Here is a 57,671-nt window from a genome sequence, read left to right on the forward strand (position 1 = left end):
TCACCGCCGGGGTGCTGAAATGGTCGATATCGTCCAGATCAAAGATGCCCGGCTTGACCGCGTTGGCCATGGAGAACAGGACTTCACCGTTGCCGGCCATGCTTTCGTGGCGATGGAAAATATCCATCTCGCCAAAACGCAGGCCGCTTTCCAGAATATTTTGCAGCAGGGCCGGGCCTTTAAAGCCAGCGGCGTCGCGGCAGATCACGCTGATCACCAGCACCTCTTCGGCAGCCGGTTGATCCTTGACGGATTCTTTATGAGAACTCTTGGCCGGGGACTCATCCGGGAAGTCATCGTCACGGCTGCTGAAGCTCGGGCCTTCTTCAAGGTCCAGGTTCAGGTCGCCCTGGGACGGCTCGCTGGCAGCGCCACGCTTGCCGCGCTTGGGCTCGCGAGCTTCACGCGCCGGGGCGCTCATCGACGGCAGGTCGTGCTCGTCCAGGTGCGGCTCTTTATGGTTGTCCAGAACACGGGGCGGCCCCAGCAGCTCGGCGCTGCTGTCGTCGTCCGGTAAATTGGACAGGTTGCGGTCCAGGCGGAATTTCAACTTGCCCTTGCCGCCGCGCATCCGGCGCCAGCCATCAAAAAGAATACCGGCAATGACAATAATGCCGATGACGATCAGCCACTCGCGCAGACCGATTTCCATGTAATCCCGTGCCTCTAATAAAAAATGCTGAAAAATAAGGGGTTTAGCACCGTGCAAACCGCTTTAAAACGTGGCGCCAACTCTATGTTCTGAATGACGTTTTGCCCACGCATACGAAAATTTGACATTAAACTAGCACGACCAAAGATAACTTTACACCGTCTGTCAAAATGCCTTGAACAAATATGTCCATTTGCCACTTTTCCCAGACAGGTAAATCACCTTACGTCCTGCACAAAATCCTCCTTCGAGGTGCGGCTCAGGATTCCACCATCGCCATCGCCTCTTCAACATCCACCGCTACCAATCGCGAACAACCCGGCTCGTGCATCGTCACGCCCATCAACTGATCGGCCATTTCCATGGCGATCTTGTTGTGGGTGATATAGATGAACTGCACCGTCTGGGACATCTCTTTAACCAGGCGGGCATACCGTCCAACGTTAGCGTCATCCAGCGGGGCGTCAACTTCGTCGAGCATGCAGAACGGCGCCGGGTTCAACTTGAAGATCGCAAATACCAGGGCCAATGCGGTCAGTGCCTTCTCGCCACCGGACAACAAATGGATGGTACTGTTCTTCTTGCCCGGAGGCCGCGCCATGATCGTTACCCCTGTATCGAGTAGATCTTCGCCCGTCAGTTCCAAGTAAGCGCTGCCACCACCGAAAACTTTCGGAAATAACGCCTGTAAACCGCCATTAATCTGATCAAAGGTATCTTTGAAGCGATTACGGGTTTCCTTGTCGATCTTGCGGATCACGTTTTCCAGAGTGTCCAGGGCCTCCACCAGATCGGCGTTCTGCGCGTCCAGGTAACGTTTGCGCTCGGACTGCTGCTGGTACTCGTCAATCGCCGCGAGGTTGATCGCGCCCAGGCGTTGAATGCGTGCGGCAATCCGCTCAAGTTCTTCTTCGGCGTCTTTCTCGTTGGCCTGGGCGGTCAGGGTGTTGAGCACGCCGTGCAGGTCGTAGCCGTCTTCCAGCAACTGGTCTTGCAGGGTTTTGCGGCGCACCGTCAGGGCCTGCCATTCCATGCGCTGCTGTTCGAGCTGGCCACGGATCAGTTGCGACTGTTGCTCGGCCTGGGTCCGGCGTTTTTCCGCATCACGCAGTTCACGGTCGGCGTCTTCCAGGGCGATTTGCGCGGTCTTGAGCTCTTCGTCAACGGTCATGCGCTTGTCGAGCAACTCTTCGAGTTTGAGGCGCAGCTCCTCCAGCGGGGCTTCGCCCTCCTCCAGATTGAGGCTCAGTTGCTCGCGCTTTTCGGTCAGGCGTTCGGACTGCATTTCCAGGCGCTCAAGGGCCTGGCGCGTGGAATCGTGCTGGGCGCGCAGGGAGCCGAGGCGCACGGCCAATTGATGGGCGTGGTCCTTGTGCTGGCGGGCTTCCTGGCGAACCCGGTCGAGGCGCTCACGCAGGCTGTCGCGCTGGGCCAGCAGCAACTCACGCTGCTCGGTGTCCAGGGCCATGCTGTCGAGGGCTTCCTGCAGTTGCAGGCGCGCTTCGCCGACTTGTTCGTGTTCGAGGGCGCGTTGCTCGCCCATCTCGGCCACTTCCTCGTCGAGACGGGTACGGCGCAGGCTCAGTTGCTCGACCTTGGCCTTGCTCGCCGAGAGCTGGGCTTTCAATTCACCTTGCTGGCGCGCTTCGTCCTGCAACAGCCGGCGCAGGTGTTCACGACCGGTCTCTTGTTGGCGCTGGGTGGCGCGCAGGGTTTGCAGCTGGTTTTCCAGGGACTCAAGCGTCGCCTCGCGCTCTTCGCGCTCGGCACTCAGGTTGACGATTTCCTGGCCACGGGCCAAGACGCCGCTTTGCGCTTCACTGGCGCGGCGCACCCGCAAAAAGTGCCGGCCCACCCAAAAACCGTCGCGGCTGATCAGGCTTTGCCCGGCCGCCAGTTGGCCGCGCTGGGCCAGCGCCTGCTCAAGACTGTCCACCGGTTTGACCTGGCCGAGCCAGGGCGACAGATCAATCGCCGCCTCGACCTTGTCCAGCAGGCTGCCCGGTACGCGTGTGCCGTCTGCCGCGGGACTGAGCAAACGCAGGTCGCCCTGGGCAAAACCTGCCAGGTCAAAGCCACCAAAATCATCCACCAGCACCGCTTGCAGGTCGGCGCCGAGCACGGTTTCTACCGCCAGCTCCCAACCGGCTTCAACCTTCAAGCCTTCGGCCAGGCGCGGACGCTCGGCCAGGTGCTGGTCGCGCAGCCATTCGGCCGTGCCGGTGTCCGGGTCGAGCGCCGCCTGCTGCAAGGCTTCCAGGGACGCCAAGCGCCCATTGAGCCGCTGCAAATCACCTTGAGCGGTTTGCTGTGCCTGGGTCGCCTGTTGCAGTTGCTGACGCAATTGCTCCAGGCGCTCCACTTGTTGTTCTTCGCTGGCTTCCAGCTCTTCCAGGGTCATTTCGCTTTCGGCGAGCTTCTCGCTCAGGTCGAGGATCGCCGCGTCTTCAGGGTCGGCAGCGAGCAGCACGCGCTCTTCCACCAAACGCCGCTGACGCTCGGCCAAACGCTCCATGCTGGTTTCCAGTTGCTGGATGCGTGACTGCTGCACCTCAGCCTGGCGGCGCGGCTCGGCAGATTGCAGGTTGAAGGTGTCCCACTGCTCCTGCCAGCCGTGCATGGTGGTTTCGGATTCTTCCAGTGCCGCAGCGGCTTCCTCGGCAGCGGCGCTGGTAACTTCCTGCTCGGGGGTGAGCATGTTCAGCTCCTCACCCAGGGTCAGCAGCAAGGTGCGGTCGTGGCCCAGGTGAGATTCGGTCTCCAGGCGCGCGCGTTCGGCTTCTTTCAAATCATCCTGCAACTGGCGCAGGCGCTGCTGGCCGTGCTGGATGCTCTGCTCGACCCGGGCGATATCGCCGCCCACCGAATAGAAGCGCCCCTGCACCAGATTGAAGCGTTCGGACAAATCATGGTGACCGTCCCGCAGGCGCTCGATGCTGGCGTCGGCATTGCGCTGCTCGGCCACCAGGGCTTCGAAGCTGATTTCCTGGGTGCCGATGATCGCTTCGCGCTGGCCTACCTGATCATTCAACGCCTGCCAGCGCAGGCCCGACAGTTGTGCCTTGAGTTGGCGCTCCTCGCCCTTGTATTCCTGATACTTCTCGGCGGCCTGGGCCTGGCGGTGCAGGCGCTCCAACTGGCGCTCCAGCTCTTCACGCAGGTCGGTCAGGCGGGCGAGGTTTTCATGGGTACGGCGGATACGGTTTTCGGTCTCGCGGCGGCGCTCCTTGTACTTGGAGATGCCGGCCGCCTCTTCGATAAAGTTACGCAGGTCTTCAGGCTTGGCTTCGATCAGCTTGGAGATCATCCCCTGCTCGATGATCGAGTAACTGCGCGGGCCCAGGCCGGTGCCGAGGAAGATGTCGGTAATGTCCCGGCGACGGCACTTGGTACCGTTGAGGAAGTAGCTGTTCTGGCTGTCGCGGGTGACTTTGCGGCGGATGGAAATTTCCGCATAGGCCGCGTACTCGCCGACAAGGGTGCCGTCGGAGTTATCAAATACCAGTTCGATGCTGGCCTGGCTCACCGGCTTGCGGCTGGTGGAGCCGTTGAAGATGACGTCGGTCATCGACTCGCCACGCAGGTTTTTCGCGGAGCTCTCGCCCATCACCCAGCGTACGGCGTCGATGATGTTCGACTTGCCGCAGCCATTGGGCCCCACCACTGCCGCCATGTTACTGGGGAAGTTCACCGTGGTCGGGTCGACGAAGGATTTGAACCCCGCCAGTTTGATGCACTTGAGCCGCACGCTTAGGCGTCCGCCAACGCAGCGATGACCAGCGAGCAACTGCGCTCGCCGTAGGCCGAGAGCACCTGGCGAATCTGCGGCAGGTCACGGGCCAGCACGGCGGCGAGCAATTGCTCGAACAGCACCAGGTACTCGCTCATGGACGCCTTGCGCTGATCCAGCGCCAGGTAATAGGCACGGTTCATCGCCGGCTGCAGGTTCTCGACGGTTTCCTGCAAATAAGGGTTGTTGGCGAACGGATAGGCGGCGCGCATCACGTTGAAGCTTTCTTCGACGAAGGCGCGGATGTCCTGGCGCTCGAAGCTGGCGATCAGGCGCTGCTGGATCTGCACAAACGGCGCCATGTCGGCCTGGGTCTGCCAGCCGGCGGCAACAGCGTTACCCAGCAGGATGTACAGCTCACCCATCAGCGTGCACAGGCTCTGTACCTTGTGGGCGGTGAGTTCGGTGACGTGGGCGCCACGGCGCGGCAGGATCGCGATCAGGTGGCGGCGCTCGAGAATCAGCAAGGCTTCGCGCACGGAACCACGGCTGACATTGAGCGCCAGCGTGACCTTCTGCTCCTGGATCCGCTCCCCAGGCTTGAGGTCGCCGCGAATGATACGTTCGGCGAGGTGGTGAGCGATTTGCTCGGCAAGACTATCCGGCGCCTTGAACGTCATGTTTTCCCTTCAAAATCTTCTATCAGCACAAGCGCGGCAGTGTAGCGCACTTGCCCATTGATGGCGTACGGCCCACAACGTTGAATTTGGCATGAAATAAGCAGCCGTTAAAGTCCAGAAGCCCCCAAAAACGGCGGTTCCAGAGAACTGGACCATAATTAAAGATGTTGAGATCGCAATTTCTTGACCTTTCGGTCAGAAAATCGTTGACCGAAAAGTCAGACATGACTAGATTCGGCGCAAAGCGGTTAACAACAATAATGAGTCTGCGAGGCCTTCCGTGATCCAGTTTTTACTAAACCAGGAGCTCCGTAGCGAGCACGCCCTGGACCCGAACCTGACCGTGCTCAACTATTTGCGTGAGCACCTGGGCAAATCCGGCACCAAGGAAGGCTGCGCCAGCGGCGACTGTGGCGCCTGCACCGTGGTAGTCGGCGAGTTGCACACCGACAATCAGGGCGCCGAGCAGATCCGCTATCGCAGCCTCAACTCGTGCCTGACCTTTGTCTCGTCCCTGCACGGCAAACAACTGATCAGCGTCGAAGACCTCAAGCACCAGGGCCAACTGCACAGCGTGCAGCAGGCCATGGTCGAGTGCCACGGCTCGCAATGCGGCTTCTGCACCCCGGGCTTTGTGATGTCACTGTTCGCCCTGCAAAAGAACAGCGAGGCACCCAACAGCCAAAAAGCCCACGAAGCCCTTGCTGGCAACCTCTGCCGCTGCACCGGCTATCGCCCGATTCTCGCGGCTGCCGAACAGGCCTGCTGCAACAAGCCCCAGGATCAGTTCGACCGTCGCCAGGCCGAGACCATCGCCCGCCTGAAATCCATCGCACCGACTCAAACCGGCGAACTGAACAGTGGCGACAAACGCTGCCTGGTGCCCTTGACTGTCGCCGACCTGGCCGACCTTTACGACGCGTATCCACAAGCCCGGCTGTTGGCCGGCGGCACCGACCTGGCGCTGGAAGTCACCCAGTTCCATCGTACGCTGGCGGTGATGATCTACGTCGGCAACATCGAAGAGATGAAGCGCATCGAAAGCTTCGACGACCGCCTGGAAATCGGCGCCGCGACTTCGCTGTCCGACTGCTACACCGCGCTCAACAATGAGTACCCGGACTTCGGCGAATTGCTCCACCGCTTTGCCTCGTTGCAGATCCGCAACCAGGGCACCCTGGGCGGCAATATCGGCAATGCCTCGCCCATCGGTGACTCGCCGCCGCTGCTGATCGCCCTCGGCGCACAGATCGTGCTGTGCAAGGGCAACACCCGCCGTACCCTGGCGCTGGAAGACTACTTCATCGACTACCGCGTGACCGCTCGACAGGACAGCGAATTCATCGAAAAAATCATCGTACCCAAAGGCGTGCCGCTGTTCCGTGCCTACAAGGTTTCCAAGCGCCTGGACGATGACATTTCCGCCGTCTGCGCAGCCTTCAACCTGACGATCACCAACGGCGTAATCGCCGATGCCCGCGTGGCCTTCGGCGGCATGGCCGCCATCCCCAAACGTGCGAAAAACTGCGAAGCGGTGCTCAATGGCGCCACCTGGAATAGTGCCACCGTGGAAAAAGCCTGCGCTGCGCTGGCCGAAGATTTCACCCCGCTGTCAGACTTTCGCGCCAGCAAGGAATACCGCCTGCTCAGCGCACAGAACCTGCTGCGCAAATACTTCATCGAACTGCAAACGCCGCACATCGAGACTCGGGTGACCGCTTATGTCTAACCATCACGCCGTGGAAAAATCCCAGGCCGAACTCGCCGAATTGTTTGCCCAGGACCTGAGCAGCGGAGTCGGTCGCAGCGTCAAGCACGACAGTGCCGCCAAGCACGTTTCGGGTGAGGCGCAGTACATTGATGACCACCTGGAATTCCCTAATCAGCTGCACCTGTATGCACGCATGTCGGACCGCGCCCACGCGAAGATCATTAGCATTGATACCTCGCCCTGCTACGCCTTCGAAGGCGTGCGCATCGTCATTACCCACGAAGACGTACCCGGCCTGAAAGACATCGGCCCGCTGATGCCCGGCGACCCGTTGCTGGCCATTGACACCGTGCAGTTTGTCGGCCAGGTGGTACTGGCGGTCGCCGCCCGCGACCTGGAAACCGCGCGCAAAGCCGCGATGGCCGCCGTGATCGAATACGAAGACCTGGAGCCGGTGCTGGACGTGGTCGAGGCGTTTCGCAAAAAGCATTTCGTACTGGACAGCCACACCCACCAACGTGGTGATTCGGCGGGCGCACTGGCGACCGCCAAAAACCGCATCCAGGGCACGCTGCATATTGGCGGCCAGGAACACTTCTACCTGGAAACCCAGATCTCCTCGGTAATGCCCACCGAAGACGGCGGCATGATCGTCTACTGCTCCACGCAAAACCCCACCGAAGTACAGAAGCTGGTGGCCGAAGTACTCGACGTCTCCATGAACAAGATCGTCGTCGACATGCGCCGCATGGGCGGTGGTTTTGGCGGCAAGGAAACACAGGCGGCCAGCCCGGCGTGCCTGTGCGCGGTGGTTGCGCGCCTCACCGGCCAGCCAACCAAGATGCGCCTGCCACGGGTCGAAGACATGCTGATGACCGGCAAGCGCCACCCGTTCTATATCGAGTACGACGTGGGCTTTGACGACACCGGCCGCCTGCACGGTATCAATCTGGAACTGGCAGGCAACTGCGGTTGCTCACCCGACCTGTCGAACTCGATTGTCGACCGGGCGATGTTCCACTCCGACAACTCGTATTACCTGGGCGACGCCACCGTCAACGGCCACCGCTGCAAGACCAACACCGCCTCCAACACCGCTTACCGTGGCTTCGGCGGCCCCCAAGGCATGGTCGCGATCGAGGAAGTGATGGATGCCATCGCCCGGCATTTAGGCCAAGACCCGCTGGCCGTGCGCAAGGCCAACTACTACGGCAAGACCGAGCGCAACGTCACCCACTACTACCAGACCGTCGAGCACAACATGCTCGAAGAGATGACCGCGGAACTCGAACACAGCAGCCAGTATTTCGAACGCCGCGAAGCGATCCGTCGCTACAACGCCAACAGCCCGATCCTGAAAAAAGGCCTGGCGCTCACCCCGGTGAAATTCGGCATTTCGTTCACCGCCAGCTTCCTCAACCAGGCCGGTGCGCTGATCCACATCTACACCGACGGCAGCATCCATTTGAACCACGGCGGCACCGAGATGGGTCAGGGCTTGAACATCAAGGTCGCGCAGGTGGTGGCCGAGATATTCCAGGTGGAAATCGACCGTGTACAGATCACCGCCACCAACACCGACAAAGTACCGAACACCTCGCCGACCGCAGCGTCCAGCGGCGCCGACCTGAACGGTAAAGCCGCACAGAATGCCGCCGAAACCATCAAGCAGCGCCTGGTGGAATTTGCCGCGCGCAAATATGAAGTCAGCGAGGCCGACGTTGAATTCCACAACGGGCATGTGCGGGTTCGCGATCACATCCTGACGTTTGAGGCGCTGATCCAGCAGGCGTATTTCGCCCAGGTGTCGCTCTCCAGCACGGGCTTCTACAAGACCCCGAAAATCTTCTACGACCGCAGCCAGGCGCGGGGCCGGCCGTTCTACTACTTCGCGTTCGGCGCGGCCTGTTGCGAGGTGATCGTCGACACGCTGACCGGCGAGTACAAGATGCTGCGTACCGACATCCTGCACGACGTGGGCGCCTCGCTGAACCCGGCCATCGACATCGGCCAGGTCGAAGGCGGCTTCATCCAGGGCATGGGCTGGCTGACCATGGAAGAGCTGGTGTGGAACGCCAAAGGCAAGCTGATGACCAACGGCCCGGCCAGCTACAAGATCCCGGCGGTGGCCGACATGCCTTTGGATTTGCGGGTGAAGCTGGTGGAAAACCGCAAGAACCCGGAAGACACAGTGTTCCATTCCAAGGCCGTGGGTGAGCCGCCGTTCATGCTTGGCATCGCCTCATGGTGCGCGATCAAGGATGCCGTGGCGAGCCTGGGTGACTATCGCCACCAACCGAAAATTGATGCACCGGCGACCCCGGAGCGGGTGTTGTGGGGCTGTGAGCAGATGCGCCAGTTGCAGGTGGCGACGGCTGTTGAAACTGAAACTGAGCTGGCTTCGCTTTAGACCGAGGCGCTGCCATCGCGGGCAAGCCCGGCTCCCACATTTTGATGTGTGAACCCAATCAAATGTGGGAGCTGGCTTGCCTGCGATAGCGGTCGAACTGACAACAGAGATGTTGAGGTAAACATGAACAACTGGATCAGCGCCCTCGCCGACCTGCAGAACCAGGGTGAACCCTGCGTGCTGGTGACCATCATCGAAGAGCTCGGCTCCACGCCGCGCAATGCCGGCTCGAAGATGGTCATCAGCGCCGCCCACACGTTCGACACCATCGGTGGCGGGCACCTGGAATACAAGGCGATGCAGATCGCCCGGGACATGCTCGTGCGCGGCCAGCAGAACACCCATCTGGAGCGCTTCAGCCTCGGCGCCAGCCTGGGCCAGTGCTGCGGCGGCGTGACGGTGCTGTTGTTTGAACCGATGGGCCAGGTGCAGGCGCAGATCGCGGTGTTTGGTGCCGGCCATGTGGGTCGTGCGCTGGTGCCGCTGCTGGCCAGCCTGCCGTGCCGGGTACGCTGGATCGATTCCCGGGAACAGGAATTCCCGGAACACATCCCCCAAGGCGTGCGTAAAATCGTCAGCGAAGAGCCGGTGGATGAAATCGACAACCTGCCTGTGGGCAGTTACTGCATCGTCATGACCCACAACCATGCGCTGGACCTGGAGCTGACCGCCGCCCTGCTCAAGCGCAATGACTTCACCTACTTCGGCCTGATCGGCTCGAAGACCAAGCGCGTCAAGTTTGAACACCGCCTGCGGGATCGCGGTTTCGACACCGCGCAGTTGCAACGCATGCGTTGCCCGATGGGGTTGGGCGAGGTCAAAGGCAAACTGCCTGTGGAAATCGCCATCTCCATTGCCGGCGAAATCATCGCCACCTATAACGCCAACTTCGGCCAGCACACTGCGAGCGCCGAACCCATTGCCAAACTGCTGCCGGTTTCACGCCGCAGCCAAGCCACGAACTGAGACGACCATGCCTTTGACTCGCAAAGCCTACCGTGCCGCCATTTTGCACAGCATCGCCGACCCTGCCGAGGTAGGCATCGAAGCCTCCTACGAGTATTTCGAAGACGGCCTGCTGGTGATCGACAACGGCCAGATCAGCGCCGTGGGCCATGCCAGCGAGCTGCTCGCCAGCCTGCCCGCCGACATCGAAGTCACCCATTACCAGGACGCATTGATTACCCCAGGCCTGATCGACACCCACATTCACCTGCCGCAAACCGGCATGGTCGGCGCCTATGGCGAGCAACTGCTCGACTGGCTCAACACGTACACCTTCCCGTGTGAAAGCCAGTTCGCGGACAAGGCCTATGCCGAAGAAGTCGCGGATATTTTCATCAAGGAACTGCTGCGCAACGGCACCACCACCGCGCTGGTATTCGGCAGCGTGCACCCGCAGTCGGTGAACTCGTTTTTTGAAGCAGCCGAGAAGCTCGACCTGCGCATGATCGCCGGCAAAGTGATGATGGACCGCAACGCGCCGGACTATCTGACCGACACCGCCGAATCGGGCTACCTGGAAAGCAAGGCACTGATCGAGCGCTGGCATGGCAAGGGCCGTTTGCACTACGCGGTGACGCCACGTTTCGCACCGACCAGTACGCCGGAACAACTGACCCTCGCCGGGCAGTTGCTGGGGGAATACCCGGACCTGTACATGCAGACGCACATCAGTGAAAACCTGCAGGAAGTGGAATGGGTCAAAGCGCTGTTCCCGGAGCGCAAGGGCTACCTGGACGTGTACGACCATTACAAACTGCTGGGTGAACGCTCGGTGTTCGCCCATGGTGTGCACCTGTGCGACGACGAATGCGCGCGGCTGGCAGAGGCAGGTTCGGCGGTCGCGTTCTGCCCGACGTCGAACTTCTTCCTGGGCAGCGGGCTGTTCAACCTGCCGATGGCGGAGAAGCACAAGTTGAATGTCGGCCTGGGCACGGACGTCGGTGGCGGCACCAGCTTCTCGCTGCTGCAAACGTTGAATGAAGCGTACAAGGTGATGCAGTTGCAAGGCGCGCGGCTGAGTCCGTTCAAGTCGTTGTACCTGGCGACCCTGGGGGGTGCGCGGGCACTGCGCCTGGAAGACAAGATCGGCACGCTGCAACCAGGCACTGACGCCGACTTTTTGGTGCTGGATTACAACGCCACGCCGCTACTCAGCTATCGCCTGAAGCAGGCCAATAACATTGCCGAGACGTTGTTTGTGTTGATGACGCTGGGGGATGACCGGGCGGTGTTGCAGACGTACGCGGCGGGGCAATTGGTGCACCAACGCTGATTGAGCAAACACTACAAACCAAATGTGGGAGCTGGCTTGCCTGCGATGCAGACACCTCGGTGTATCAGTGATACCGAGGTGATGCTATCGCAGGCAAGCCAGCTCCCACATTTTTGATCGGGTTTACAACTTTACAGACGAGCGACCCGGCTTCTTGGTCTGCAACAAGTGCGAGAACACCGCGTGCAGGTCATCCGACGCGCTTTCCTCGTCGAGGTTGAGCTTGCTGTCGATGTGATCCATGTGGTGCATCATCAGGTTCACCGCCAGATCCGCATCTCGCGCTTCGATCGCGTCGATCAACTGGGTGTGCTCATCGTAGGAACAGTGCGAGCGGTTGCCGCTTTCGTACTGGGCGATGATCAACGAGGTCTGGGACACCAGGCTGCGCTGGAAGCTGATCAACGGGGCGTTCTTCGCCGCCTCGGCCAGCTTCAGGTGAAACTCGCCGGAAAGCCGGATACCCGCGCCGCGATCACCCCGGGAAAAGCTGTCGCGCTCGTCGTTGACCATCTGCCGCAGCTCGGCCAGTTGCTCGGCCGTGGCATGCTGCACCGCCAATTCAGTGATCGCACGTTCCACCAGGCGCCGGGCCAGGAACACCTGACGGGCTTCCTCGACACTCGGGCTGGCCACTACCGCGCCGCGATTGGGCCGCAGCAATACCACGCCTTCATGGGCCAGGCGCGACAGCGCGCGGCGAATGATGGTGCGGCTCACACCGAAGATTTCGCCCAGCGCTTCTTCACTCAATTTGGTACCGGGCGCCAAGCGTTGTTCGAGGATCGCCTCGAAGATATGCGCGTAGACGATATCGTCCTGGGTTCCACTGCGACCGGCCTTACCGGCTCGCGGTTGTTTCTTGAGGGGCTGCAACTGTTCGTTCATGGGCACTCGGGTCGGGAGAACGGCGGCGAATTGACGTTGACTGTAATACGGCACAGAGGGTCGCTGGCAAGTATCGCGTAAAATCAGCGCACATTGTACACAACCCGTCGCGCCAACACACTGTACGGCTGTTTGCGGCGCCGGCTGTATTGCAATGAATCGTTACGTTTGAGTTTAGGCTTGATTCTGCATTCGCTCCTACAAAAAGCCCCAGGCATAAGGAACACCGCCCCATGTCCGACGTCCCCCAAGCGCGATTACGCCCACTGGCCGACACTTCGCCTTCGGCCGTTGTCGCCGGTTTCATTGCCATGATGACCGGCTACACCAGTTCGCTGGTGTTGATGTTTCAGGCAGGCCAGGCCGCCGGCCTGACCACGGCGCAGATTTCCTCGTGGATCTGGGCGATCTCCATCGGCATGGCGGTGTGCAGCATTGGCCTGTCCCTGCGCTATCGCACGCCGATCACCATCGCCTGGTCCACGCCGGGCGCGGCGCTGTTGATCACCAGCCTGGGCGGCGTGAGCTACGGCGAAGCCATCGGCGCCTACATCACCTGCGCGGTGCTGGTGACGATCTGCGGGCTGACCGGCAGCTTCGAAAAACTCGTCAAGCGCATCCCGGCGTCACTGGCGGCCGCCTTGCTGGCGGGGATTCTGTTCAAGATCGGCAGCGAGATTTTCGTCGCCGCGCAGCACCGTACCGGGCTGGTGCTGGGGATGTTTTTCACTTACCTGATCATCAAGCGCCTGTCGCCGCGCTACGCGGTGCTCGCAGCCTTGCTGATCGGCACCGCGCTGTCCGGGTTGATGGGGCTGCTGGATTTCAGCGGCTTCCACCTGGAGGTGGCGACGCCGGTGTGGACCACGCCGCACTTCTCCCTGGCCGCGACCATCAGCATCGGCATCCCGCTGTTCGTGGTGGCCATGACCTCGCAAAACATGCCGGGGATCGCGGTGCTGCGGGCCGACGGTTATAACGTGCCGGCCTCGCCCTTGATCACCACCACGGGCCTTGCCTCGTTGGTGCTGGCGCCGTTTGGCTCCCATGGCATCAACCTGGCCGCCATCAGCGCGGCGATCTGCACCGGGCCCCATGCCCATGAGGATCGCAACAAGCGCTACACCGCAGCGCTCTGGTGCGGGATTTTCTACGGGATTGCCGGGGTGTTCGGCGCGACATTGGCTGCGTTGTTCGCGGCGCTGCCCAAGGAGCTGGTGCTGTCGATTGCGGCGCTGGCGTTGTTTGGCTCGATCATCAATGGCCTGAGCATCGCCATGAATGAGCCCAGGGAACGGGAAGCTGCGTTGATCACTTTTATGGTCACAGCGTCAGGGCTGACGTTGTTTTCCATCGGGTCGGCGTTCTGGGGGATTGTTGCGGGGGTGTTGACGCTGGTGATTCTGAACTGGCGCAAGGCCTGATTCTTTAAGACCCGGTAACGAAAAAGCGACCCGGGCGGGTCGCTTTTTCATGACATCAGGCTGCCGGGTTGATCGGCTTTTCTGGATGCCAAGCGTCCAACAGGGCGCTGACTTCAACGCGGGTCAGCTCTGGACGAGCCTTCAGCCACGCTTCAACAGCGGCACGCTGTTCTTCGTTGACCGAACCACGGGTGGCTTTGCAAACCAGACCGAAGTCATCACCGCCGACGTAGTCCAGGCCGTTGCCGTCCATTGCTTCAGTCAGGAATGCTTCGAGGAAAGCGTCAACCGCTTCATCGTCCAAACCTTCTTTGAAGTCCAGGTTCAGTTCGAAACCCAGCTCTTGAAATTCATCAACGCACAGTTTTTTGCGCAGACGCCGGGAACGGTTAGTCGCCATTGGAACAATCCTCTTAAGTAATAACGGGCGGCACTTTAGCAGTTTAAGCAGGCCTTTGCCCGATTCTCTGGGACGGGCGGCAGAGTGCCCGTGAAAAAAACCGCCAATTGCAGCTATCGTTCAGGCACAAGTGCGCCAGCCTTGGGGCATAATGCCGACACTTTCATGACCATTGAGGGATTTTTCGTACATACCCCTCACCTTTTTCACCCCTCAGCAGTAGGGTTTAAATTCTTATGATCAAATCTTTGCGTCCACTGTTACTCGCCAGTTTTCTTCTCCCCCTGGCCTTTTCCGTCACCGCCGCCCCGATCAACACCTCCTTGCCGCCCAAGGTCCAGGAAGCCCTCCAGAAAGCCAAGCTGCAAAACAATGCCCTGTCCCTGGTGATGATCCCCCTCAACGGCCCGGGCACGCCGACCGTGTTCAACGCCGACGTGTCGGTCAACCCGGCCTCTACCATGAAGCTGGTTACCACCTACGCGGCCCTGGAAATGCTCGGCCCCAACCACCAGTGGAAAACCGAGTTCTACACCGACGGCACCCTGAGCGGCGGCATCCTTAACGGTAACCTGTACCTCAAGGGCGGCGGCGATCCCAAGCTGAACATGGAAAAACTCTGGCTGCTGATGCGCGACCTGCGGGCCAATGGCGTACAGCAAGTGACTGGCGACCTGGTGCTGGACCGCGGCTTCTTCCTCCCACCGCAGTTGCCGGAATTCAATGACGATGGCAACGACGAAAACAAACCGTTCCTGGTCAAGCCCGATGCCCTGATGGTCAATCTCAAGGCGCTGCGCTTCGTGACCCGCAATGATTCGGGCAAGGTGCTGGTGTCGGTCGAGCCGCCGATTGCAAGCATTCGCATCGACAACCAGGTCAAGGTCTCCAACGCCAAGCAATGCACCGGCGATGTGCGCTACAGCCCGATGACTGCCGCCGACGGCAGCGTTACCGTGACCGTCAGCGGCCAGTTGGCGGACGGCTGCAGTTCGCAGACTTATCTATCGTTGCTGGACCACGCCACCTACACCGCCGGCGCCGTTCGGGCGATCTGGAAGGAACTGGGCGGCAGTATCCAGGGCCGTGATATCCAGGCGCCAGTGCCGAAGAACGCCAAAGTATTGGCCCGGGCGTTCTCGCCGGACCTGGCGGAAATCATCCGCGACATCAACAAATACAGTAACAACACCATGGCCCAGCAGTTGTTCCTGAGCCTGGGCGCGCAATACCGCACCGACGCCGATGGCGACGATGCGAAGGCCGCCCAGCGTGTGGTGCGCCAGTGGCTGGCGAAAAAGGGCATCACGGCGCCGCACCTGGTGATGGAGAACGGCTCCGGCCTGTCCCGTGCCGAACGGGTCAGCGCCCGCGAGATGGCGACCATGCTGCAAGCGGCGTGGAGAAGCCCGTACGCGGCGGAGTACATCAGCTCGCTGCCGATTGCCGGTACCGACGGCACCATGCGCAAACGCCTGAAGACCACGGCCATGCGCGGTGAAGCTCACATCAAGACCGGCACCCTGAATACCGTGCGCGCGATTGCCGGGTTCAGCCGCGATAACAACGGCAACACCTGGGCGGTGGTGGCGATTCTCAACGATACAAAACCGTGGGGCGCGTCTTCAGTGCTCGACCAGGTGCTGCTGGACCTGTATCGCCAGCCGAAGCTGGCGGCTGCGGCCCCGATCCTCTAACAGCAGCAAATATCAAATGTGGGAGCTGGCTTGCCTGCGATGCAGACGCCTCGGTCGATCAGGAATACCGAGGTGGTGCTATCGCAGGCAAGCCAGCTCCCACATTGATCTCTAATAGCCTGAATGGTCGTGCACTTCAGGCAAGCGTGCGCTCTGCCTCGACCCGATCCCGGCCCGCCTGCTTCGCCGCATACACCCCCGAATCCGCCCGCAACAGCAAGCCGTCAACGCCCTCCTCGACGCGCCAACTGGCCACCCCGAAGCTCGCTGTCACGCTCCCGACACCCTCCATCGGTGCACTGCGCAACGCTTGCCACAACTCCAGGGCAACGCTGTAGGCCTGGAGGCCATCGGTGTTGGGGCACAGCACCACGAACTCTTCGCCTCCCAGGCGACAGAACACATCCGTGCGGCGCAACCGCTGGCTGATGCGCCGGCACAACTCCTTGAGCACTTCATCGCCCACCGCATGGCCGTGCTGGTCGTTGATGCGCTTGAAGTGGTCGATGTCGAGCATGATCACCGACAACGCTCCCGAGGCGCGCTTGACTCGGATTATGTCGGCCTTCAGGCGGTCCTGGAAGTAGCGGCGGTTATGGATACCCGTCAGTGAGTCGGTAATCGACAACGCCCGCAGTTCTTCCTCTACCCGCTTAAGGTCGGATATATCCGACACATAGCCATGCCATATCGTACCGCCGCCGGGCAGCTCCTCCGGCGTCGCCTCGCCGCGAACCCAGCGCAGCCCGCGACGGGGCAATTGCACCCGGTATTCTTCGCGCCAATGGCTCAACTGCAGGGTAGACAGCCGAATGGACTCACGCACCCGCTCGACATCCAGCGGGTGAATCCGCTCGAAGACCTTTCGCGCATCCTGCTGCAACAACGCCGGCTCGATTTCGTAGATATCGCGGATGCCATCACTGGCATACAGGAAACGCGAGGCATCGTTCGACTCCAGGATGAACTGGAAAATACCGCCGGGCACATGGGCGCTGAGTTTTTTCAGCAGGCGATCCCGGGCGGCCAGCGCCTCATAGGCGCGCTTCTGCTCGGTGACGTCCAGGCAGATGGCCAGGTGCCCGACCCACAAGCCATGCTCATCCAGCAATACCGTGGCGAGCATGTTCACCGTCAGTTGGCTGGCATCCTTGCGCACCAGCGTCCACTCACGGGCCTCGTGCACCGTATCGGCGCTGTCCACCAGCATCGCTTGGCCAGGCGGGATGCGCTTGCCCAGTGCTGCGCTTAACTGCACAGAGCGGGCCTCCAGCTCGGGTGCCAGGTGCAGGCTTTCGAGGGTCAGGTGGCCCAGGACTTCATTCGCCTCAAAGCCCAGCATCTGCTCGGCGCCCGCGTTGAACGTGGTGATGACACCACGAAGGTCCGTGGCGATGATCGCTACTTGGGTGGCCGCATTGAGCACGCTGCGCAGTTGGCCGTGGGTGCCCCGCAGTTCCTGCTCACGCTGACGCAACTGGGCGGTGCGCTGCTCCACCAGCTTCAATGCGCGCTGGCGCTGGCTGACCAGCACATAGAGCAACGCACTGAGCAGCAGGCTAAGCAGGCTGCCCATGACCAGGATACTGAGCAGCGAAGAGTGGCTGCCCTGCTGGAACACCTGGCTGGGCCGCAGGCTCAAGGCGTAGATGTGGTCGCCAAGCGTCAGCCGGCGCGCGGCCATCAGGTCGCTGTCTGCCACGGCGTTGCTGGATTCGTAGAGCACGCGTTCTTCGGTGTCGGAGGTGTCGACAATCTGCATCACCAGGTTGTCCCGGTCGGCCTTGGGCAAGCCGTCGGCCACCAGTTGGCGCATGCTGATCACCGCCATCACGTAGCCATAAGGCTCACTGGTGGGCACTTGTGTGGTCGGCGCCCGGCTGACCGGCGCCACCAACAGCACGCCCATGGCGTAGGCCGGCTCCACACCCACCAGGTGCATGGGCTGGGACACGGCCATTTTCCCTGACTGTTGCGCGCGCTCAACCGTCGAGCGCCGCAATGGCTGGGCCAGCAGGTCAAAACCCAGCGGCGAGCCGAGCAGGCTCTGGGTTTGGCTGTATAGCACCGGCACATACTCATCGCGTGCGTTGGCCGGGGCCAACTCGCCTGCCGCGTTCAATTCGCGAATGGAAAAGCTCGCACCGCGCTCGGCCGTCATCTCCTGCTCAAACGCGCTGCGCTGGTCACGGGAAACCCGCGGCGCCCAGGCATAGGCGCGCGCGCGCAACAGCAAGGGCTGCGCGAAACCGTCGAACTCTTTGCGTGAGACTGTAGTGGAATTGACGAAGAACCGTCGCAGGCTGCCCAGGCGTTGCTCCTGGTCCTCGAAGCGTTCCTGGAGGCGGCTGTAACGCTCGTTGACCAGCAACTGAAAGCGCTGGCGCATCTGCTGCTGATAGAGACCGGAGGCGGCCCAGGCGACGATGATCGTCAACGCGACCCCTGTCAGAAACACCACCACTGCCACCAGCCACGCCGACACCTGCTCGCTGATAAAGCCTAGGATTTTCGGGCGCACGGCATGCAGCGGCATAGACAAGCCTCGGAACGCCAGCGTGCGGGTGCGTCACTTTGGCCAGGCGTTAAGTTATAGCCACAGGGCTTGCGTTTGACCAGCGCAAAAAAGCCGCAAGGCCAGAATAATCCGGGCTTGCGGCTTTAGCGGTGTGCGATCAGCGAGCGGTGATTTTCCACGCGCGGTGGATCTTGGCGTTGCGCGCAAAATCCGGGTCGATGGTTTTATCACTGATCTCCTCGACGGCGTACCGCTCGACGAGGTTGTCTTCCAGCTGGAACTTGCGGAAGTTGTTCGAGAAGTACAACACGCCGCCCGGTGCCAGGCGCGCCATGGCCAGGTCCAGCAACTGCACGTGGTCACGCTGCACGTCGAAGATGCCTTCCATGCGCTTGGAATTGGAGAAGGTCGGCGGGTCGATGAAGATCATGTCGAACTCATCGCGGCTGGCCTCCAGCCACGCCATCACGTCGCCCTGCTCCAGGCGGTTCTTGTCGGAGAAACCGTTGAGCGAGAAGTTGCGACGCGCCCAGTCCAGGTAGGTTTTCGACAGGTCGACGCTGGTGGTGCTGCGCGCGCCACCCTTGGCGGCGTGCACACTGGCGGTGGCGGTGTAGCAATACAGGTTGAGGAAGCGCTTGCCGGCCGCCTCCTTCTGGATACGCATGCGCATCGGCCGGTGGTCGAGGAACAGGCCCGTGTCCAGATAATCGGTCAGGTTGACCAACAGCTTGACGCCACCTTCGCTGACTTCGGTGAACTTGCCCTGGGCGCTCTGGCGCTCGTACTGCTTGGTGCCGCTCTGGCGCTCGCGACGCTTGACCACTACGCGGTTCTTGTCGATGCCCAGTGCCTGGGGAATGGCCGCCAGCGCATCGAACATGCGTGCCGAGGCTTTTTCCGGGTCGATGGACTTGGGCGCCACGTATTCCTGGACGTGAACCCAGTCGTGGTACAGGTCGATGGCCATGGAGTATTCGGGCATGTCGGCATCGTACACACGGTAGCAATCAACGCCTTCGCGCTTGGCCCACTTGCCCAGCAGCTTCAGGTTTTTTTGCAGGCGGTTGGCAAACATCTGCCCGCCTTCGCTCAAGCGCGCCTGCTCGACCACCGGGGCCGGGGCGGGTTTGATCGGGTTACCGTTCTTGTTGTACTGGCGCTCTTGCGGCTCGGTCGGCGCCTGGTCGTAGGCCGCCTGCTCGCGTTCGGCCTGGCGTTGCTCCGGGGTGCGACGCTCGCCGGTGACGAACTGGTCCGGGTTGACCTTGATCAGCAGCAGTTTGCACGGCAAGGCGCCGTTCCAGAACGAATACTGTTTGTGGCTGCGGATCCCCATGCGCTTGCCCAGGTCCGGGGCACCGGTGAACACCGCCGCTTCCCAGCCCAGGCACGCCTGGCGCAGACGCTCGCCGAGGTTCTGGTAGAGGTACAACAGGCTGGCTTCATCACCCAGACGCTCGCCGTACGGCGGGTTGCAGATCACCAGGCCCTTTTGGTTCTGGTCCGGACGCGGTTCGAAGGTGCCGACTTCGCCCTGGTAAATCTTGATCCAGTGGCTCAGGCCCGCGCGTTCGATGTTGTTGCGGGCAGGCTGGATCAGGCGTGGGTCAGCTTCGTAACCACGGACCCACAGCGGTGGCTTGGCCATGCCGATGGCGGCACGCTCGCTGGCCTCTGTGTGCAGCTTTTTCCACATCGCCGGAACGTGGCCAAGCCAGGCGGTGAAACCCCACAGCTCACGGTTGAGGTTGGGGGCCATGTCGGCGGCGATCATCGCGCCTTCCACCAGGAAGGTACCCACGCCGCACATCGGGTCGGTCAGCGCGCCGCCTTCGGCAGCGATGCGCGGCCAGCCGGAGCGGATCAGGATCGCTGCCGCCAGGTTCTCTTTCAACGGTGCAGCACCCTGCTGCAGGCGGTAGCCGCGCTGGTGCAGGCTGTGGCCGGACAGGTCGAGGGAGAGAATCGCTTCGCCACGGTCCAGGCGCAGGTGAATGCGCAGGTCCGGGTTGATCTTGTCGATGGACGGACGTTCGCCGGTCGGGGTGCGCAGCTTGTCGACAATCGCATCCTTGACCTTCAGCGCGCCGAAGTGAGTGTTGTCGATGCCCGAGCCATGGCCGCTGAATTCAACGGCCAGGGTGCCGTCGGCGAGCATGTGGTCTTCCCACTCGATGTCGAGCACGCCGTGGTAGAGGTCTTCGGCATCCTTCATCGGGAAGCGCTTGAGCACCAGCAACACGCGGTTGGCCAGGCGCGACCACAGGCACAGGCGGTAGGCGGTTTCCATGTCGGCCATGCCGCGCACGGCCGAGGTGTGCTCCCGGGCTTCCTCAAGGCCAAGCCCGACGGCTTCCTCGATCAGCAGGCCTTCGAGGCCCTTGGGGCAAGTGAGGAAGAGTTCAAAACGGTCCGACATGGGTAATCCAGGCTTATTCAGCAATAAGTGAACGGGCGACGCATCGCGCGTTCGGTTTTCAATCAAGCGCTTTTCTTGAAGAACGCTCGTGTGGCACGAATGTGCCGTTCCACCCCGGATACAGGCCTATAGGCCTTTATTGGCGGGGCAGTTCAAGTATTTGATGCAACAAAAAGAAATATTCTGACCCTTCGTCGAATAATAACCGACTGCAAAGGGGGGGCATTCTCACTAAAGGATTAAACCCATCCTCTTTGAAGCGCACATCATAGCTGGGTTTGCCCAATAAAAGGGGCGAAAAGCCATGCCAGCTTATGGCTATAGCATCATTATCGTTACGTGCTTATGACAAAACGATCATTGAATCCATGTGACCTATTGGTTAGAACTCAACACAGGTTGGCGCCGTAACGACGCCGACACAGTGCTCGCCACGCCGGCAGCGAGCGCACCAACGGCAGAAAAACTCTGCCCGACCCCAGACGGGGCCGAAGGATATCAAGACAGTCAACAAGTGAGGGAAACACCCTATGAGAAGACTTAAGCGTGATCCGTTGGAAAGAGCATTTTTACGCGGATATCAATATGGCGTTCATGGCAAATCCCGTGAGCTTTGCCCATTTACTCTACCGTCGGTACGCCAAGCCTGGATCAACGGCTGGCGAGAAGGACGCGGCGACAACTGGGACGGTATGACTGGCACTGCGGGAATCCACAGACTCAACGAACTTCACGCCGTCGGCTAATCAAGGGCATTTAATTCCGACACCAGCACGAATACGCAACCCCTTAACCACGCACGCCCCATCCGGGCGGCGGGCTTCGGCCCAGGGGCTCCTTCAAGGAGCCCTTTTTATTGCCTGCTGTCAGCCTCGTGGCAACGCCGCGATCGCATCCACCGCCTGGCGAATCAACGCCGGGCCCTTGTAGATAAAGCCGGAATACAACTGCACCAGGCTCGCGCCGGCGGCGATTTTCTCGGCCGCGTGCTTGCCTTCGGTGATGCCGCCCACGGCAATGATCGGTAAACGCCCTGCCAACTCGGCTGCCAGCACCTTGACGATGTGGGTGCTCTGGTCACGCACTGGCGCACCGGATAGGCCGCCCGCCTCGTCACCAAAGGCCAGGCCTTCGACACCAACACGGATTAAGGTGGTGTTGGTGGCAATCACTGCATCCATGCCCGAATCCATCAGGGCCTGGGCCACCAGCACGGTTTCTTCGTCGCTCATGTCCGGGGCAATCTTGATTGCCAAGGGCACACGCTTGCCGTGACGCACAGCCAGGTCTTCCTGGCGCTGGCGCAAGGCTTCAAGCAACTGCTTGAGTGAGTCGCCAAACTGCAGGCTGCGCAGGCCCGGGGTGTTCGGCGAGCTGACGTTAACCGTGACATAGCTGGCGTGGGCGTAGACCTTGTCCAGGCAAATCAGGTAGTCATCCACGGCACGCTCCACCGGCGTGTCGAAGTTCTTGCCGATGTTGATCCCCAGGATGCCTTTGTACTTGGCCGCCTGAACCCGCGACAGCAAGTTATCCACCCCCAGGTTGTTGAAGCCCATGCGATTGATGATCGCCTCGGCTTCCGGCAAGCGGAAAATGCGCGGCTTGGGGTTGCCCGGCTGCGGCCGCGGGGTCACGGTGCCAATTTCGACAAAGCCAAAACCCAACTGCGCAAAACCGTCGATGGCCGCACCGTTCTTGTCCAGGCCGGCTGCCAGGCCTACCGGGTTGGGGAAGTCGAGCCCCATCACCGACACCGGCACTTTAGCCGGGGCCTTGCACACCAGACCATTGAGCCCCAGGCGGCCACCGGCACCGATCAAATCCAGGGACAGGTCGTGGGAGGTTTCCGGAGAGAGTTTGAACAACAGCTGGCGGGCCAGGGTATACATGGGCGGGCTTGACTCGGATGGCGGCGAAAGGTGGCGGCGATTATAGCCGGGGTAAAGGGCTGCATGCGAGGCGTGCCGTCCAATCGTCAGTTGCGGTGCACCATCAGTTCTTCGTAGCGGACCCAAATTTTTTGCGCGTAGCGAAGGCGTAGTTCTTCACGCCGCGGCCCGGGCCCGCCGCCCACATTGTAGGAGCCGATCGCCGTCCAGTTGTAGCCGAACTGTTTGACAAAGTCGGCAAGGATCGATGCCCCCACCTCCACGGACAGGCAAGGCTCATCCAGCAAGCGTTGTTCGGTGATGCCCTTCTTGAGCAGGCGTGGCAGGTGAATGCTGTTGATCTGCATCAGCCCGATATCACGGGTGCCGTTGTTGTTGGCGTGATTCATGGCCTCGGCGCGATAACCCGACTCCACCGCAGCAATGGCCTGCAGCAGCTCCGGCTCAATGCCATACCGGTTGGCGGCCTCTGCCCAGCAATACGCCCGGGCTTCACTGCCAGCGCCGATCACGAGCAGCAGCAAGGCCTTGGGCCAGGTGCCTTTCATGCCTGCGCCCGGCCGCAGGTGGTACAGACAGGGTTCGCCGTGAGGCTCGTCACCTTGACCGCACAGGTCACGCGGTACCCTTTGCCGTATACCGTTTTGATCAACGCCCTGCCGCCCTTCAAATATTTGCGTAATGAACAGATGCAACGGGTCAGGGACTCCTCCGTGGCCTCGTTATGGGGCCATGCCTGTTCCAACAAGTGGTCCTTGGTCACCAGCACACCGGCCGAGGCCAGCAACAGGCGTAGCACTTGCGACTCCTTGGGCGGTAGCTGCAGGTCGCAGCCTTCGCCGGTCAACCTGCCGTCGCCGTGCAACGTCCAACGATCAAAGACCATGGGGGCAGCCAGTACCCCATCACTCACCACGGCCATTCGTACCTCATTTCCACTACTGGTATTCCAAAAAAGAGTGCGACTATAAAAAGCTCATCCGCTGTATAGGAGAGGCAAAAGCCCACAGGCACGGTTTTTTTCGGACTGGTTACGTAGGACTTTTCAATATGTTTACTCCTCAGGCACGCGGCTAAATGCTCGTTTCACCCGCTCATGCTGGGAGGGTGTCAACGGCGGTGCCTGGCCCGGCCCCGCACCTGCATGCAAGGCATCCCCCACGGCCGTCGCCTGAATCACAAACAACCGCACGCTATTGGCCATGGGCCCGTGGTAGCGACCAGACAAGGCCGCTACGGAATCACGCTGAAAATCCCCCACCAGCAGCCGCCTGCCAGGAGCTACACGCACCACCGTATTGATCCCCATGTGCTCTATCGCCGCCAAGCGTTTGTCGCGACTGCCCGCCTTGCCCACCTGGCGGCCATCCTCGACGGTGAGCTGCATCTCGATGTCATTCGCCTCGGCGAAGCGCGCTAGCACACTGACCTGTGTGCCGTAGACCACCGGTTGCCACTCATCACCGTCTTCACCCGGCCTGGGCAAATAGAGCGTCTGGTTGTCGTTGAAAACCGCCGGCACATTCTCCTGGGCAAGAATCACCGGCAGCACCGTGACCTTCGCTCGCCTGCGTTGCTCCAGTGCGGTGATCCGCTTCATGAACACGTCGTCCTCGAAAGGCGCCATGACGCGGGTTGAAGTAGGCTGGCCAGCCCCTTTATGCAGCGCCGCGCCCAGCTTCTTGAGTTCGTCACGATCCACATCCACCAGCCACAACGAAACCTCCACCGCGCGTTTCGGCACATCCAGTTCCGCCACCAGTTGTTGGATAAAGCTCACCTGCGCAGGCTTCCCCTTGATCAACAAACTGTTGGTGTCCGGGTATGCCAGCACCGAAAGTGTCTTGTCCGCCAGTAATCCGGGTGGCCGCGCAGATGCACCCTGCTGCTCGACCGCCAGCAGTTTTTCAATCATTGAGGCCATGCCCGGTACGGTGACGGTTCTGTCGCCCATGTAGTACTCGCGGTCGGCAACGTGGGTGTTGAGTACCTGCACCACGCCGATCCGCTGCGACCCCATGCGCAGTTCCGCACGCTGGCGGTCCATCAGTTGGGCCAGGCGCAGCACGTGGTCGACATAGTTCGGTGGCCCGGACACATAGAACACCCGCGCCCCGCTTGCCCGTAGCGGATAGCGCGCCTCGTCCAGCCCCGAGCGGCGCATGAACCCGCGCAAGGTATCGACCGAAATGTGCCGCAGGGTCACCACCGAGCTTTTCGCCTCGTCGGCGTCATAGAGGTAAAGCACTTGCCCGTCGCTGTACCAGATCAAGCCGTGTTGCCCGGCGACCGATTCCAGCAGCGGTTGAGCCGAATCGAAGTCGAACGCTCCGCTGATGCGCTTGCGCGCCGCTGCCTGGCTGACGACGATCGGCTGCCCCAACGGCAAGGAAAGCGCGGTAAAAAAGGTGTGCAGGCTTTCATCATGGGCCTGGTACGGCTGTGCGAGCACGCAGGAACTGCCCAGCATCAACAGCCAGAAAAACACAGTCGCAAAACGGCGGCGATTGACCAACATGCACCCACTGCCCGGGATCAAGGAGCGGCCATACTGCGAGGCAAGCCCGTTTCAATCCTGATGGGAAGCTGACGGCCCGCTGCCTTTTACCGGCCCGTGGCATGTGCCTTGCTTTGCCTTGCTTATCGCAACCCGCGCCAGCGGCGGTACGGGTTCAAGGACAACGACGTCGTTACCTCCGGGCCACCCGACGAGTGGCCCGGCGGAACGGCGTTTTTTTATGAAAGGTGCGCAGTGATGAGTGAACCCCTGGCGTGGGTCAACGGCAGCGATGCCCCGGAAAAGAGCAGCCTAAACCTTGGTTTCATGGCCCTGAGCGATTGCGCCTCGGTGGTGGTCGCCGCCACCCAGGGCTTCGCCCAGCCCTATGGGCTGACGTTAAACCTCAAACGTCAGTCCTCGTGGGCCAGCCTGCGGGACAACCTGGTCAGCGGCGAATTGGATGCCGCCCACAGCCTGTACGGCCTGATCTATGCCGTGCACCTGGGCATTGGCGGCGTGGCGGCCACCGACATGGCCGTGCTGATGGGCCTGAACCAGAACGGGCAGAGCATCAACCTTTCCCGTGGCCTGCAACAGTTGGGGGTGACCAGTCCTGAAGCACTGGATCGCCACGTGCACCAAAGCCGAACAAAACTCACCTTCGCCCAGACCTTTCCCACGGGCACCCACGCCATGTGGTTGTATTACTGGCTGGCCAGCCAAGGCATTCACCCGTTGCAGGATGTGGACAGCGTGGTGGTGCCACCGCCGCAAATGGTTGCGCACCTGCAAGCCAACCGTATCGACGGGTTTTGTGTGGGTGAGCCTTGGTGCGCCAGTGCAGTGAAGCAAAACCAGGGGTTCACCCTGGCCACGACCCAGGCGCTCTGGCCGGATCACCCGGAAAAAGTCCTCGGCTGCACGCAGGCGTTTGTCGAGCAATACCCCAATACGGCTCGGGTGCTGGTGATGGCGATCCTGCAGGCCAGCCGGTTCATCGAGGAAAGCACAGAAAACCGCCGCTCCACCGCGCAACTACTGAGCGCCCCGCAATACCTCGACGCCCCCCTTGATTGCATCGAGCCACGCCTGCTGGGTAACTATGACGACGGCCTGGGCAACCACTGGCAAGATCCCCACGCACTGCGTTTTTTTGGCAACGGCGAGGTCAACTTGCCGTACCTGTCTGATGGCATGTGGTTTATGACCCAGTTCCGCCGCTGGGGCCTGCTGCGCGAAGACCCGGATTACCTCGGCGTCGCCCGGCGTGTGCAACAACTGGACATCTATCGCCAGGCGGCCAGTGCCGTGGGTGTACCTGCTGGTGGCGAGGCGATGCGCAGCAGCCAGTTGATCGACGGCAAGGTCTGGGATGGCTCGGACCCGGCCGGGTATGCCCGCAGCTTTCGCCTGCACGCCATGGCAGACGTTGCCAGCCGCCAAGCCTTGCGCTGACAGGAGGACATTATGTTGCGAATCCTGTTGATCAATGACACGCCGCGCAAGGTGGGGCGGCTCAAGGCTGCGTTGACCGAGGCCGGGTTTGAAGTGATTGATGAGTCGGGGTTGACGATCGACCTGCCGGCGCGGGTCGAAGCGGTGCGTCCGGATGTGATTTTGATCGACACCGAGTCGCCGGGGCGCGATGTGATGGAGCAAGTGGTACTGGTCAGCCGCGACCAGCCGCGACCGATTGTGATGTTTACCGATGAGCATGATCCGGGGGTGATGCGTCAGGCGATCAAGTCGGGGGTCAGTGCGTACATTGTCGAGGGGATTCAGGCGCAGCGGTTGCAGCCGATTCTGGATGTGGCGATGGCACGGTTTGAGAGTGACCAGGCGATGCGCGCGCAGTTGCAGGCGCGGGATCAGCAGTTGGCGGAGCGTAAGCGGATTGAGACGGCCAAGGGGCTGTTGATGAAAATGAAGGGGTGTAACGAGGAAGACGCCTACACGCTGATGCGGCGTCAGGCGATGAGTCGGCAGCAGAAGCTGATTCAGGTGGCGGAGCAGATTATTGCCATGAGTGAGTTGTTGGGGTGAGGGGTGGGCCGGGGGGTGTATCCGTTATTTAGGTAACGGCTACTTATGGTTCCGCTCTTACAGCGGCTCACTTTTGAAAAGCGCAAAAGTAACCAAAACGCTCTGCCCCGCCTGTCGGCACCTCGCCTAGGCTCGGTGTGCCCTCACTCCGGAATTGCTCCGCGGGCCGCCGCGACGGCCCGTCCCTGGCCCGTCGCGGCTAAACCGGCGTCCTGCCGGTTTACCCGCTCCTCAATCCCTGCGTTCGGCCTCGGGCTGAATGGGGCAGTCAGATCAAGATCAACAACAGATCAAGAACACAGCGGCCTACAGGCCGGCTTGAGTGTTAAAAGCCAAATCAACAGCGAACACGCCCGTAGGAGCTGGCTTGCCGGCGATGGCATCACCTGGGTGTATCTGAAAAACCGAGTCGCCTGCATCGCCGGCAAGCCAGCTCCTACGCCTTGCTTTTAACACTCAGGTCGGCTTTCAGGCCGCCGTGCTCTTGCTGTTGACCTTGATCTGCAGGCCCCGTCAACCACGATGGCCGCAAGCAGGCACGGTGGAGCGGGTAAATCGGCAAGGATGCCGATTTAGCCGCGCCGGGCCATGGATGGCCCGTCGCGGCAGCCCGCGGAGACGGGTCTGATTGCGGGCATGCCGAGCCCAGGCGAGGCACCGAGTGGTGGGGCAAAGACCTTTTGGTTACTTTTGGGGCGTTTGCCAAAAGTGACCCGCTGTAAGAGCGGAACCATAAGCAGCCGTTACCGCAGCAACGGATATGTACACCACACCACAACGCCCCCCCTTGTTGGCCCACCTCTTGCTAAAGAATCCCCACAGGTAGCCAACGGCGGTTGCCCCCTCCACGACAAAGACGTCGCACACCCGGTTCGCCCCAGCGAACCCGGTGGCGGCGTTTTTTCGTTTTGGCCCCATAGCCCGGGGCCGGTGGGGTGGCCACAGCCGCTCCATCACCAGGCCTTCTCATAAGTCCCCTTACCGCTGAGGTGCGTGATGAAATCAAGCTTCTGGAAATCCGGTCATACCCCGACCCTGTTCGCCGCGTTCCTGTATTTCGACCTGAGTTTCATGGTCTGGTACTTATTAGGCCCCCTGGCGGTGCAAATCGCCGCCGACCTGCACCTCACCACCCAACAACGCGGCCTGGTGGTCGCCACCCCTATCCTGGCCGGCGCCGTGCTGCGCTTCCTGATGGGCATGCTCGCCGACAAACTCTCTCCCAAGACCGCCGGCCTGATTGGCCAGGTGATCGTCATCTGCGCCCTCTTCGGTGCCTGGAAACTGGGGATCCACAGCTACGAACAAGCCCTGCTGCTAGGCATGTTCCTCGGCATGGCCGGCGCCTCGTTTGCCGTCGCGCTGCCCCTGGCGTCCCAGTGGTACCCCGCCGAACACCAGGGCAAGGCGATGGGCATCGCCGGCGCCGGCAACTCGGGGACGGTGTTTGCGGCCTTGCTGGCACCGGTGCTCGCCGCCGCGTTTGGCTGGAGCAATGTGTTCGGCTTCGCACTGATCCCGCTGATCCTGACGCTGATCGTTTTCGCCTGGCTCGCCCGCAATGCCCCGCAACGGCCCAAGGCCAAATCCATGGCTGACTACTTCAAAGCCTTGGGCGACCGCGACAGTTGGTGGTTCATGTTCTTCTACAGCGTGACGTTCGGCGGCTTTATCGGCCTGGCCAGCGCCCTGCCCGGCTACTTCAACGACCAATACGGCCTCAGCCCGGTTACCGCCGGTTACTACACCGCCGCCTGCGTGTTCGGCGGCAGCCTGATGCGTCCGCTGGGCGGCGCCCTGGCCGACAGGTTTGGCGGGATTCGTACCCTGCTCGGCATGTACGGCGTGGCCGCGGTCTGCATCGCCGCAGTAGGTTTCAACCTGCCAAGTTCCTACGCCGCCCTGGCGCTTTTCGTCTGCACCATGCTCGGTTTGGGTGCCGGTAACGGTGCAGTTTTCCAACTGGTGCCCCAGCGCTTTCATCGGGAAATCGGCGTGATGACCGGCCTGATCGGCATGGCCGGCGGTATCGGCGGTTTTGCCCTGGCAGCAGGCATGGGCGCGATCAAGCAGAGCACCGGCAGCTATCAACTGGCACTGTGGTTGTTCGCCAGCCTCGGCGTGCTGGCCTGGTTTGGCCTGTACGGCGTCAAGCGTCGCTGGAGAACCACCTGGGGCTCGGCGGCCGTAACGGCTGCGCGGGTCTGATGGCACTGCAACTGAGCTTCGCCCAGGCCAGCGCCACCGGCCCCCGCCAGGAAAACCAGGACGCCTTACGCCTGGTCACACCCTCCCCGGAGCTGGCTGCCAGCAAAGGTTACCTGTGCGCCATCGCCGATGGCGTCAGCCAATGCGCCGATGGTGGACTGGCCGCACGCTCGACCTTGCAAGCCCTGGCCCTGGACTACTACGCCACACCGCAAACCTGGGGCGTGGCCCAGGCGCTGGAGCGCCTGTTGGTGGCGCAAAATCGCTGGTTGCAAGCCAACGGTGGCGGCCTGCCGCTGCTGACCACCCTCAGTGCCCTGGTGTTTCGCGGCCAGCGTTTCACCCTGGCCCATGTGGGAGACTGCCGGGTGTATCGCTGGCTCGATGGTGAGTTGCAACGCCTCAGCGAAGAGCACGTCTGGGAGCAACCGGGCATGCAGCATGTGCTCAAGCGCGCCATGGGGCTCGATCAACATCTCGTGCTGGACTTCCTCGACGGCGAGTTGCGTGCCGGCGAATGTTTTCTAATGCTCAGTGACGGTGTGTGGGCGACATTGGGCGATCACGCCATTGGCGCGGTCCTGCGGGAACAGTCGAACCTGGACCTTGCCGTAAACACACTGGTCAGCGCCGCGCACCTGGCGGGCAGCCAGGACAACGCCAGCGCCCTGCTGGTGCGTGTCGACCAACTCGGCGCCGCCACCCTCGGCGATGCACTGGTGCAGTTGCAGCAATGGCCACTGCCGCCGCCCCTGAAAGCCGGCCAACGCTTTGAAGGCTGGCAGGTGGAAGCAACGTTGGGGCAAAGTCGCCAATCCCTGCTTTACCGAGTACGAGACGCCCAGCAACAGGCTTGGTTGTTGAAGACCTTGCCGGTCAGCCACGACGATGACGTGTTCGCCGCCCAGGCGCTGCTGTCGGAGGAGTGGTTCCTGCGCCGGGTCGCCGGCCGGGCGTTTCCTGAAGTCCATCCAGCCAGTGGTCGTCAGCATTTGTACTACGTGATGCGCGAATATTCTGGGCAAACCTTGGCCGCACTGTTCAAGCACCAGGGCCCATTGCCGCTGGCGCAGTGGCAATCTCTGGCCGAGCGTCTGTTGCGCGCGGTCGGGTTGCTGCACCGGCGGCAGATCCTGCACCGCGACATCAAGCCCGAAAACCTGCTGCTGGGCGACGATGGCGAATTGCGCGTGCTGGACTTCGGCCTGGCTTACTGCCCCGGGCTCTCCGAGGATCGCGCGCATCTGTTACCCGGCACGCCGAGCTTTATCGCTCCGGAAGCCTTCAATGGCGAGCGCCCTACCCCGCAACAGGATTTGTATGCCGTCGGCGTGACCTTGTATTACCTGCTCACCGGGCATTATCCCTACGGCGAAATCGAAGCCTTTCAACGGCCCAGGTTCGCCACGCCGGTCAGCGCCAGCCGTTACCGTCCCGACCTGCCCGACTGGCTGCAACAGAGCCTGGAGCGCGCAGTTGCCGCCCAACCCGAGCAACGCTATGAAACGGCCGAGGAATGGCTGCTGGTACTGGAGCAGGCAGACCGCCGCGAATTGAGCCTGCGGCCAAAACCACTGCTGGAGCGCGAACCGCTGAAGGTCTGGCAAACGTTGGCCGTGCTGTCGCTGCTGATCAATTTGGTGCTGCTGTACTGGATGCTGCACCACTAAGAGGCGAATTCTCTCGATACATTGACGCCAGACTGAACACATCCAGCCAAATCGGCACTTGGCACAACCACTGCATTAGCTTTCCCATCAACACACATATAGCCGCACCTTCAACGTCGAAGGTCGAGCTTCCCGAGAGAACGGGACCAGGACAAAGGCGTCCTCGCTACTTACCTAGCGGGGACGCCTTTTTTTGTTGCGCACGATTTGTCGAGCCATTGCGGAGAACGACATGAAGAAACTCAAACTGGTGATGATCGGCAACGGCATGGCCGGGGTTCGCACCCTTGAAGAATTGCTCAAACTGAGCAGCGACCTGTACGACATCACCGTCTTCGGCGCCGAGCCCCACACCAACTACAACCGCATTCTGCTGTCGCCGGTGCTGGCCGGTGAGCAGACCTTCGAAGAGATCGTGCTCAACGATTTGAGCTGGTACCTCGATAACCACATCAAGCTGTTGCTCAACCGCAAAGTGGTGCAGATCGACCGGGTAAAACGCAAAGTCATCGCCGAAGACGGCAGCGAGGCCGAATACGATCGCCTGCTGATCGCCACCGGCTCTACGCCGTTTATCCTGCCAATCCCCGGCAATACGTTGCAGGGTGTGATCGGCTACCGCGACATCGCCGACACCCAGGCCATGATCGACACCGCCAAGACCCACAAGCACGCCGTGGTGATCGGCGGTGGCCTGCTGGGCCTGGAGGCCGCCAACGGCCTGATGCTGCGCGGCATGCACGTGACCGTGGTGCATATCGGCGAGTGGCTGTTGGAGCGACAACTGGACAAGACCAGCGGCCAACTGCTGCAAACCGAACTGGAGAGCCGTGGCCTGGTGTTCCGCCTGCAGGAACAAACCCAGGCGCTGCATGACGCGGGCAATGGCCGCGTGGGTTCGGTGCAATTCAAAAATGGCGATGTGATCCCGGCAGACCTGGTGGTGATGGCCGCCGGTATCCGCCCCAACACCGAACTCGCAGAAAAATCCGGCATCCCGTGCAACCGTGGGATTCTGGTCAACGACACCCTGCAAACCTATGACCCGCGCATCTATGCCATCGGCGAATGCGCCAGCCATCGCGGGATCGCCTACGGCCTGGTCGCGCCGCTGTTCGAACAGGCCAAGGTCTGCGCCAATCACCTGGCGCAGCTAGGCTTCGCACGCTACCAGGGCTCGGTGACCTCGACCAAATTGAAAGTCACCGGCATCGACCTGTTCTCCGCCGGGGACTTCATGGGCGGCGAAGGCACCGAGACCATCACCCTGTCCGACCCGATTGGTGGCGTCTACAAAAAGCTGGTGATCAAGGACGACATCCTCGTCGGCGCCTGCCTGTACGGCGACACCGCTGATGGCGGTTGGTATTTCCGGCAAATCCGTGAGAACCACGCGATCGGCGAGATCCGCGACCACCTGATGTTCGGTGAAAACGCCATCGGCGACGTAGGCCATCAGGGCCAGGACAAAGCCATGAGCATGGCTGACACCGCCGAAGTCTGCGGCTGCAACGGCGTGTGCAAAGGCACCATCGTCAAGGCGATTCAGGAACACGGGCTGTTCAGCGTCGACGACGTGAAGAAGCACACCAAGGCCGCCAGTTCCTGTGGTTCGTGCGCAGGGTTGGTGGAACAGATCCTGATCAACACCGTGGGCGGCGCAGCAGACGTCAAACCGAAAAGCGAAAAAGCCATCTGCGGCTGCAGCGATCTCAACCACGGGCAGATCCGCCAGGCCATCCGCGATCAGCACCTGCTGACCATCGCCGGCACCATGAGTTACCTGAACTGGCGCACCCCGAACGGCTGCGCCACCTGCCGCCCAGCGCTGAATTACTACCTGATTTCCACCTGGCCCGGGGAGGCAAAAGACGACCCGCAATCGCGCCTGATCAACGAGCGGGCTCACGCCAATATTCAGAAAGACGGCACCTACTCGGTAGTCCCGAGGATGTGGGGCGGTGTGACCAATCCGTCGGAGCTGCGGCGCATCGCCGATGTGGCCGACAAGTACAACGTGCCGATGGTCAAAGTCACCGGCGGGCAGCGCATCGACTTGCTGGGTATCAAGAAGCAGGACTTGCCCGGCGTATGGAAAGACCTCGATATGCCGTCCGGGCATGCCTACGGCAAATCCATCCGCACCGTGAAGACCTGCGTCGGCAGCGAGTTCTGCCGCTTTGGGACGCAAAATTCCACGCAACTGGGGATCGAGCTGGAGCATGACTTGTTCAATATGTGGTCGCCGCACAAGGTCAAGCTGGCGGTGTCCGGTTGCCCGCGTAACTGCTCGGAAGCTGGGATCAAGGACGTGGGAATTATCGGCGTCGATTCCGGCTGGGAGATGTACATCGGCGGTAACGGCGGGATCAAGACCGAGGTCGCCGAGTTTTTCGTGAAGTTGAAAACCGCTGAAGAAGTGCGCGAATACAACGGCGCGTTCCTACAGCTGTACCGGGAAGAAGCCTTCTACCTGGAGCGCACCGTGCATTACTTGCAACGGGTGGGCATGGAGCACATCAAGAAAGCCGTACTGGAAGACCCGGCACGGCGCCAGGCGCTGAATGAACGCCTGCAATTCTCCCTGTCATTCGAACAAGACCCATGGAAAGAACGCCTGGAACAACCGCTGCTGAAAAAGGAATTCGACACCATTCCCGTCAAACTGTTGGAGGTGCCGGCATGAACTGGCTGGATATCTGCGCCCTCGAAGACATCAACGCCCTGGGCTCGCGCATCATCACCGGGCCAAAAGGCGATATTGCGATTTTTCGTACCAGTGACGACGAAGTGTTCGCCCTCGACGACCGCTGCCCGCACAAGGGTGGCCCGCTGTCCCAAGGCTTGATCTACGGCAAACGCGTGGCCTGCCCGCTGCACAACTGGCAGATCGACCTGGAATCCGGTGAAGCCCAGGCGCCGGACGTCGGCTGCGCCCATCACCACCCGGCGCGCGTGGAGAACGGCCGGGTGATGTTGGCGCTGCGGGACGCCGGTTGATGAACCGCCAGACCACCGCGTCTACCTGCTGCTACTGCGGGGTCGGTTGCGGCGTGCTGATCGAGCATGATGGCTCGCAGATCCTCGGCGTCAGTGGCGACCCGAGTCACCCGGCGAACTTCGGCAAGCTGTGCAGCAAGGGTACCAGCCTGCACCTGACCGGCGACCTCACGGCCCGCGCGCTGTACCCGGAACTGCGGCTGGGCAAGGGCCTGGCCCGCACCCGCACCGACTGGGACACCGCGCTGGAGCACGCGGCCAACGTGTTTGCCGAGACCATCGCCGAACATGGGCCGGACAGCGTGGCGTTTTATATCTCCGGGCAGTTGCTGACGGAGGATTACTACAGTTTCAACAAACTGGCGCGGGCGCTGGTGGGCACCAATAACATCGATAGCAACTCGCGGCTGTGCATGTCTTCGGCGGTGGTTGGCTACAAACGCAGCCTGGGGGCCGACGCGCCGCCGTGCAGCTATGAGGACCTGGAGTCGAGTGACTGCGTGATGATCGTCGGCAGCAACATGGCCTACGCCCATCCGGTATTGTTCCGGCGCCTGGAGGAAGCCAAAGCCCGTCGACCACAGATGAAGGTGATGGTAATTGACCCCCGGCGCACCGACACTTGCGACCTGGCGGACCTGCACTTGGCGATTTTGCCGGGTACAGATGTCGCGTTGTTCCATGGGATCTTGCACCTGTTGCTGTGGGAAGACTGGATTGATCGCGCGTTTATCCAGGCCCACACCGACGGACTGGCAGAGCTGAAACGCCTGGTTCACGACTACACACCGCAAATGGTCACGCAGTTGTGCGGGATCAGTGTCGAGCAACTGCGGCTGTGCGCGGAATGGGTCGGCACCTCGGCGAGCTTCCTGTCGTTGTGGTGCATGGGACTTAACCAGTCCACCGCAGGCAGCGCGAAGAACAGCGCCTTGATCAACCTGCACCTGGCGACTGGCACCATTGGCCGCGCCGGCTGCGGACCGTTCTCCCTGACGGGTCAGCCGAATGCCATGGGTGGGCGGGAAACCGGCAGTTTGTCGAACCTGCTGCCTGGGCATCGTGAGGCCGCCAACCCCGAACATCGGGCACAAGTGGCCGCCTATTGGGGGGTTGAACAACTGCCGGCCAACACCGGGCTGACCGCCATCGAATTGTTTGAACAGATGCAGGCGGGCAAGATCAAGGCCCTGTGGATCGCCTGCACCAACCCGGCCCAATCCCTGCCCGACCAGAACACCGTGCGCCTTGCCCTGGAGGCATGTCCGTTCGTGGTGCTACAGGAGGCCTTTCGTACAACCGAAACTGCGCGTTTCGCCGACCTGTTGCTGCCGGCGGCGAGCTGGGGTGAGAAAGAAGGCACGGTCACCAACTCTGAACGGCGCATTTCCCATGTTCGACAGGCCATCGTCCCACCTGGGGAAGCGCGGCCGGACTGGGCAATTACCGTAGATTTTGCCCAGCGCCTGGAGCAACGCCTTTGTCCCGGAAAACCGGGTCTTTTTGACTTTGAGCAACCGGCGCAGATCTTTGATGAATACAAACTGCTGACCCGTGGGCGCGACCTGGACCTGTCGGGTATCAGCCACGCCCTGCTGGACCGGATCGGCCCACAGCAATGGCCATTTCCGACCAATGCAGTGAATGGCACCCCCCGCCTGTACACCGACGGAGTGTTTCCTACCGAGACTGGCCGCGCGCACTTTGTGGCCGACCCTTATCGCGCCGCCAAGGAGCAGCGTGATGCGCGTTTCCCACTCACCCTAATCACCGGCCGCCTGCGGGACCAATGGCATGGCATGAGCCGCACCGGAACTGCTGCGCAGCTGTTTGGGCATGTCAGTGAAGCACTGCTCAGTTTGCACCCGGATGAACTGCGCCGGCATCGTTTGAAGGAAGGCGACCTGATCAGCCTGAAAAGCCGGCGCGGCAGTGTGATTGTCGCCGTCGGCAGCGATGAAAGCGTACGTCCCGGCGAGGCATTCCTGCCGATGCATTGGGGTGACCGCTTTCTCAAAGGCGGCGTGAATGCACTCACCCAACCGGCGTTCGACCCGCTGTCCAAGCAGCCGGAACTCAAACACAGCGGCGTGCGGCTGGAGCCGGTGCAATTGCCCTGGCATTTGTTTGCGCTGATTGAAGGCGATGTGCAGCAACACTTTGAAGCCTTGCGACCGCTGTGTGAGGGCTTTGCCTACGTCAGCCTGAGCCTGACCGGGCGTGAGCGGCCCGCCCTGCTGATTCGTGCGGCGCATCACGAGGCTCCCGCGCTTGAGCTGCTTAAGCAAATTGACCAGTTGCTGGGCCTCAATGACGGTCCGGTCATGGCTTATGACGACCCGCGCCGCTCCATTGGCAAGCGGGTAAAAATTGAAAAGGGCCGTATTACCGCGATCCGACTGGCTGGCGAAACCCTGGCTCGCCACTGGTTGCAAAGCTTGTGGCTGGAAGGTCGAACCGATGACCAACTGCGCCGCTGGCTGCTGGCGCCATTGAGTGCGCCGCCGGGGGGCGGCTCGACCAGTAACAAGACGTTGTGCAACTGCAAGAACGTCAGCGAAAGCGCGGTGTGCGCCGGCATTGCCCGGGGCCTGGACCTGAATGGGCTGAAGCAGGAACTGGGTTGCGGCACGCAATGCGGCTCCTGTGTGCCGGAAATCAAACGGCTATTGGCGAGCGGCACGCAGCCAATCGCGATCACGGTGTGAGGGAAGAACATGAGCGCAAAAGTCTGGTTGGTAGGCGCGGGCCCCGGCGATCCGGAGCTGCTGACGCTCAAGGCGGTACGGGCCCTGCGGGAAGCCGATGTGGTGCTGACCGATGATCTGGTCAACCCGGCGCTGCTGGAACATTGCCCTTCGGCACGGCTGATTACGGTGGGTAAACGCGGCGGCTGTCGCTCCACGCCGCAGGCATTTATCCACCGCCTGATGTTGCGCTATGCCCGGCAAGGCAAGTGCGTGGTAAGGCTCAAGGGCGGCGATCCATGCATTTTTGGTCGTGGTGGCGAAGAGGCGGCGTGGCTCAGGCTACGAGGGGTGGAGGTGGAGTTGGTCAACGGCATTACTGCAGGGCTGGCAGGGGCAACGAATTGTGACATCCCGCTGACGCTGCGCGGTATCAGCCGTGGCGTAACACTGGTCACCGCCCACACCCAGGACGACAGCAGCCTCAATTGGCGGGCGCTGGCCGAGGGCGGCACGACGCTGGTGATCTATATGGGGGTGGCGAAGCTGGGAGAGATTCGCCAGCAGTTGCTGGAGGGCGGCATGAGCGATGACATGCCGGTGGCGATGATCGAAAACGCCTCGTTGCCACAACAGCGTGAATGCCGCAGCAGCCTTTTGCGGATGCAGGAAGATGCCCAGGACTTCGCCTTGAAGAGCCCGGCGATTCTGGTGATTGGCCGGGTTGCCCAAGCGACACAGGCGGTCGACGCCTTGGCCAGCCTCCAGGCCTGAGGCAAATTCCAGACGAAAAAAAGCCCGGCCTAAGCCGGGCTTTTTTCTACAACTCAGTAATTACTGAGCTGCTTGAGCTTCTACCGATGCTTCTACGCGACGGTTGATAGCACGGCCAGCTTCAGTTGCGTTGTCAGCAACTGGGCGGGATTTGCCATAACCAACCGAGCTTACACGGTTAGGAGCGATACCGTCTTTGACCAGGACTTGCTTAACAGCGTCAGCACGACGCTGGGACAGCTTCTGGTTGTAAGCGTCAGGACCGACGGAGTCAGTGTGACCTTCAACAACGGTGGTGGTTTGTGGGTACTGTTTCATGAAGTCAGCGAGGTTTTTCACGTCGCCGTAGCTGTTAGGCTTAACAACCGACTTGTCGAAGTCGAACTTCACGTCCAGCTCAACACGAACAACCTGAGCAACCGGAGCTTCTGGCTCTGGAACTGGCTCTGGAGCTGGTGCTGGTGCTGGGGTAGGAGCTGGAGCTGCTGCGCCAGCGTTACCGCCGAAGTTTACGCCCAGGCCGACCAGTGCGGAGTAATCCCACTTGCCGTTGTCGATTGCGTAGTCAGCTTCAACACCGGCACGAGCGTACAGGTTGTTGGTGAAGTAGTACTTCACACCGGCGCCAGCGATAGCCAGAGTCGATTGATCGCGACCTTTGTGGCCGTCGTCTTCTACGTTGCTACGGCTCTGGTGACCGAAACCACCTTCTACGTATGGACGCAGCGAATCAACGCCAGCCTGACCGAAGTGATACTGGGCAGTGATGCTACCAGTGTCGCCGCCGATCTTCTGGTTGCCAGTACCGTTGTTCGAACGGGTGTGGTTGGTTTTGTCGTAGGACAAGTTCAACGACAGGTCGTCGGTCAGGAAGTAACCGATGCGAGCGCCTGGATTGAAGCCGTCTTCGATATTCTTGACGCTATCGTTGTACTGCTTCTTGTAGAACAGCTCGCCTTCAACTGCGCCTTGGCCTTGTGCCAGAACGCCGAAAGAAGTAGCGGCAATAAGAGTACCAATGGCCAAGCCCAAGGTGTTTTTCAGTTTCATCCGTTAAATCCCCATCTGGTGATTGTAAAGCAGTCCCACATACCGGGGGACAACTCGGCGACAAGTCTAACAGAACTTGCCTACACGTAAGAGATATTTGCCACGCACTAAGTTTCAGTACTGCCCGCAAATTTCTCACGTAATTTATCTAGAGCACGTTTGTAACGCATTTTTGTAGCACTCAAACCCATGTGCATGATGTCAGCGATTTCCTGAAATTCCAGCTCTGCGACAAATCGTAGCACCAGAATTTCACGGTCAATCGGATTCACATACACCAGCCAGCGATCGAGTCCGCCCTTTTCCTCGGGTGCCGGCGCCTTTTCTTCAGACGCTTCCTCAAGGGGGTCCAGACTCAAAGCGTCCATCAAGCGACGCTTTCGCCGTTCCTTCCGATACTGCGTGATGCACTCGTTGTACGTGATGCTATAAAGCCATGTCTTGAACTTCGATTTGCCCTCGAAGTTCTTCAGGCCGTACAGCACCTTGAGCATCACTTCCTGACAGACATCATCCGCATCTCTATCGTTCCCTAAATACCTTGAACAAACGTTGAACAGAGTGCGTTGATACCTGCGCATCAATTCTTCGTACGCGCGTGTTACGTGAAACAGCTCCGTGTGCGCGCGCGCGACCAACTCCTCATCAGAGAGCTCACGGGGGTCATAGCGCGTGGACAGCGTTTGGGCTTTATTCAAAACAAGTCGTGCCGACAGTCAGGTCAATGTCCGCTACAGCCTGGATACCCAGGATTGCGGCGGCGTACATTAGCAGGATTCGCCGGGTTAGCGGCTAGTCACATGCTGTTCCAGCAAGATCCGGTTCGAAAGCGACACCAGTTCGCCATCGTCAGTCAGCACTGTCGTCTTGACCGTGCCGATCTCCTCGATCTGCCCTTCGACCTCGCCCACACGCACTTGTTGCCCAACCTGATACAACTCACGCACATAGATTCCCGCAAGAATCTGCCCGGCAATTTCCCGGCTTCCCAGTCCCATGGCCAGCGCAACAGCCAGACCAACGGTAATCAAAACAATCACAATCACGTGGTTCAGCAGGTCAGTCTTGACCTCCAACTGGCTGATCGCGACCGAAATACTGATGATAATGACCAGCCCCTGGGCGATTCGCCCTAAGCCGCCGGCATAATCCAGCCCTACCCCTTCAGCCGCGCCACGCACCAGGCCATTGGCCAGTTGCGCCAGCAAAACCCCTACCAGCAGTACCAGCGCGCCGCCGAATACCTTCGGCAAATACAGCGCCAGCATGTCGAGCGTAGCTGAAACTCGCTCAAGTCCAAGGGATTCAGCCGCAGAAACCAGAAAAATCAGCAAAACAAACCAATAAACGATCTTCCCGATCAATGTCGAGATCGGTACTTGCAGCCCCGCGCGCCCCAGGATCTTGGTCAGGCCGGTGCCACCCATCAAGCGATCAAGGCCCAGTTTAGCCAGCAATTTGGAGAGCAGGGTGTCGAGCAGCTTGGCCACGACAAAACCCAGCAGTACCACCACCAGTGCACCAAACAGGTTGGGAATGAAATTCGCCACCTTGGTCCACAACGCAGTCATTGCAGCTACAAGACTCTGGGTCCAGAGATCAAGTTCCATATTCATTCAGCCTTATCAGCAGTGCGAGCAAGAGGTTTACGACGGGAAACCGGTGAAACATGGGCCGAACCATTGTTCAGGGCCATCATCAACGCCGGCAACCAACGACCGAGCAGGCCGAACAGGTCTCCCGCCCCAACCTGGCGGTTGGCGGTTTTTAATACGCGACCCAGGCACGCATCGTCATCCCGGTTGGAGGACGAGGCATTGAGCATGTCACGCAAAGACTGTTCGAACGGATCGTGCATAAGGACCTCTCGCAAGTGATTTAAAAGACGAGGGTAAAATTCTTCAGGTCACATGACCTGTTTCCACGTTCAGGTCACATTCAGGTCAGACCCAACGTAAACGTCGGAACAACCACCATTGGCCGACGGCCACCGAGACCATCATCAGGCAGGCGATCAAGAACCCATAAGGGCTGGAAGAGAACGGAATACCGCCCACATTGATCCCCAGCAAACCGGTCAAAAAACTCATCGGCAGAAAGATTCCGGTGATGATCCCAAAGCGGTACATCGTGCGGTTCATACGCAGGCTCAAGCGCCGGTCTTCAGTCTCAAGCACAAGCCCCACGCGCTCCCGGGCCAATTCCAGCTCTTCCAGGTAACGGGTCAGGCTGTTGTTCAATTCGTTCCAGTAGTCAGCATCGTCGTCACAGAACCAGGGCAACTTGATCCGGGTCAACTGCGCGAAAATATCCCGCTGCGGCGACAGGAAACGTTTCAGCCCGGCGGCGCGTCGGCGGATCTGCAAAACGCTGCCATGCTCCGGAGTATACCGTTCGTCGGCATCCAGTTTTTCTTCTTCGATATCGACAATTTCCGACAGGTCGCTGACCAGATCCTGAACCTTGTTGGTCAGGTACTGCGCCATATAAAGGACCAGTTCCGAGGCGGTTTTCGGCCCTTTGCCATCTGCCAGTTGCACCAGCAACTCATCGGTGGCGCGCAATGGGCGCAAACGCAGGGAAATCACGCGGGCCGCCGAGGCGAAGATCCGCACCGAGACCATGTCCTCCGGCTCGGCACCGGGGTTAAGGTTAACCCCGCGCAAAAACAGCAGCAGCTCGGCATCCGGCAGCGGCAACAGGCGTGGGCGGGTGTTCTCCTCCAGCAGCAAGTCACAGGCGAACTCGCTTAAGCCGCTGGATGTGCGCAACCAGGTCTGGGTTTGGGGATGGCTGCGATCCCAGTGCAGCCACAGGCTTTCCTGAGGCCGCAGTTGCAGCTCATCAAGCTCTGTCCGGGCAATCGAACGCGCGCCACCTTTACCGTCCAGCACCAGGGCATGCACCAGCCCCCACTGCGCGTTTTCTTCCTCGAACATCCTCACCCCTGTCGGCTACTGCTGTTTATTCAGGCATTTTCAGCGGGCTGGGGGAGACGATGACACCATTATTGTCGGCGTACACATACTCACCCGGGCGAAAGGTCACGCCGGCGAATGTGACCGCCACGTTCAAGTCGCCAATACCGCGCTTGTCAGTTTTCATCGGGTGGCTGGCCAGGGCCTGCACGCCGAGGTCGGTTTGGGCGATCACGTCCACATCGCGGATGCAGCCGTAGATGACCAGCCCTTCCCAGCCGTTTTTTGCGGCTTTCTCGGCGATCATGTCGCCCAGCAACGCGCGGCGCAGGGAACCACCACCGTCAACCACCAGCACCTTGCCGGCGCCATTGAGCTCGGCTTGCTCCTTGACCAGGGAATTGTCTTCAAAGCACTTGATGGTCACGATCTCGCCACCAAAGGAGTCTCGGCCGCCAAAATTGCTGAACATCGGCTCAACCACCTGCACCAGCTCCGGGTAGGCGTCACACAGGTCGGGGGTAAGGTAATGGTTCATCGAGAAACTCCTGTAGGTGAAGGAAGGTGTCGAACATCCCACTGTTTACTTACATCTGGAAACGCTTTGCCATGAAGCTTCTTTAATCCGGGTCGAATAATCCGGCCCCACGGGCAGCAACGCAATACCCACTGCGCGACTGAATATGACCAGAAGCACCCGACGCGTCGTATCTTATCCGCTACGCCAACCAAGCGAAACGCCCCTGTTAGAGCCTTGCGGTCAAACGGCCTCAAGCTCCCGCGACTCCGCCCCCGTCAAAGGTGTGAGCGGGTGTTTCAGCCAGCGCGTCACCAATGGCCAGACTTGCGCCTGGGCGGCCTTGCTGACGAGCATCTCGACATGCCCGAAATCCCCGCTGAACCCTTGCTGGCGCCCCAGGCACAGGTACTGGCGATGCTCGGAGCCGACTTGCTCGAAGAGTTTGCGACAGGCCCAATCCGGGTCTTGGTGATCGCCGGCAGCGCTCACCGCCAACAGCGGCACGTCGACCGCTGCCAGGCCCTTCCACCAATCCTGCTTCCCTTCGCCAAAACGGCCGAACAGGCCGTTCCAGCGCATGGCTTCGATCAACACGCCCGCCGGCTCGTCCTCTGGGCCGCGCTTGAACCGCGGGCCCGACAATTGGCCGAAACGCTTCAGGAGCAGGCGACCGGTCCATTCCACTGGTGGCAGTTTCAACGGCCAATGGCTGCGGCTGACCTGGCAGCCAAACAGCGCCACCGAGGCCACTGCCGGCGCGCCAAGGTGCTGCCCACCCAGGGCTGCAGCCAAGGTGATGCCACCCAGGGAATGCCCGATCCAGTGGGGTACCTGCCCGCTTTGCTCGCGCACAAAGGCGGCAATGGCCGGCAAGTCGTAGCGAGCATAGTCGGCGACGCGGTTTTTGGCGTAGTCGTGGTTACGCCGCGACAGCCCGTGGCCGCGCATTTCCGGGATCCAGACGTCGAACCCTTCACGCGCCAGGTAAGCGCCCAGGCCGATACCCTTGGGCGAATACCAGAAGCGCCGATTGGAGAAACTGCCATGCAACAAAACCACCGGCACGCCCCGGTTTTCCGGGACATCGGCCAGGCCCAGGCGCGTCACGGCCAGCTCGACAGTGCCGTCGGGGCTGTTACCGGGTTTCAGCCGGTACACATCTTCACTCAGGTCGCCACGACGTTCAGCGCTGATCAGGGCGACGGGAAACAGGTTGCTGCTGCTTTGCATAATGCTCTTGCACAAAAAAGGGCGGCGTCCGGAAGGAGTTCCGCCCTGTACAGAATGAGAAATGCCGGCCAACCGCAGGGTTGACCGGCACTTTGGGGTGTTGCGTCTTACGCCGGGGCTTGGCCTTCAGCCAGGAAGAACCAGGTTTCCAGTACAGAATCGGGGTTCAGCGAGACGCTTTCGATGCCCTGTTCCATCAGCCATTTGGCCAGGTCCGGGTGATCGGAAGGGCCTTGGCCGCAGATGCCGATGTACTTGCCAGCCTTGTTGCACGCCTGGATGGCGTTGGCCAACAGCTTCTTGACCGCAGGGTTACGCTCGTCGAACAGGTGGGCGATGATCCCCGAGTCGCGGTCCAGGCCCAGGGTCAGCTGGGTCAGGTCATTGGAGCCGATGGAGAAGCCGTCGAAGAATTCCAGGAACTCCTCGGCCAGGATGGCATTGGACGGCAGCTCGCACATCATGATGACGCGCAAACCGTTCTCGCCACGGGACAGGCCGTTTTCGGCCAGCAGGTCCACAACCTGGCTCGCCTCACCCAGGGTGCGCACGAACGGCACCATGATTTCGACGTTGGTCAGGCCCATCTCGTTGCGCACGCGCTTGAGGGCACGGCATTCCAGCTCAAAGCAGTCGCGGAAAGCTTCGCTGATATAACGCGAGGCGCCCCGGAAGCCCAGCATCGGGTTTTCTTCTTCCGGCTCGTAGAGCTTGCCGCCGATCAGGTTCGCGTATTCGTTGGACTTGAAGTCCGACAGCCGCACGATGACCTTTTTCGGGTAGAACGCCGCCGCCAGGGTGCTGATGCCTTCCACCAGCTTCTCGACGTAGAAACCCACCGGGTCGTTGTAGCCGGCAATGCGCTTGTCGACGCTGTCCTTGATGTCCGGCGGCAGGCCGTCGTAGTTCAGCAAGGCCTTGGGGTGCACGCCGATCATGCGGTTGATGATGAATTCCAGGCGGGCCAGGCCCACACCGGCGTTCGGCAACTGCGCGAAATCGAAGGCACGGTCCGGGTTGCCGACGTTCATCATGATCTTGAACGGCAGGTCTGGCATGGCGTCGATGGAGTTTTGCTTGATGTCGAAGCCCAGCTCACCTTCGAAGATAAAACCGGTGTCGCCTTCAGCGCAGGACACGGTCACGCCCTGGCCGTCTTTCAACAGTTGGGTGGCGTTGCCGCAACCCACAACCGCTGGGATCCCGAGTTCACGGGCGATGATCGCCGCGTGGCACGTACGCCCACCACGGTTGGTGACAATGGCGCTGGCGCGTTTCATCACCGGTTCCCAGTCCGGGTCGGTCATGTCGGAAACCAACACGTCACCTGGCTGGACCTTGTCCATCTCGGACACGTCTTTGATGATCCGCACCTTGCCGGCGCCAATGCGCTGGCCGATGGCACGGCCTTCCACCAGCACGGTGCCGGTTTCCTTGAGCAGGTAGCGTTCCATGACGTTGGCCGAGGTGCGGCTCTTCACGGTTTCAGGGCGGGCCTGGACGATGTACAGCTTGCCGTCGTCACCGTCCTTGGCCCATTCGATGTCCATCGGGCACTTGTAGTGCTTCTCGATGATCATCGCCTGCTTGGCCAGTTCGCTGACTTCGGCGTCGCTCAGGCAGAAACGCGCGCGCTCGGCCTTGTCGACATCAACGGTTTTTACCGAGCGACCGGCCTTGGCCTCGTCGCCGTAGATCATCTTGATTGCCTTGCTGCCCAAGTTGCGGCGCAGGATGGCCGGGCGGCCGGCTTCAAGGGTGTGTTTGTGGACGTAGAATTCGTCCGGGTTCACCGCGCCTTGTACGACGGTTTCGCCGAGGCCGTAGGCACCGGTGATGAACACCACATCGCGAAAGCCCGATTCGGTGTCCAGGGTGAACATCACGCCGGCCGTGCCGGTTTCCGAACGCACCATGCGCTGCACACCGGCAGACAAGGCCACCAGCTTGTGGTCGAAACCCTGGTGTACACGGTAGGAAATGGCGCGGTCGTTGAACAGCGAGGCAAACACTTCCTTGGCCGCGCGGATCACGTTTTCTACGCCGCGGATGTTCAGGAAGGTTTCTTGCTGGCCGGCAAAGGAAGCGTCTGGCAGGTCTTCGGCGGTGGCCGAAGAGCGCACGGCGACGGCCATGTCCGGGTTACCGGCCGACAGCGCGGCAAACGCGGTGCGGATCTCGGCGTTGAGCTTCTCGGGGAACTCGGCTTCCATGATCCATTGGCGGATCTGGGCGCCGGTCTTGGCCAGGGCGTTGACGTCATCGACGTCCAAGGCATCCAGGGCAGCGTGGATCTGGTCGTTGAGGCCGCTCAGTTCGAGGAAATCGCGGTAAGCCTGGGCCGTGGTGGCAAAACCACCGGGCACCGAGACACCAGCGCCTGCAAGATTACTGATCATCTCGCCGAGGGATGCGTTCTTGCCCCCCACATGCTCTACATCATGGACGCCGAGCTTATCGAGGGAAACTACGTACTCTACCAAGGTGATCTCTCCACTTTCTGTGTTGGAAAAGCTCAGGACGCCGGTGGCTCAGTAGGAGCGGTTACCGGCGTTTGTGGCCTGGACCTGGAAAATAAGTGAGAATGCGGCCCACTGCGGGACGGCAAAATCGCGCCTATCATATCCAAGATTCGTCATCAGCTTAAGGCCCAAGGCTCAAATGAAACGATCTGCTTTCTTTATCTCCGACGGCACCGGCATTACAGCCGAAACCCTGGGTCAAAGCCTGCTGGCGCAGTTCGAAAACATTACCTTCAGCAAATTCACGCGACCCTATATCGACAGCGTGGATAAAGCGCGAGCCATGGTACAACAAATCAATCTGGCCGCCGAAAAAGACGGATTTCGCCCGATCATTTTCGACACCATCGTCAATCAGGACATTCGTGAGATCCTCGCGACTTCCAATGGTTTCATGATCGACATCTTCTCTACCTTCCTGGCGCCGCTGGAACAAGAGTTAAGTGAACATTCGTCATACTCCGTCGGAAAATCTCACTCCATTGGCCACAATTCCAACTATATGGAGCGGATCGAGGCGGTGAACTTCGCCCTCGACAACGACGACGGCGCCCGCACGCACTACTACGACAAGGCCGATTTGATCCTGGTGGGCGTGTCCCGCTGCGGCAAAACACCGACCTGCCTTTATATGGCCATGCAATTCGGGATTCGGGCGGCCAACTACCCGCTGACCGAAGACGACATGGAGCACCTGACGCTGCCCGCCGCGCTGCGCGCGCACCAACACAAGCTGTTCGGGCTGACCATTGACCCGGACCGCCTGACGGCGATTCGCAATGAGCGCAAGCCCAACAGCCGTTACTCCAGCTATGCGCAGTGCGAATTTGAAGTGCGGGAAGTAGAAAATCTGTTCCGCCGGGAGAATATTGCGCACATCAATTCCACGCATTTTTCGGTGGAAGAGATTTCGGCGAAGATTCTGGTAGAGAAAGGCGTGGAGCGGCGGTTCAAGTAAATACTCTCGCTGGCCAAGGTGCTTGTGTGGCGAGGGAGCTTCTGTGGCGAGGGAGCTTGCTCCCGCTCGACTGCGCAGCAGTCGCAAACCAGACGACTGGTATTTAACTGACACCAACCGGTGAATGGCCTTGGGGCTGCTTCGCAGCCCAGCGGGAGCAAGCTCCCTCGCCACAGGGGTCAAGTTCACAACAAGCCGTTGGGTTCACAGGTGAAACCTACCCCCGCCCTGCCCCAGCGCCGTCGCCAGCGCATCAAACCCTGCCAGCAACAACTGATCATCCCCCGACGTGTTGCAGATGCTCGCCCGGATAAACTGCGGCACTGCCGTCTGCCCCACCGCAAACGCCTCGGCGGTGGCGATCAGGTAATTGTTCTGCTTTAACTCCGCCTCGATTTCCGACGCGCGCCAGGGCTCCGGGACTTCGATCCAGAAGTGCGGGCTATTTAAGTGGGTGCGGTACTCCAACCCAATCAACAACCCTTCAACCAACGCCTTGCGCCGGCTGATTTCCTGGATCTGCTGGTGCAGCAAGTGCTCTGCCGTGCCGTTTTCGATCCATTGCGTGGCCAGTTCCAGGGTGACCGGGGTCGCCATCCAGCAGGTCGAGCGCAAGGCCGCAGAAATTCGGCTGACCAACGCCGGCGGCGCGTGCACATAACCAACACGCAACCCCGCCGATACCGCCTTGCTCAGGCTGCTGATCAGAATCGTACGCTCCGGGGCGAAATGGCTCAGGGGCGGCGGACGATCCTCCACCAGCACGCCGTGGGCCTCGTCCTCCAGAATCAGCAGGTTGTGTTCACGGCACACCTTGACCAACGCCTCACGGCGCGCGACCGACAGCACCGCCGTCGTAGGATTCTGGATAGTCGGCGTGCAATACAACGCCGACACCCGGTGATTGCGACAGACTTCATCCAGCGCGCTCGGCAGCAAGCCTTCTTCATCCATTTCCAGGCCAATCAGGCGTATCCCCAGCATCCGCGCGGCGGTGATCAGCCCCGGATAGGTCAACTGCTCGGTCACCACCGTGTCTCCGGCGCGCAACAGCGCCATCAATGCACAGAGCAGCCCGTGCTGGCCGCCGTTCACGCAAATCACCTGCTCGGGAATCGGGTGGAAATCCCGCTGCACCAGCCACTGCGCACCCGCCGCACGGTAGCGCGGCAGGCCAGCATCCGGGGTGTAGGCACTGATGTCCTGCAAGAACTTGGCATTGGTGGCCAGCGTCTGGAAGCTCTGGGCCAGGAACGTGGTCTCCTGCCCCGGGATATGCATGTTGCGGCTCATATCGAAGTATTGGCGCGGCTCGTCGCTGAAGTTGCGAAAACCCTCATCCCGCTGGCGCTCCATCCCACGCTTGCGTACGAAGGTGCCGTCACCGACCCGCGCGACCACCAGCCCCAGCCGCTCCAGCTCACCGTAGGCCCGGCTGATAGTGCCAATGGTCACCCCCAGATTGTCGGAAAGCACCCGATGGGGCGGCAGTTTTCTTCCCGGTTCAATCAAGCCTTCAAGGATGCCCCGCTCCATGACATCGGACAGGCGTTTGTACTTCACGCCCTGCCCGCTGGAGAGTCCTTCTCGCATAATTGACACCATGTCAATATTTGTTTTGACAGCCATCATTCGCCCTAATAGTGTGCTTTTACGGGTTCAATCACCGAATCAAGGCACTCAATATAGAGGTCAATTCGGTCTCATGGAAGCAATGTCACGATGCCAATGTCCGCCGTTCTAGAAAACGCTGAAAAAACAAAAACTCACAAGCAGTGGTTGGGTGGGCTGATTACCAGCGTGATGTTTCTGATTGTCTGCCTGAGCTGGGGCACCACCTGGCTTGGGATCAAGATTGCCGTAGAGAGCGTACCGCCGCTGACCTCTGCCGGGCTGCGGTTTTTGATCGCGTTTCCGCTGTTCCTGTGTTTCGCCTGGGTGCGCCGCGAGCCGATCCTGTTTCCCCGGGAAAGCCGCTGGTTCTTCGTATTCGTGACGCTTTCCTACTTCAGCGTTCCGTACTACCTGCTCAACTACGGCGAGATGCATGTCTCGTCCGGCCTTACCGCGCTGCTGTTCAGCTGCATGCCGGTGTTTATCCTGATTTTTTCTGCGCTGTTCTTGCGTGAGCGCATCTACTTTTCGCAGGTGGTGGGTATCGCCATCGGTTTCGGCAGCCTGTACATGATCATCAAGAGCCAGGGCCTGCACCTGGACCATGCCGAATTCTTCGGGGTGCTGGCGATCCTGGCCGCCGCGATCATGCATGCCTTGTGCTACGTGATTACCAAGAAACAAGGCAGCGCCATCAGCGTGATCACCTACAACACCCTGCCCATCGGCATCGCCGGGCTGATGCTGTTTGTCGCCGGGCTTTTCTTTGAAACCCCGACCTTCGAAGACATCACCCTGCGCTCCTGGAGTGCGCTGTTCTACCTCGGGCTGGTGGCCTCGGTGGGCGGGTTTATCGTGTATTTCATGCTGCTCAAGCGCCTGAGCCCGATCATTTTGTCGTTCGTGTTCATCATCTTCCCGGTGTTCGCGGTGATCATCGGCGCCTGGTACGAAGGCCTGCAGATTTCCAAGGACCTGATGATGTATTCGGCGATCCTGCTGGCCGGTTTTGCCATCACCAAGCTGCCCATCGAGAAACTCCTGGCGAAGAAAAACTGAGATGAAGGTCCTGAGCCCAAGCGCCCTGGAGCAAATTTACGCCCACGCCGACCGCAGCTATCCCGAGGAATGCTGCGGCTTCGTCTTCGCCGATGGCCGCGTGCACCTGGGCAGCAATATCCAGAATGAGTTGCATAGCAAAAACCCCGAGATGTATTCACGCAGCGCAGCCAACGGCTACACCTTTTCAGTGGCCGACACGCTGATGATGAACAAGGCATTTCGCAGTGATAACCCGGTGGTGGTGATCTACCACTCCCACCCTGACGTCGGCGCGTATTTCAGCGACGAAGACCAGGACAAGGCCCTCTTCATGGGCGAGCCGATCTACCCCGTGAGCTACCTGGTGGTGGATGTTCGCCAGGGCAACACCCAAGGTTCCAAGCTGTTTGCCTGGGATGGCAAGCGCTTCGCCCAAAACCCCTTCAACGACCTGCAAACGGAGTTGTGCATGAACGCTGTCTCTTTCCCCGACATCCTGGTCCGCGTGGCCAAGCTGCCAGCATCGACGCTCGAGGGTGCCGGATCGACATTGCGCGAAGTCATTGAAAACCTCTGCACCGAGCACCCGCAGTTGCGCGCGCACCTGCTCTACGAAAATAACCAGCTCAAGGAACACTTCCTGTTTACCGCCGAGGAGGAGCTGATCGACGCCAACGACCGGTTGCCCGAGGCGGCGAAAATCGAAGTATTGCTGGCGACCTCTGGCGGTATCGATGTCGAGTCACTGAGTAACGAAGAAGTGCAGCGCTACGTGCGCCACATCACCCTGCCCGGCGTCGGCCGCGAAGGCCAACTGAACCTGAAGAAAGCCCGGGTATTGATCATCGGCACCGGCGGCCTTGGTTCGCCCATCAGCCTGTACCTGGCGGCGGCCGGCATCGGCACCCTCGGGCTGGTGGATTTCGACGTGGTGGAAAGCAGCAACCTGCAACGCCAGATCGTCCACGGCAACAGCACCCTGGGCATGCCCAAGGTCGAGTCCGCCAAGCAGCGCTTGCAGGACCTCAACAGTCACATCCAGATCAACACCTACGACACCGCCTTCAACACCGACAACGCCCTGGACCTGGTGGGCGACTACGACCTGGTGATCGACGGCACCGACAATTTCGAAACCCGCTACCTCGTCAACGACGCCTGCGTGCAATTGGGCAAACCATTGGTGTACGGCGCCATCTACCGCTTTGACGGGCAGATCAGCGTACTCAACTATAAAGGTGGGCCGTGCTACCGCTGCCTGTTCCCCCATGCACCCCCGGCAGAACTGGCACCCAATTGCAGCGCCGGCGGTGTCATCGGTGTATTGCCCGGCGTGGTCGGGATGATCCAGGCCACCGAGGCCATCAAGCTGTTGATCGGCATCGGCGAACCGCTGTCCGGGCGGCTGATGCGCTTTGATGCGCTGGCCATGAAGTTCAGCGAGATTCGCTTCAAGCGTCGTGCCGATTGCCCTTGTTGCTCCGAACTGCGTCACAGCCAAACCATCGCCCCGGCCGTGTGCGCCGATGCCATGCCAAGCACCCCATCGCTGGCAGAAGAGCGCTACATCAAGCCCAGGGTGCTCAAGCAACTGCTCGAACAACACAGCAAGGCCGACGTGCTGCTGGATGTGCGCGATGCCAGCGAACTGGAAGTGTGCAAGCTGCCGGGGGTGGTGCACATCCCGCTGGCCGAACTCGACGGGCAGCTCGCCAACCTCAGCCGAGACAACACGCACTACCTGATCTGCTACGCCGGTACCCGCGCGGAGCAAGCCGCCAGTACCTTGCTGGCCGCCGGATTCGCCAACACCAAAGTGCTGCAAGGTGGCATGAAACACTGGGTTCGCGACGTCGAACCCGACATGCCTTTGTACTGATCAGCGGCCATGGGTTCTTACTTGATGTTGCATAACTCGATACTCGACGCCATTGGCCAAACGCCCATCGTGCGCCTGGAACAGTTTTCCGAGGACCTCGGCATCGAGGTCTACGCCAAGCTGGAATCCCTCAACCCCGGCGGCAGCCACAAGGCGCGCATCGCCCTGGGCATGATCCTCGACGCCGAGCGCCGGGGCATTCTGATCCGTGGCTCAGGGCAAACCGTCATCGAGCCCAGCGGCGGCAACACCGGCATCGGCCTGGTGATGGCCGGCAACGTGCTGGGCTACAAAGTGGTGCTGGTGATCCCCGACAACTACAGCCCCGAGAAGCAGAAACTGCTGCGCCTGTACGGCGCCAAAGTGGTGCTGTCGGACAGCCGCCAGGGCAACAATTCCCACGGCGAAAAGTGCATGGAACTGCAGCTGGAGAACCCCAGCTACGTAATGCTCAACCAGCAGCGCAACGGCGCCAACCCGCAAACCCACCGCGACACCACCGCACGGGAAATCATCCGCGCCTTCGGTGAGCGGCGGGTCGACTACTTTGTCAGCGGCATCGGCACCGGTGGCCATATCACCGGCATCGGCGAAACCCTCAAAAGCACCTGGCCGGCAATCCGCGTGATGGGCGTGGAGCCGGAAGAATGCGACCTGCTCAACGACCGCCACGCCTCGCACCATATCCAGGGCCTGTCCATCGGGCTGATCCCGAGCATCCTCAACGTCGCGATTATCGACGGGATGCTCAAGGTGTCGCGCCAGGAGTGTATCGACATGATCAAACGCATCATGCGCACCGACGCCATCAGCCTCGGGTTGTCCTCGGCCGCCAACATGGTGGCCATCGCCAAGCTCGCGCCGGAGCTGCCAACCGACACCGTGGTGCTGACCATGGTCTACGACAGTGCCGACAGTTATTTGCCCTGTTTTGAATAACAACTATTGCGGGGGTGCCTCCATGGGGGGCTTTATCGACATGCAACAACTGCACGATGAGTTGCTCACCCACCTCATCACTACGCTTACGCCCGCGCAGTTGAAGCAACTGGAGGAGCATCTTGCGACGCTGGTCCAGGCGGCAGCCCAGGCAGTGGCCGAAGACCTGATCGCCTATGCCTGGCGCGACCCCGCGTCCCGTGGGCGTGGGGAGCTGATCCTGGAGTCCTACGCCTCGTTCAAGGCGGTGTTGTATTACCGACTGGCTCACCTGGTGTGGAACTTCCCGGACACGCACAACGGTGTGTTTTGCGCCATCGCCCTGAAACTGAGCAACCAGGGCAAGATTTTGTCGGGCGCCGAGATTCACCCGGCCGCCCGAATCGGCCGGCGCTTTGTGCTGGACCACGGTTACGGCACGGTCATCGGTGAAACCTGCGAGATCGGCAACGACTGCTACATCCTCTGCGGCGTGACCCTCGGCGCCCGGGGTATCGCCAACAACCCGGACGGCAAGCGCCACCCACGCCTGGGCAACAACGTGGAGGTTGGCTCGGGCGCGCGGGTGCTGGGTTATGTGCTGATCGGCGACAACGTGTTTATCAGCCCCTCCTGCGTGATCACCCAGGACGTGCCGGCCGGCACCAAGGTCAAGGTAGTCAACCAGATCCAGTTGCAGAAAAACGACGAGTCGGACCACAGCAACTACCTCGGCGCGTTTGCCCTCGATGAACGCCTGCACGTGGTCGGGGAAGTCAACGCCAGCCACAAGGTGACGGTGCTGGACGCCGACTTCCATCCCCTGCCCGGCCTGCTGCTGGAGCCAACGGTCAAGGAACGCCATCACTTGCAGTTCCGCCTGCGGCACATCGAAACCACGGCCTACCCGCCGCGCCTGCCACTGAACCTGAAAGTGAGCGGGCCCGAATTTGAAATCACCCTGCTATCTCCCCCTGGCTTGAGCGCGATGGTTCGTCGCCTGCTGCAAGCCAGCCCACTGATCGTCGGAGGTTGAACATGTCTGTGCACACCATGGAAACCCTCGCGCTGTTCGACAGCGCGCCTTACCAGAATGCATTCAGTGCGCGGGTGATTGCCGTCAGCGAACAAGGCATCGCCCTTGAGCACACACTGTTCTACCCCACCGGCGGCGGCCAACCGGGCGACACCGGGCACTTCACCCTGCCCGACGGCAGCCGCGTAGACATCACCGGCACCGTGCGCGACCCGGTGCTGCGCTCGATCATCTGGCACCAGGTGGAACACTGCCCCGAACAACTGGCTGCCGGGGTACAGGTAGACGCCAGCCTGGACTGGGAACGCCGCTACCAGCACATGAAAATGCACACCTGCCTGCACCTGCTGTGCTCGATCATCGACGCGCCGGTGACCGGTTGCAGCATCGGCGTTGATAAGGGCCGCCTGGATTTCGACCTGCCGGAAATGACCCTCGACAAAGAGACCATAACCCGCGACCTCAACGCACTGATCCAGCAGGCCCATCAGGTCAAGACCTTGTCCATGCCCGCCTCGGAGTATTCCACCCTGCTGCAGATCACACGCACCCAGGCGGTGGCGCCGCCGGTCATCCAGGGTTCGGTGCGGGTGATCGAGATTGCCGGTATCGACATCCAGCCCTGTGGCGGCACCCACGTGACCAATACCGAGGAGATCGGCCGGGTGTTCTGCGAAAAAATCGAGAAGAAGAGCAAGCACAACCGGCGGGTGATCCTGCGGTTTGAATAGCGACCCTGCGACGGCTGGGGCGCCCACGCCCTAGCCGCAGTTCGTACAGGAAACTGACAGCAAATTTATGTGCCTGTAACATTCAGAAACGTACAATCCCGCCAGCAACGCCTCGTTGCCCCTGACTCGCGAAAACAGCGGCCTTCCCTCCCGGTAGGTCATTCGTGCAGCAGCTAAACTCGATCCCATCACGCCCCTGAACCTGAACGCCGCAGGAATGACTGCTTATGAAAAGAGTGTTCCGTCACTACATCCCTGCGTCCACATTGCGCTTGCTGCCCAACCGCTGGGACTTGGTCGCCCTGCCCCTGGTGATCGGCTTTTTACTGTTTTTCTCCATCACTGCGCGAGAAACCTGGGCGCCCATCGCCACCTTGCAAAGTGAAGTCATCTCGCTGGACCCGGCCAACCTGCCGGAATACGCGATGCGCACCACCCTGCGCATGTTGGCGGCGATGGTTGCAGCGCTGGTGTTTACCCTGTTGTACGGCACCCTGGCCGCCAAAAGCCGGCGCGCCGAGAAACTGCTGGTACCCGTGCTCGACATCCTGCAATCGGTGCCGGTACTGGGTTACATCTCGTTTACCGTGACGTTTTTCCTGCTGCTGTTCCCCGGGCGCGTGCTCGGCGCGGAGCTCGCGGCCATCTTTGCGATTTTCACCAGCCAGGCCTGGAACATGACGTTCAGCTTCTACCAGTCGCTGCGCATGCTGCCCCACGACCTGGTGGAGGTGTCGACCAACCTGCGGCTTTCCGGTTGGCAGCGGTTCTGGAAGCTCGACGTGCCCTTCGCCATGCCGGGGCTGGTGTGGAACATGATGATGAGCATGTCCGGCGGCTGGTTTTTCGTGGTCGCCTCCGAGGCCATTACCGTCGGCGACAAGACCATTACGTTGCCGGGCGTGGGTTCGTACCTGGCCCTGGCGATTGCCCAGAAAGACCTGCACGCCGTGGGTTACGTGATCCTGGCGATGATTGTCGTCATCCTGATGTACGACCAGTTCCTGTTCCGCCCGTTGGTGGCCTGGGCCGACAAGTTCCGCATGGAAACCACCGCCTCCCAAGGCGCCGCGCCGCAATCCTGGCTGCTGAACCTGATCCAGCGCACGCGCATCGTCCAGCGCAGCCTGCGGCCAATCACCCGTACCATCAGCCGCATCGGCAACAAACGTTTCAGCCTGGCGGGCGGTGCACTCAAGGCGTTGCCGGCAGAAACACCCAAAGCCTCCAAAGTGATCGACTGGGTGTGGGGCACACTCATCGCGCTGCTGGCCGCTTATGCGCTGTATCACATCGTGCAGTATGTGGGCACCGAAGTGACCGTCGCCGAAGTCGGCCATGTGTTTGTGCTGGGCCTGATCACGCTGTTGCGCGTGGTGGGCCTGATCTTCATCGCCTCGCTGATCTGGGTGCCGTTGGGCGTAATGATCGGCTTGCGCCCTGCGCTTGCGGAAAAAATCCAGCCGCTGGCGCAGTTTCTCGCGGCGTTCCCGGCGAACCTGCTGTTCCCGGTGTTCGTCATCGTGATCCTGCACTACAACCTCAACCCGGATATCTGGTTGAGCCCGCTGATTGTGCTGGGCACCCAGTGGTACATCCTGTTCAACGTGATTGCCGGTGCCAGCGCGTTCCCCAACGACTTCAAGGAAGCCGCCGCCAATTTCCGCATTCGCGGCTGGTTGTGGTGGCGCAAGGTGATGCTGCCGGGGATTTTCCCGTACTACGTCACCGGCGCCATTACCGCCTCGGGCGGTGCCTGGAACGCCAGTATCGTGTCCGAGTACGTGTCCTGGGGCCAGGACAATGTGGTCGCACACGGGCTGGGCGCCTACATCGCACAGACCACCGCCGCCGGCGACTTCCCGAAAATCGCCCTGGGCGTAGTGGTGATGTCGATCTTCGTGGTGGCGTTCAACCGCGCGGTGTGGCGGCCGATGTACGCCATCGCTGAAAACAAACTTCGTCTGAATTGATGGGATTCGCTGTGATGACTACCTATACCGAGCACGCCGCCGACACCCCGGAAATCTACTCGTTGAAAAACGTGAACCGGGTGTTCGGCAAAGGTAAAGACGAGCTGCAAGTCCTCAGCGGCGTGGACTTGAGCCTGCACGAGGGCGAGATTGTCGGCATGCTCGGCCGCTCCGGCTCGGGTAAGTCGACCTTGCTGCGTATCATCGCCGGGCTGATTCAGCCGTCGTCGGGCGAAGTGCGCTACAACGGTGCGCCGCTCACCGGCCCGGCTGAAGGCGTGGCCATGGTGTTCCAGACCTTTGCGCTGTTCCCGTGGCTGACCGTGCTGGAGAACGTCGAGGCCGGCCTGCAAGCCCTGCAGGTCGAGCGCAAGGAAACCCGCCGGCGCGCCCTGGCGGCCATCGACCTGATCGGCCTGGACGGTTTTGAAAACGCCTACCCGCGCGAACTGTCCGGCGGCATGCGCCAGCGCGTGGGTTTCGCCCGCGGGCTGGTGGTCAACCCGACCCTGTTGCTGATGGACGAACCGTTCTCGGCACTCGACGTACTCACCGCTGAAACCCTGCGCACCGACCTGCTGGATCTGTGGAGCGGCAAGCAGTTGCCGATCAAGTCGATCCTGATCGTGACCCACAACATCGAAGAAGCGGTGCTGATGTGCGACCGCATCCTGGTGCTGTCGTCAAACCCTGGCCGGGTGGTGGCCGAGATCAAGGTACCGTTTGCACACCCGCGCAACCGGCTGGACCCGACCTTCCGGCAAATGGTCGACGACATCTACGCCCTGATGACCGACCGGCGCAGCGCCGACGCGAGCAGGGGTTTGCCTGAGCTGAAAATGGGCAGCCTGTTGCCGGAAGTCTCCACCAACCTGATGGCCGGCCTGATCGAAACGCTGGCCGCCGAGCCCTACAACGGCCACGCCGGCCTGCCAACCGTGGCCGAACGGCGCTTGCTGGAAGTCGACGATCTGTTCCCGGTAGCGGAGATGCTTGAGCATCTGGGCTTCGCCGAACTCAAGGGTGCTGACATCACCCTCACCGACGCCGGCAAACTGTTCGCCGACTACGGCACCCAGGAGCGTAAAACCCTGTTCGCCGAACACCTTATCCGCCACGTGCCATTGGCCGCACGCATTCACCAGGTGTTGCTTGAGCGCAGCGGCCACCGGGCGCCACGGGTGCGCTTCGAGCAGGAACTGGAAGACTCGATGACGGAAGCCTTTGTGGAGAAAACCCTGGAAAGCGTGGTGGCGTGGGGACGCTATGCGGAGATTTTCTCCTACGACGACCATACCGAGACGTTCAGCCTGGATGATGTGGAAGGCAGCATGTAACGGCGTGAAGTCGACCACGTTCCATTGAGCAACACAGAACAAATGTGGGAGCTGGCTTGCCAGCTCCCACATTGATTGGGTTTACACAGTGAGTGCTGTGGGGGTGTCTAGATGACGAACAGGTCCACAAATCGGTTCACGGGCGTGGCTTCAAGCTTCGCCTGATCCTTGCATAGCGCAAAAATCTGGGCACTGCGCTGCGCGGTAAAACGCGTGGCCAGGTTGGCCTTGAACTTGTCCTCGAGCAATGGAATACCCTCCACACGGCGGCGGCGGTGGCCAATCGGGTATTCCACCGCCACTTGCTCGGTGCTGGAGCCATCCTTGAAAAACACCTGCACCGCGTTGGCAATCGAGCGC

General features: G+C 60.8%; 44 protein-coding genes (2 of these 44 only partly in view). 23 read left to right on the top strand and 21 right to left on the bottom strand.

The window, feature by feature from the left end; translation table 11 throughout:
- The 3 genes from zipA to ACZRN6_RS01590 form a co-directional block, all read right to left on the bottom strand.
- A protein-coding gene (gene zipA, locus ACZRN6_RS01580; protein ID WP_322143927.1) for a cell division protein ZipA crosses the window boundary here: on the bottom strand, positions 1–652 show its 5' portion. It extends 200 nt beyond the left edge of the window; 652 of the gene's 852 nt are visible here — the first part of the coding sequence; the start codon lies at positions 650–652; its stop codon lies off the left edge, out of view.
- A gap of 259 nt (positions 653–911) precedes the next feature.
- Positions 912–4,400 (bottom strand): chromosome segregation protein SMC, encoded by a 3,489-nt coding sequence (gene smc, locus ACZRN6_RS01585; RefSeq protein ID WP_464007060.1) that lies wholly within the window; start codon positions 4,398–4,400, stop codon positions 912–914.
- A gap of 2 nt (positions 4,401–4,402) precedes the next feature.
- Complete coding sequence (locus ACZRN6_RS01590) at positions 4,403–5,062, bottom strand: GntR family transcriptional regulator (protein ID WP_010176400.1); 660 nt, start codon at positions 5,060–5,062, stop codon at positions 4,403–4,405.
- Between the two features lie 280 nt (positions 5,063–5,342).
- Here ACZRN6_RS01590 and xdhA point away from each other — a divergent pair, with 280 nt between their 5' ends.
- The 4 genes from xdhA to guaD all read left to right on the top strand — a co-directional run bounded on the left by xdhA (position 5,343) and on the right by guaD (position 11,461).
- Positions 5,343–6,791, top strand: a complete 1,449-nt coding sequence (xdhA, locus tag ACZRN6_RS01595; RefSeq protein WP_464007061.1) for a xanthine dehydrogenase small subunit — start codon at positions 5,343–5,345, stop codon at positions 6,789–6,791.
- The gene (xdhB, locus tag ACZRN6_RS01600) at positions 6,784–9,183 is read left to right on the top strand and encodes a xanthine dehydrogenase molybdopterin binding subunit (protein WP_464007062.1); all 2,400 of its coding nucleotides are present in this window, start codon (positions 6,784–6,786) and stop codon (positions 9,181–9,183) included. The genes xdhA and xdhB overlap by 8 nt, the downstream gene beginning before the upstream one ends.
- Positions 9,184–9,306: 123 nt before the next feature.
- Positions 9,307–10,149 carry a xanthine dehydrogenase accessory protein XdhC gene (xdhC, locus tag ACZRN6_RS01605; RefSeq protein WP_322143923.1) on the top strand — a complete coding sequence of 281 codons (843 nt, stop codon included), beginning with the start codon at positions 9,307–9,309 and terminating at the stop codon, positions 10,147–10,149.
- Between the two features lie 7 nt (positions 10,150–10,156).
- Positions 10,157–11,461: a guanine deaminase gene (gene guaD / locus ACZRN6_RS01610; protein WP_464007063.1), complete on the top strand. Its 1,305-nt coding sequence runs from the start codon at positions 10,157–10,159 to the stop codon at positions 11,459–11,461.
- Between the two features lie 123 nt (positions 11,462–11,584).
- Here the strand turns inward: guaD and ACZRN6_RS01615 are convergent, their stop codons facing one another.
- Complete coding sequence (locus ACZRN6_RS01615; RefSeq protein ID WP_003219095.1) at positions 11,585–12,349, bottom strand: GntR family transcriptional regulator; 765 nt, start codon at positions 12,347–12,349, stop codon at positions 11,585–11,587.
- Positions 12,350–12,582: 233 nt separating this feature from the next.
- Here ACZRN6_RS01615 and ACZRN6_RS01620 point away from each other — a divergent pair, with 233 nt between their 5' ends.
- The gene (locus ACZRN6_RS01620; protein WP_322143921.1) at positions 12,583–13,773 is read left to right on the top strand and encodes a benzoate/H(+) symporter BenE family transporter; all 1,191 of its coding nucleotides are present in this window, start codon (positions 12,583–12,585) and stop codon (positions 13,771–13,773) included.
- A 55-nt stretch (positions 13,774–13,828) separates the two neighbouring features.
- Here the strand turns inward: ACZRN6_RS01620 and ACZRN6_RS01625 are convergent, their stop codons facing one another.
- Positions 13,829–14,173 (bottom strand): YggL family protein, encoded by a 345-nt coding sequence (locus ACZRN6_RS01625; RefSeq protein ID WP_322143920.1) that lies wholly within the window; start codon positions 14,171–14,173, stop codon positions 13,829–13,831.
- 236 nt (positions 14,174–14,409) lie between these two features.
- Between ACZRN6_RS01625 and dacB the strand changes: the two genes are divergently transcribed.
- Positions 14,410–15,870, top strand: coding sequence for a D-alanyl-D-alanine carboxypeptidase/D-alanyl-D-alanine endopeptidase (gene dacB / locus ACZRN6_RS01630; protein WP_322143919.1), 1,461 nt, complete (start codon positions 14,410–14,412; stop codon positions 15,868–15,870).
- 136 nt (positions 15,871–16,006) lie between these two features.
- On the opposite strand, the gene ACZRN6_RS01635 is transcribed toward dacB, so the two are convergent.
- Together ACZRN6_RS01635 and rlmKL are read right to left on the bottom strand one after the other, a co-directional pair.
- Entirely contained in the window at positions 16,007–18,406 is a 2,400-nt protein-coding gene (locus ACZRN6_RS01635; protein WP_464007064.1) for a sensor domain-containing diguanylate cyclase, read from the bottom strand.
- 139 nt (positions 18,407–18,545) lie between these two features.
- Positions 18,546–20,810, bottom strand: a complete 2,265-nt coding sequence (rlmKL, locus tag ACZRN6_RS01640) for a bifunctional 23S rRNA (guanine(2069)-N(7))-methyltransferase RlmK/23S rRNA (guanine(2445)-N(2))-methyltransferase RlmL (protein WP_464007065.1) — start codon at positions 20,808–20,810, stop codon at positions 18,546–18,548.
- 530 nt (positions 20,811–21,340) lie between these two features.
- Between rlmKL and rmf the strand changes: the two genes are divergently transcribed.
- On the top strand, positions 21,341–21,556 hold the full coding sequence (rmf, locus tag ACZRN6_RS01645) for a ribosome modulation factor (protein ID WP_002553055.1): 216 nt from the start codon (positions 21,341–21,343) through the stop codon (positions 21,554–21,556).
- 120 nt (positions 21,557–21,676) lie between these two features.
- Here rmf and ACZRN6_RS01650 read toward each other — a convergent pair whose 3' ends face one another.
- The 4 genes from ACZRN6_RS01650 to sctC all read right to left on the bottom strand — a co-directional run bounded on the left by ACZRN6_RS01650 (position 21,677) and on the right by sctC (position 25,220).
- Positions 21,677–22,702: a quinone-dependent dihydroorotate dehydrogenase gene (locus ACZRN6_RS01650; RefSeq protein WP_464007066.1), complete on the bottom strand. Its 1,026-nt coding sequence runs from the start codon at positions 22,700–22,702 to the stop codon at positions 21,677–21,679.
- Positions 22,703–22,788: 86 nt separating this feature from the next.
- Positions 22,789–23,250, bottom strand: a complete 462-nt coding sequence (locus ACZRN6_RS01655) for a transglycosylase SLT domain-containing protein (protein ID WP_322143915.1) — start codon at positions 23,248–23,250, stop codon at positions 22,789–22,791.
- The gene (locus ACZRN6_RS01660; RefSeq protein ID WP_464007067.1) at positions 23,247–23,624 is read right to left on the bottom strand and encodes a winged helix-turn-helix domain-containing protein; all 378 of its coding nucleotides are present in this window, start codon (positions 23,622–23,624) and stop codon (positions 23,247–23,249) included. The genes ACZRN6_RS01655 and ACZRN6_RS01660 overlap by 4 nt, the downstream gene beginning before the upstream one ends.
- Positions 23,625–23,756: 132 nt before the next feature.
- Complete coding sequence (gene sctC / locus ACZRN6_RS01665; protein WP_464007068.1) at positions 23,757–25,220, bottom strand: type III secretion system outer membrane ring subunit SctC; 1,464 nt, start codon at positions 25,218–25,220, stop codon at positions 23,757–23,759.
- 237 nt (positions 25,221–25,457) lie between these two features.
- On the opposite strand from sctC, the gene ACZRN6_RS01670 reads away from it, so the two are divergent.
- From ACZRN6_RS01670 to cobA, 8 genes are all read left to right on the top strand, one after another.
- Entirely contained in the window at positions 25,458–26,657 is a 1,200-nt protein-coding gene (locus ACZRN6_RS01670; RefSeq protein WP_322143912.1) for a CmpA/NrtA family ABC transporter substrate-binding protein, read from the top strand.
- A gap of 12 nt (positions 26,658–26,669) precedes the next feature.
- The gene (locus ACZRN6_RS01675; RefSeq protein WP_322143911.1) at positions 26,670–27,245 is read left to right on the top strand and encodes an ANTAR domain-containing response regulator; all 576 of its coding nucleotides are present in this window, start codon (positions 26,670–26,672) and stop codon (positions 27,243–27,245) included.
- A gap of 996 nt (positions 27,246–28,241) precedes the next feature.
- Entirely contained in the window at positions 28,242–29,453 is a 1,212-nt protein-coding gene (locus tag ACZRN6_RS01680; protein ID WP_088424572.1) for a nitrate/nitrite transporter, read from the top strand.
- On the top strand, positions 29,453–31,123 hold the full coding sequence (locus ACZRN6_RS01685; protein WP_464007069.1) for a protein kinase domain-containing protein: 1,671 nt from the start codon (positions 29,453–29,455) through the stop codon (positions 31,121–31,123). The genes ACZRN6_RS01680 and ACZRN6_RS01685 overlap by 1 nt, the downstream gene beginning before the upstream one ends.
- Positions 31,124–31,355: 232 nt before the next feature.
- On the top strand, positions 31,356–33,809 hold the full coding sequence (gene nirB / locus ACZRN6_RS01690; RefSeq protein WP_464007070.1) for a nitrite reductase large subunit NirB: 2,454 nt from the start codon (positions 31,356–31,358) through the stop codon (positions 33,807–33,809).
- Positions 33,806–34,123 carry a nitrite reductase small subunit NirD gene (gene nirD, locus ACZRN6_RS01695; RefSeq protein ID WP_464007071.1) on the top strand — a complete coding sequence of 106 codons (318 nt, stop codon included), beginning with the start codon at positions 33,806–33,808 and terminating at the stop codon, positions 34,121–34,123. The genes nirB and nirD overlap by 4 nt, the downstream gene beginning before the upstream one ends.
- Entirely contained in the window at positions 34,123–36,831 is a 2,709-nt protein-coding gene (locus tag ACZRN6_RS01700; protein WP_464007072.1) for a nitrate reductase, read from the top strand. The genes nirD and ACZRN6_RS01700 overlap by 1 nt, the downstream gene beginning before the upstream one ends.
- A 9-nt stretch (positions 36,832–36,840) precedes the next feature.
- Positions 36,841–37,584, top strand: coding sequence for a uroporphyrinogen-III C-methyltransferase (cobA, locus tag ACZRN6_RS01705; protein ID WP_464007073.1), 744 nt, complete (start codon positions 36,841–36,843; stop codon positions 37,582–37,584).
- Between the two features lie 60 nt (positions 37,585–37,644).
- Here cobA and ACZRN6_RS01710 read toward each other — a convergent pair whose 3' ends face one another.
- The 8 genes from ACZRN6_RS01710 to ppsA all read right to left on the bottom strand — a co-directional run bounded on the left by ACZRN6_RS01710 (position 37,645) and on the right by ppsA (position 45,785).
- Positions 37,645–38,634 carry an OmpA family protein gene (locus tag ACZRN6_RS01710; RefSeq protein ID WP_464007074.1) on the bottom strand — a complete coding sequence of 330 codons (990 nt, stop codon included), beginning with the start codon at positions 38,632–38,634 and terminating at the stop codon, positions 37,645–37,647.
- Between the two features lie 107 nt (positions 38,635–38,741).
- Positions 38,742–39,332, bottom strand: a complete 591-nt coding sequence (gene sigX, locus ACZRN6_RS01715) for an RNA polymerase sigma factor SigX (protein ID WP_322143904.1) — start codon at positions 39,330–39,332, stop codon at positions 38,742–38,744.
- Between the two features lie 87 nt (positions 39,333–39,419).
- The gene (locus tag ACZRN6_RS01720; protein WP_322143903.1) at positions 39,420–40,244 is read right to left on the bottom strand and encodes a mechanosensitive ion channel family protein; all 825 of its coding nucleotides are present in this window, start codon (positions 40,242–40,244) and stop codon (positions 39,420–39,422) included.
- Between the two features lie 2 nt (positions 40,245–40,246).
- Positions 40,247–40,492 (bottom strand): CrfX protein, encoded by a 246-nt coding sequence (locus ACZRN6_RS01725; RefSeq protein WP_322143902.1) that lies wholly within the window; start codon positions 40,490–40,492, stop codon positions 40,247–40,249.
- An 85-nt stretch (positions 40,493–40,577) separates the two neighbouring features.
- Positions 40,578–41,573, bottom strand: a complete 996-nt coding sequence (locus ACZRN6_RS01730; RefSeq protein ID WP_322143901.1) for a zinc transporter ZntB — start codon at positions 41,571–41,573, stop codon at positions 40,578–40,580.
- A 25-nt stretch (positions 41,574–41,598) separates the two neighbouring features.
- A complete protein-coding gene (rraA, locus tag ACZRN6_RS01735) occupies positions 41,599–42,090 on the bottom strand; it encodes a ribonuclease E activity regulator RraA (RefSeq protein ID WP_003215007.1) in 492 nt (163 codons plus the stop codon).
- A 222-nt stretch (positions 42,091–42,312) separates the two neighbouring features.
- A complete protein-coding gene (locus tag ACZRN6_RS01740) occupies positions 42,313–43,302 on the bottom strand; it encodes an alpha/beta fold hydrolase (protein WP_464007075.1) in 990 nt (329 codons plus the stop codon).
- Between the two features lie 107 nt (positions 43,303–43,409).
- Positions 43,410–45,785 carry a phosphoenolpyruvate synthase gene (gene ppsA, locus ACZRN6_RS01745; RefSeq protein ID WP_322143899.1) on the bottom strand — a complete coding sequence of 792 codons (2,376 nt, stop codon included), beginning with the start codon at positions 45,783–45,785 and terminating at the stop codon, positions 43,410–43,412.
- 178 nt (positions 45,786–45,963) lie between these two features.
- On the opposite strand from ppsA, the gene ppsR reads away from it, so the two are divergent.
- Positions 45,964–46,782, top strand: coding sequence for a posphoenolpyruvate synthetase regulatory kinase/phosphorylase PpsR (ppsR, locus tag ACZRN6_RS01750; RefSeq protein WP_010176424.1), 819 nt, complete (start codon positions 45,964–45,966; stop codon positions 46,780–46,782).
- A 204-nt stretch (positions 46,783–46,986) separates the two neighbouring features.
- Here ppsR and ACZRN6_RS01755 read toward each other — a convergent pair whose 3' ends face one another.
- A complete protein-coding gene (locus ACZRN6_RS01755) occupies positions 46,987–48,411 on the bottom strand; it encodes an aminotransferase-like domain-containing protein (protein ID WP_416152065.1) in 1,425 nt (474 codons plus the stop codon).
- Positions 48,412–48,510: 99 nt separating this feature from the next.
- On the opposite strand from ACZRN6_RS01755, the gene ACZRN6_RS01760 reads away from it, so the two are divergent.
- The 7 genes from ACZRN6_RS01760 to ACZRN6_RS01790 all read left to right on the top strand — a co-directional run bounded on the left by ACZRN6_RS01760 (position 48,511) and on the right by ACZRN6_RS01790 (position 57,311).
- Positions 48,511–49,455 (top strand): DMT family transporter, encoded by a 945-nt coding sequence (locus tag ACZRN6_RS01760; RefSeq protein ID WP_416152064.1) that lies wholly within the window; start codon positions 48,511–48,513, stop codon positions 49,453–49,455.
- A gap of 1 nt (position 49,456) precedes the next feature.
- A complete protein-coding gene (gene moeB, locus ACZRN6_RS01765) occupies positions 49,457–51,316 on the top strand; it encodes a molybdopterin-synthase adenylyltransferase MoeB (protein WP_464007076.1) in 1,860 nt (619 codons plus the stop codon).
- Positions 51,317–51,340: 24 nt separating this feature from the next.
- On the top strand, positions 51,341–52,255 hold the full coding sequence (locus tag ACZRN6_RS01770; protein WP_464007164.1) for a PLP-dependent cysteine synthase family protein: 915 nt from the start codon (positions 51,341–51,343) through the stop codon (positions 52,253–52,255).
- A gap of 22 nt (positions 52,256–52,277) precedes the next feature.
- Positions 52,278–53,270 carry a serine O-acetyltransferase gene (locus ACZRN6_RS01775; protein ID WP_464007077.1) on the top strand — a complete coding sequence of 331 codons (993 nt, stop codon included), beginning with the start codon at positions 52,278–52,280 and terminating at the stop codon, positions 53,268–53,270.
- A gap of 2 nt (positions 53,271–53,272) precedes the next feature.
- On the top strand, positions 53,273–54,001 hold the full coding sequence (locus ACZRN6_RS01780; protein ID WP_322143895.1) for an alanyl-tRNA editing protein: 729 nt from the start codon (positions 53,273–53,275) through the stop codon (positions 53,999–54,001).
- A 227-nt stretch (positions 54,002–54,228) separates the two neighbouring features.
- Positions 54,229–55,974, top strand: coding sequence for an ABC transporter permease (locus ACZRN6_RS01785; RefSeq protein WP_322143894.1), 1,746 nt, complete (start codon positions 54,229–54,231; stop codon positions 55,972–55,974).
- A gap of 14 nt (positions 55,975–55,988) precedes the next feature.
- On the top strand, positions 55,989–57,311 hold the full coding sequence (locus tag ACZRN6_RS01790; protein WP_464007078.1) for an ABC transporter ATP-binding protein: 1,323 nt from the start codon (positions 55,989–55,991) through the stop codon (positions 57,309–57,311).
- Between the two features lie 107 nt (positions 57,312–57,418).
- Here ACZRN6_RS01790 and prpD read toward each other — a convergent pair whose 3' ends face one another.
- A protein-coding gene (gene prpD, locus ACZRN6_RS01795) for a 2-methylcitrate dehydratase (protein WP_322143892.1) crosses the window boundary here: on the bottom strand, positions 57,419–57,671 show its 3' end. Its footprint extends 1,232 nt past the window's final position; only the last 253 of its 1,485 coding nucleotides appear in the window; the start codon falls outside the window, past its right edge; its stop codon occupies positions 57,419–57,421.

This window comes from Pseudomonas sp. A125 (assembly GCF_055409485.1).

Excerpts from the sequence above, each read along its gene's own strand:
- ACZRN6_RS01755 (WP_416152065.1), bottom strand. The coding sequence starts at position 48,411 with ATGGCTGTCAAAACAAATATTGACATGGTGTCAATTATGCGAGAAGGA.
- ACZRN6_RS01770 (WP_464007164.1), top strand. The coding sequence starts at position 51,341 with ATGTTGCATAACTCGATACTCGACGCCATTGGCCAAACGCCCATCGTG.
- nirD (WP_464007071.1), top strand. The coding sequence starts at position 33,806 with ATGAACTGGCTGGATATCTGCGCCCTCGAAGACATCAACGCCCTGGGC.
- ACZRN6_RS01725 (WP_322143902.1), bottom strand. The coding sequence starts at position 40,492 with ATGCACGATCCGTTCGAACAGTCTTTGCGTGACATGCTCAATGCCTCG.
- ACZRN6_RS01590 (WP_010176400.1), bottom strand. The coding sequence starts at position 5,062 with ATGACGTTCAAGGCGCCGGATAGTCTTGCCGAGCAAATCGCTCACCAC.
- rlmKL (WP_464007065.1), bottom strand. The coding sequence starts at position 20,810 with ATGTCGGACCGTTTTGAACTCTTCCTCACTTGCCCCAAGGGCCTCGAA.
- rraA (WP_003215007.1), bottom strand. The coding sequence starts at position 42,090 with ATGAACCATTACCTTACCCCCGACCTGTGTGACGCCTACCCGGAGCTG.
- ACZRN6_RS01615 (WP_003219095.1), bottom strand. The coding sequence starts at position 12,349 with ATGAACGAACAGTTGCAGCCCCTCAAGAAACAACCGCGAGCCGGTAAG.
- xdhB (WP_464007062.1), top strand. The coding sequence starts at position 6,784 with ATGTCTAACCATCACGCCGTGGAAAAATCCCAGGCCGAACTCGCCGAA.
- ppsR (WP_010176424.1), top strand. The coding sequence starts at position 45,964 with ATGAAACGATCTGCTTTCTTTATCTCCGACGGCACCGGCATTACAGCC.
- guaD (WP_464007063.1), top strand. The coding sequence starts at position 10,157 with ATGCCTTTGACTCGCAAAGCCTACCGTGCCGCCATTTTGCACAGCATC.
- ACZRN6_RS01760 (WP_416152064.1), top strand. The coding sequence starts at position 48,511 with ATGTCCGCCGTTCTAGAAAACGCTGAAAAAACAAAAACTCACAAGCAG.
- sctC (WP_464007068.1), bottom strand. The coding sequence starts at position 25,220 with ATGTTGGTCAATCGCCGCCGTTTTGCGACTGTGTTTTTCTGGCTGTTG.
- ACZRN6_RS01685 (WP_464007069.1), top strand. The coding sequence starts at position 29,453 with ATGGCACTGCAACTGAGCTTCGCCCAGGCCAGCGCCACCGGCCCCCGC.
- ACZRN6_RS01775 (WP_464007077.1), top strand. The coding sequence starts at position 52,278 with ATGGGGGGCTTTATCGACATGCAACAACTGCACGATGAGTTGCTCACC.
- ACZRN6_RS01780 (WP_322143895.1), top strand. The coding sequence starts at position 53,273 with ATGTCTGTGCACACCATGGAAACCCTCGCGCTGTTCGACAGCGCGCCT.
- ACZRN6_RS01710 (WP_464007074.1), bottom strand. The coding sequence starts at position 38,634 with ATGAAACTGAAAAACACCTTGGGCTTGGCCATTGGTACTCTTATTGCC.
- dacB (WP_322143919.1), top strand. The coding sequence starts at position 14,410 with ATGATCAAATCTTTGCGTCCACTGTTACTCGCCAGTTTTCTTCTCCCC.
- ACZRN6_RS01625 (WP_322143920.1), bottom strand. The coding sequence starts at position 14,173 with ATGGCGACTAACCGTTCCCGGCGTCTGCGCAAAAAACTGTGCGTTGAT.
- ACZRN6_RS01670 (WP_322143912.1), top strand. The coding sequence starts at position 25,458 with ATGAGTGAACCCCTGGCGTGGGTCAACGGCAGCGATGCCCCGGAAAAG.
- ACZRN6_RS01680 (WP_088424572.1), top strand. The coding sequence starts at position 28,242 with ATGAAATCAAGCTTCTGGAAATCCGGTCATACCCCGACCCTGTTCGCC.
- ACZRN6_RS01740 (WP_464007075.1), bottom strand. The coding sequence starts at position 43,302 with ATGCAAAGCAGCAGCAACCTGTTTCCCGTCGCCCTGATCAGCGCTGAA.
- ACZRN6_RS01700 (WP_464007072.1), top strand. The coding sequence starts at position 34,123 with ATGAACCGCCAGACCACCGCGTCTACCTGCTGCTACTGCGGGGTCGGT.
- ACZRN6_RS01675 (WP_322143911.1), top strand. The coding sequence starts at position 26,670 with ATGTTGCGAATCCTGTTGATCAATGACACGCCGCGCAAGGTGGGGCGG.
- ACZRN6_RS01790 (WP_464007078.1), top strand. The coding sequence starts at position 55,989 with ATGACTACCTATACCGAGCACGCCGCCGACACCCCGGAAATCTACTCG.
- ACZRN6_RS01720 (WP_322143903.1), bottom strand. The coding sequence starts at position 40,244 with ATGGAACTTGATCTCTGGACCCAGAGTCTTGTAGCTGCAATGACTGCG.
- ACZRN6_RS01660 (WP_464007067.1), bottom strand. The coding sequence starts at position 23,624 with ATGGCCGTGGTGAGTGATGGGGTACTGGCTGCCCCCATGGTCTTTGAT.
- ACZRN6_RS01650 (WP_464007066.1), bottom strand. The coding sequence starts at position 22,702 with ATGTATACCCTGGCCCGCCAGCTGTTGTTCAAACTCTCTCCGGAAACC.
- ACZRN6_RS01635 (WP_464007064.1), bottom strand. The coding sequence starts at position 18,406 with ATGCCGCTGCATGCCGTGCGCCCGAAAATCCTAGGCTTTATCAGCGAG.
- rmf (WP_002553055.1), top strand. The coding sequence starts at position 21,341 with ATGAGAAGACTTAAGCGTGATCCGTTGGAAAGAGCATTTTTACGCGGA.
- ACZRN6_RS01785 (WP_322143894.1), top strand. The coding sequence starts at position 54,229 with ATGAAAAGAGTGTTCCGTCACTACATCCCTGCGTCCACATTGCGCTTG.
- ACZRN6_RS01655 (WP_322143915.1), bottom strand. The coding sequence starts at position 23,250 with ATGAAAGGCACCTGGCCCAAGGCCTTGCTGCTGCTCGTGATCGGCGCT.
- ACZRN6_RS01620 (WP_322143921.1), top strand. The coding sequence starts at position 12,583 with ATGTCCGACGTCCCCCAAGCGCGATTACGCCCACTGGCCGACACTTCG.
- xdhC (WP_322143923.1), top strand. The coding sequence starts at position 9,307 with ATGAACAACTGGATCAGCGCCCTCGCCGACCTGCAGAACCAGGGTGAA.
- moeB (WP_464007076.1), top strand. The coding sequence starts at position 49,457 with ATGAAGGTCCTGAGCCCAAGCGCCCTGGAGCAAATTTACGCCCACGCC.
- cobA (WP_464007073.1), top strand. The coding sequence starts at position 36,841 with ATGAGCGCAAAAGTCTGGTTGGTAGGCGCGGGCCCCGGCGATCCGGAG.
- nirB (WP_464007070.1), top strand. The coding sequence starts at position 31,356 with ATGAAGAAACTCAAACTGGTGATGATCGGCAACGGCATGGCCGGGGTT.
- ACZRN6_RS01730 (WP_322143901.1), bottom strand. The coding sequence starts at position 41,573 with ATGTTCGAGGAAGAAAACGCGCAGTGGGGGCTGGTGCATGCCCTGGTG.